Origin of the sequence: Chryseobacterium sp. C39-AII1 (assembly GCF_039672645.1) — a bacterium.
Lineage (GTDB): Bacteria > Bacteroidota > Bacteroidia > Flavobacteriales > Weeksellaceae > Chryseobacterium.
On record NZ_JBDFPQ010000008.1, the window covers coordinates 1 to 57,671 of the forward strand.

Sequence of the window (57,671 nt, forward strand, 5' to 3'; positions counted from 1 at the left end):
CGGCTAAAAGACGAATCGCGATGGAACTAAGGGATATGATTACTGCCATATTAATCATCTTTGCCGGAGGGAATCCAGATAAAGTTTTTAAAACTTAAATGGTCGGAATTTCTTCCGACCAAGACTAGGCTTTCAGCCACGCCGAAACTTTTAATGACTTTTATCATATTTTCAAGTTAATTTTCTTAATTTTCGTCCTTCAAAAAATAAATTTTGTGGAATTGAAGGCAAAAAAAATCTATCAACAACTTTACTTTCAGGTAATTATTGCGATTATAGCGGGGATACTTTTAGGACGATTCTATCCGGAATTAGGCGAAAAAATGAAACCTCTCGGTGATGGATTCATTAAACTCGTTAAGATGATCATCGCTCCTGTCATCTTCATTACGCTTACTTTAGGAATAGCGCACATGACCGATTTGAAAAAAGTAGGAAGAATTGCCATCAAAGCAATGATTTATTTTATTACTTTTTCAACATTAGCTTTAGTTATAGGATTGGTTGTTGGAAATATTCTACAACCCGGACATGGATTAAACATCGATCCTGCAACATTATCTGGAGACGTTTCGCAATATCAGCAAAAAGCACACGAATCTACGTTAACAGGATTCATCATGAATATCATTCCTGAAACGCTTTTCAGTCCGTTGGTTGGAGAAAATATTCTGCAAGTACTTTTGGTCGCTATTTTGATGGGGGTTGCTTTAGTTTTAACAAAAGAAAAAAGCCAGAAAGTAACCGATTTTTTGCAGGACCTCTCTACTCCGGTTTTTAAAATTGTTCATATGCTGATGAAGCTGGCTCCCATCGGAGCTTTTGGCGCAATGGCTTTTACCATCGGAAAATACGGACTTCATTCTGTGCTGAACCTCATCTATTTAGTCGGAACATTTTATATCACTTCTGCCCTATTTGTTGTTTTAGTTTTAGGGGCAGTGGCTTGGTATAATGGTTTTAATATATTCAAACTCATGTATTATCTAAAAGAAGAACTTCTTTTGGTTTTAGGAACGAGCTCTTCCGAATCTGCACTTCCGGGAATTATGGAAAAACTGGAAAAAGCGGGGTGTTCAAGAGCAATTGTTGGTTTAGTTGTTCCTACAGGATATTCTTTTAATCTTGACGGAACTAACATTTATATGACATTAGCCTCTTTATTCATTGCACAGGCATTAAATATTCATCTTCCGATTGAGAAACAGATTATGCTATTATTAGTCGCGATGCTAAGCTCAAAAGGAGCTGCAGGAGTAACAGGAGCTGGATTTGTTACCTTAGCTGCAACATTAGCTGTGGTTCCTGAAATTCCGATTGCGGGAATGACATTAATTCTGGGAATTGATAAATTTATGAGTGAATGTCGTGCTTTAACAAACGTTATAGGAAATTCTGTTGCGACTGTTGTGGTTGCCAATTGGGAAAAGCAATTGGATAAAGAGCAGTTGCAATATTGTTTGGATCACCCGAACCAAGTGGAAAAGAAATTGGAGGTTTAGTTTTTAGAAGCAATTTCCCGCTCTACGCACTCGCTATTTTGAGTATTTCGGCTGCGGCTGGCAAAGCCAGCCGCAGCCGAAATACTCAAAATGAGCTCAAACAATTGCTGCGATCGGGGCTAGGTATAGGTCGAAATTTAAATGTTTGTCATAAAAACTCAACACTCACTTTGTCATCCTGAAAGGATCTAAGCATAATATGAGAATGAAAAAATTCGCGTCTAGATTCCTTCGGAATGACAAACATTATGGTAAAAATGATTATTAAGATTTGAGACTGCTTTTAGACAATAACTCCCTAAACCAAAATATTCAAACTCGAAGGCTGCACTTTCACATGAATCGGAGATTTTATTTTGTTGAATTCTCCATCGAGATGCCAATTTTTAGTATTCACTTTAAATTCAATTTCTGAAACCGGAAGATAAGTGATATAATCGTCCTCTTTCAGTTTTTTGGTGAACATTCTCAAAGCAAAAAGCGGTGAATACGTCAATGGAAATTTTTTAACCAAAACCATATCTACCAAACCATCACTTTTGCTGGCGTGAGGTGCAATATATGCGTTATTCCCAAATTGTCGGGTATTGGCGATATTCACCATTAAATATTTTCCGTTGTGTTTTTGATATTGTTCATCGAAAAACTTAAGCTTGATCGGTTTATAATTAAAGAACGTTTTTAGAGAAACTTTAATATAATTTTTAAAACCGCGATTGGTTTTTTCAAATTCCTTCACCACTTTTCCGTCGAATCCTGTTCCTGAAACATTAATTGAAAGGCGGTCATTTACCGTAAACGTATCAATCTTTCTGGATTTTTTTGCTTTTAATTTTTCTAAAAGTTCATCTAAATTTTTGCTGAACTGGGTTTCATTAGAAAATCCGTTTCCTGAACCTGCCGGAAAAATAGCTAGGATTTTCTCCGTATTGATTAAGTTTTTGGCAACCGTGGAAATCGTACCATCACCTCCTATCGCCACGAAAATATCTGTATTCTCAAAATGTTCTTTGATGAATTCATCCGTTCCCGGAATAGATTCTGAGATGTAGTACAAAGGATTCTCAACCTTGTTTTTAAGTTCGTTCAAAAACGGCTGATAATTCTTTTTTGCCGAAAAAGGATTGATGATAAAAGCTACTTTTTCCATTGCCACAAAAATAAAAAATGCTCCCTGATTGGAAGCATTAAAATTTATTTAATTTTCATTCTTTCTTTAAATTCAGCATTCAACGTACCTTTCAATTCTTCCCAAGAAATCGGAATTTCGATATCTCCTGCTGCAAAAGCTGCGATTTCGTAAGGACTATAGTGGAAATACAGGTTTTTTTCATCAAAATAGAAATTTCCGGTTGCCGGAATTTTATCTACCAAAAGCATATCAGAATTATTGACTTCCCCTTTTTCATCGGTTGTTCCGCTGTTTATTTTATTGATATTCTTCTTTAATAATTCTTCAATTTTAGCTGAAGGCATTGAAGTAATATCTTTTAACTCCAGTTTTTTAGAATTTTTTAAATCGAAAACCCTTTCCATGTATGCATAATTATCATGCGCACCCCCTGAATATGAACCTCCATAATACCGAATATGAATATAATCATTCGCATGAGAGACAAGCTTCATCTTGTTATCTTCATACCACACCTCAGCAAAAGTAATATCTGAAAGGAAATCTTTAGAATCTTTTCTTACACTTTCAAAATAACCGTTTTTCTCTGCCTGAAGTAAATTTTGAACGCCAGTTTTAGAAAAATCACTCATATTTTTCTTCATATAAATACTGTCTAACAAATTTTTATCCTTAATGGATGGAAAAACCAACATTTTAGAGCTGAATTTCAACTGAAGTGAATCGCTTATTTTGATAGAATCATTGATGCTTACAGAATCTACTACAAATTGCTCAGCTTTTGGTTCGGAAGTTTCAATGGTTGTATTTTGAGTTTCGGTTTTCTTACATGCCGAAAAAATAAAGAAAGAAGATAGTGCTAAAACAGCAACTGTATTTTTCATAATTTTTAATTTTTATTATAAAAGCAAAAACCATTCAAAAAATGAATGGTTTTAAAATATTTTTGAAATTTAATTAAAATTCTACTTTTTAACTAAGCTGATTACCTGGTTTTCACTTTTTGAAGCAACTCCCCAAATCTGTTTAAACGCAGGATAATACTCTTTAGGATAATCGGCGCTCGCTACTTTTATACTTGAGGTAACTTCCAGCTTATTTCCTTTTTGTTCGGCTACGTAACTGTACTCAATTTCTTTATCGTCCGTTACAATTTTCTTACTTTTAGGCATTTCTTCAATAGAATAGCCATCCGGAATTTCAAGAACCACCTTTTTCACTTTCGTGTAAGGCGCAATAAAATCAATCTGAAATTTTCTTGCTTCCGTCTGATCAAATTCATTGGAATTTTTATTCATAAAAAGCATCGGGTTGATGATCATTTTCTTACCAACCCTATCAATCAGGTTGTCTGAAGAAAAACTCATCGTGCTTTCAAAATCACCATTTTCCAATACTTTAGAATCAATATTATTAAAATCTATCGAAAAATTTTCTTTATACTGCTTCTTGTATTTATCTGTATTTTCATCATAACTTTCCTTCGCAAACATGGCAAAAGCACCTGTATCTTTATCAGAATATGTTCCGGAAATACTGCCGTCATCATTAATTTTGGCCGTTGTCGTTAAATGTGTAAAACTTGAAGTACTGTTTACCAACTGCATTTGCTGCGCTTTATCTTTCGCAATCAAAATTCCATATTCATTCCAGTCTCTTGGTGGCAAATCATCGACATTAGATTGTCTTGAAGTCGCATCATACACATGGAAACCTTCTTTTGTATTCACCGCTGCGATCACAAAATTGGTACTTGCAACACTTGGAGAAATCAAATTAATTAATCCATTATCTACCGTAGAAATAATCATAGGATCGGCTTTTAAACCTGCTTCTCTTAATAGCATTACCAAGAAAAGATTCATTTCTGCCGCATTTCCAGTTTTTGTTTCCAGCATTTTTTTTATGCCATCTTCGGTGTAAATTCCGCGGTCTTTATTCCACGTAAATGTATTTTTAACATATTTAAAAATCGCATTGGCCTTGTCGAGATCAGAAGTAGCTCCTGAAAGATTCGGCAAATTTTCTTTAGCTAGTTTTGTTTTCTTCAGCTCACCTCCAAAATCTTCATCCTCGTACAATTTATCTTTAATCTTTTCCCATGAAGACGAATACAACTTCAATTCTCTAAAATTGGTTGAATGCAGTTCTGCACTGATTTTCGTTCTGAAGTTTCTATCATTTTTCACAAACTTTTCCGTTTTGAAACCTTTCACATTTTCATAACCAAAACGGTATGTTCTGTGATTCATTCCATACAGCATTTTCTCTTCCACCATTCTGTATTTTGGGTTTAGAGAACCTGTGTAATTTACATTATAAGAAATATTGCTTGGCGCATCCAGCACGTATTCTGTATATAAAGAAGGCGTGTCAGATTCAATCAAAATCTGTGGAATGGCATATAAAAAAGGTGAAACGACTTCATATTGATATTCAATCACCGAACCATTTTTCACATTTGGAAAAGCAAATTTGGTTACCGTCACATTTTTACTTTCCTTACTTTTATATTTGGAACTTTTATCAACTTTAGTAGAAACCGTAGCTCCGTTTTCAAGGTTGTAAGTAAAAGCTTTTATTTTATCTAATGTTTCTCTGTTGCTTCCGTTTTGATATAATGGAATTTCAAGATTCAACCAGTCTTCAACCTTATCTTTATCGTAAATTTTCACTCTGTAAAAAGCCGTTTTACGAAGATTTCCTGTATTAGTATCTATATTAAAATGAACCGATTTGTATAAAATTTCCGCGGGAGCATTTTCATCCAATGTAGATTTTGTTCTGGAAAGATCAGCATCATTAAACTTCGGAAAGTCTAAAAATTCATGCTTCTGAGCCTCAATAAAAATAACATTTAATGAGCAGAAAGCACCTAATAATATTTTTTTCATGTTTATATTTTTGTTATTAAAATTTTTGAGTTATCTGAGTTAAGTGTTTTTTTTCGGAAACTGATATAGTCGTTGTATTTTTCTTTCGGGAAAATTCCTTTATTGACTTTAATCGATCGAATGACTTTTAATTCTTCGCCATTTTTAACAAAACTAAGCTTGTAAGTTCCAAATTCTGAATTAATCATAACATTATCAGGAACTTCATCAATCTTATAATTTTTAGGAATCGCATAACTGATCTCATATTCATCATTAAAAGACTGTCCGATTTCGAAAGGAAGCTGTCTGCTTTCATCAGATTTATAAAAGCTATCCGAATAAATAGGAACCGCTCTGAAAATCAAGCTACTTCCCATATTTTTCGAATAATTACTCGCTTTAAAATCAATATCAAATTTTCCTACGGCTTTGTCACGATCATTGACGTAATTCTTCATTTCCACCTTTTCAAAATTCAGAACAGCAAGCCTTTCTTTCAACGCATCATTTTTTTCTTTTGGAGACATATAGGCAAATGCCAAACTGTAATCATATTGATTTCCGGTAAAGGCAAAATTTCCCTCTCCGTTAATACTGTTATCTTCGTTCAGTTTAATATTTAATTTCTGAACTTCCTGATTCTGTTCTGGTTTATAAGAAGGCGTATTAATGATATCAATTCCGTTTTTCGTTACCGAAAGTGTATTTCTATCTGTCGTTCTGTAACTTAAATGGTTAAAAGCAATTTGTTGTGAAGTGTTTTCCAGCCAAATATTTCCTTTTTCGGTAGGAACCATTAAAATTACGTGGTTTCCGCCCATTTTTGGAAATTCAGGATCAAAAGAAACCTCGGAAGAATTAGAATTAATCACACAATACTGCGAAGGAATTCCTGCTTCATCCAACAAGGTTTTCATATAATTGGTAAGCCCTTTACAATCGCCATAGCCTTTTTTCTGAACCTCATCCGGCATCATAGGCTGCCAACCTCCGATTCCCAACGCCACGAAAATATATCGTGTTTTGGCTTGCATGTGCTGATAGATTTTCTTTACTTTTTCTTCGGTAGAACCTTGCAGATTCAAAGAAGCAATTTCTGCTTTTATCGCTGGTGTAGAAACCGAAACCGGCTGCAAAATGCTGTTGTAATACCAAGATCCGAAATCTTTCCAGGTATTGATGCTTCCCTGTTTTCCTTCAAGATTAAATTTAGTTAAAGCAAAACTTACTTTTGGTAAAATCGTTATTGGTTTAGGCAACATCAAAGCATCGTCAATCGCCGGAACGTTTTTATAAGAATATATTTTCTCGCCTGCATTGTCGCTTTCGGTTACAGTGGCATAATTATATTTCGAAGGATATGTTTTTGTTTTAAGCTCAATTCCGGATTTATTTACGATTTTAAACTGAGCTTCTTCCAACGACACATTGGTATTGGTAAAAGGCACAAAATCAGGAATAAAAACAGTATTATCATTTGCAATCTGATACGAAAAATCTATCGTATAAGGATATTGTGTCGGGGTGTACTGCAATGCCATTACCCTATTGTCTGAGTAAAATACGCCTTGGGTATTATTGGCAAAATCGCTAAAATCTGATTTAGAAAAAGATTTTATTTTTTTACCTTGCTCGTCGTAGATCGTGACTTTTACATCCGAAATATTATCACCTTTTTCATAAGGAATATAAGCCGTTGCCTGAGAATTTCCGTCTTTATTTAAAACAGTAGTTACCGTGTTGATCTGATATTTTACTTCATCAATTTTATTAATATTAATGGTTGTAAAATCTTTTCGGACAACGATATTGGCGTTCTTTTTAAGATTTTCCGGAATGGCGGAAGCGGGATATGTTTGGGCATAATATATTGAAGCTAAAGATAATGCTCCAATCGAAAATATTTTCATCATGGTTACTAAAATTGAGCAAAAATAATAAAATAAATAATATCCTTTACCAATAATTTTACAATTAGTACCACGAAAAAAAGACCTCATTTCTGAAGTCTTTCTAGTGTTTTTTTGTATTCTTACTTTAAACGTTTTACTGAGAAATAAGTGAGTGCTGTATTACCGTTTATAGTTGATATTCCTCTCATGGTAAGAGTAGAAGCTGTTGATTGCTGTTGACCAATGTAAAATGAATACGTTTTTGAAGGTAATAAATCCAAAGCCACCAAATAGCTAACATTTTCCACCTGACCTTGGCTCAAATTCTGAATGGTATCTAATCCAAAATTTTCCCAAACATTATCAGTTACATTGAATACTCCGTAATAGAGATTACCACTTAATGTAGCAGCATTCGGATTTTGGATAGGAAAATTCATTCCTATAAGATAAGTTCCGGCTTGTTGCACAGTAAATGAATTGGAAGCTGCAGTTCCTGTAAAACCATTATAGTTATCAATCAATTCTGTGGTCATGTTACCAATTGAAAATCTATTGGTTGTGCCAGATGGGTTTGCGGAACTTGTGGTAAAAGTCCAGTCATTACTCAATCTCAAAGACATTTCTTGAGCCACCTGAAGTACACCGTTAATCATGATAACCGTACCTGTCCCATTTGGCAAAGCATTATCTGCGCCCACAACATGCTTCCATACTGTTCCATCGAAATAATAACTTCCTGGAGTTTTAACACTTGCCGTTTGTCCCGACGGATTAGAGTCCGCAGCCGTCACATATACCTGTGCTCCCGTCTGGGCTGCGGTATATGTTTTCGCACGCAGTTGATCTCCTGTAAGTCGTGGTGGAATAAAACCATCTAGTTTTGAAGTATTGGTAGGATTACCTACTACGTCTAGAGAAGCTTTAGGATCAGAGGTATTAATACCTACTTGGGCGTAAGAATACGCAGAAATGGTAGTCATAGCAACTAGCATTACTAATTTAATTTTTTTCATCTTAAAAGGGGTTTTTTCATCATGTCTGTAACAAATATGATACCTTTATTGAAAAAAAATTAAAAAAATATTTTATATCTCTATAAAATGAAATAATATCACACTAAAAAAGCCCTAAAATTAGGGCTTTTTTGTATCTATCTAAAAATGAAAAAATTATGCGTCTATTTTCGCATATTTAGCATTTTTTTCTATAAATTCTCTTCTTGGCGGAACTTCATCACCCATCAACATCGAAAATACACTGTCTGCTTCTACTGCATTATCAATAGTTACCTGCTTCAGAATTCTGTGTTCAGGATTTAGTGTCGTTTCCCAAAGCTGCTCAGGGTTCATCTCTCCAAGACCTTTGTAACGCTGAACTTCAACACCTTTTCCGTCCGGAGACATTTCTAAGGTAAACTGCTCACGCTCTTTTTCGTTATAAGCGTACTGTTTTTTGTTTCCTCTTTTCAATAAATATAAAGGCGGCTGAGCGATATAGATATATCCGTTCTCAATCAATTCCTTCATATATCTAAAGAAGAACGTTAAGATTAGGGTTGAGATGTGAGAACCATCAATATCGGCATCGGTCATGATTACGATTTTGTGATATCTCAACTTCGCCATATTCAATGCTTTACTGTCTTCTTCTGTACCTACAGAAACTCCTAAAGCAGTATAAATATTTTTAATCTCCTCATTATCATACACTTTGTGAAGCATTGATTTCTCAACGTTCAAAATTTTACCTCTTAATGGAAGAATTGCCTGGAAAAATCTGTCACGACCTTGTTTTGCCGTTCCACCTGCGGAATCTCCCTCTACAAGGAATATTTCAGATTCTGCCGGATTTTTAGATGAACAGTCAGACAATTTCCCTGGAAGCCCAGAACCTCCCATCGGAGATTTTCTCTGAACCATTTCACGAGCTTTTTTCGCAGCCTGTCTGGCTTTTGCGGCCAATACCACTTTCTGTACGATTAACTTCGCTTCATTAGGGTTTTCTTCTAAGAAATTGGTAAGCATTTCCCCAACAATTTTATCTACAGCACCCGAAACTTCAGAGTTACCTAATTTCGTTTTTGTCTGTCCTTCAAACTGAGGTTCCATTACTTTTACAGAAACAACTGCCGTTAAACCTTCACGGAAGTCATCCCCAGTAATTTCTACTTTTTCTTTTGCAGGAAGTCCTAATTCATCTGCATATTTCTTCAAAGTTCTCGTTAAAGCACGTCTGAAACCTGCCAAATGAGTACCTCCTTCGTGAGTATTAATATTGTTTACGTAAGAGTGAAGATTTTCGTTGAATGATGTATTATAACGCATCGCTACCTCAACCGGAATATCGTCTCTTTCACCTTCCATGAAAATGACGTGCTCCATAATCGATTCACGGTTTCCATCGATATAAGCAACAAATTCCTTCAAACCACCTTCAGAATGGAAAACTTCAGTTTTGAAAGTATCATCTTCCAATTTTTCTCTTTCGTCGGTAAGCGTAATCGTGATTCCTTTATTAAGGTAAGAAAGCTCTCTAAGACGGTTTGCCAATGTATCATAATTATACACCAACTCTGTGAAGATCGTATCATCCGGCTGGAAGAACTGCTTCGTTCCTCTGTTTTCGCTGTGACCGATTTCTTCAACCTCTGTCTGAGCTTTACCTTTAGAATAGATTTGCTGATATATGTTTCCGTCTCTGTAAACGGTTGTAACCATCTGGTTTGAAAGCGCGTTCACACACGACACCCCAACTCCGTGAAGACCACCGGAAACCTTGTAAGAATCTTTATCGAACTTACCTCCGGCTCCGATTTTCGTCATTACAACCTCAAGAGCAGATTTTTGTTCTTTTTCGTGGAAATCTACAGGGATACCTCTACCGTTATCGCTAACCTCGATCCCGTTTCCTTCTTTAATGCTGACAAAGATCGTGTCGCAGTATCCTGCCAACGCCTCGTCAATAGAGTTATCTACTACTTCATAAACCAAATGATGGAGACCTCTTACTCCTACATCACCAATGTACATTGAGGGACGCATACGTACGTGCTCCATTCCTTCCAATGCCTGAATACTACTAGCTGTATATTGTTTCTGACTCATATCAAATATTAAAATCTTGCTATATGCAAAGACCTACAAATATCGTGATTTTTTTCGAGGTATGAAAGTTAAAATATGTCAAAAAAGCATTGATTTTTCCGAGGAAATCTGAAAGTATTGAATTTAAAAAATATCAAAGTTAAAACCTATTATTTAAACCATTGCTGTTGTAAATCATACTAAAATCTCTAATTTATGCTTACATTTATTTACTCAAAAGTTGATATTATGGATGATTTTCTAGCAGCCCGCGCGCAGATGGCAATGTCGCTTGGGTTTCACATCATATTTTCCTGTGTGGGTATGGTAATGCCTTTCTTAATGGCGTTTGCACACTGGAAATACTTAAAAACAAACAACGAAGTCTATAAAGGTCTTACCAAAGCATGGAGCAAAGGAGTTGCCATTCTTTTTGCTGTGGGAGCCGTTTCGGGGACAATGCTTTCTTTTGAACTCGGACTTCTCTGGCCTGAATTTATGAAACATGCCGGACCCATTTTCGGAATGCCTTTTTCTTTAGAAGGAACCGCCTTTTTTATCGAAGCCATTGCCATCGGATTTTTTCTTTATGGATGGGATAGATTTAATAAATGGTTCCACTGGTTTTGTGGATTTTTGGTAGGATTAAGCGGTTTGGCTTCGGGAATTTTAGTTGTTGCTGCCAATGCCTGGATGAACTCACCTGCCGGATTTGATTATGTTGATGGGCAATATTTAAATATAGATCCTATTAAAGCCATGTTTAATGAAGCTTGGTTTCCCCAGGCTCTGCATATGACTGTAGCCGCGTTTTGTGCGACAGGTTTTGCAGTTGCGGGGGTTCATGCCTATTTAATTATGAGAAAAAAGAATGTGGAATTTCATACCAAAGCCTTCAAAATTGCAGCCGGATTTGCTTTAATCGGAGCGTTTGGAGCTCCTTTAAGCGGGGATGTTGCAGCAAAATCTGTAGCAGAAAGACAACCTATAAAATTAGCCGCCATGGAAGCCCATTTTGAAACCGAAAAAGGTGCTTCTTTCGTGATTGGTGGAATTCCTGATGAAGAAAAAGGAGAAATAAAATATGCTTTAAAAATCCCGAAAGTATTAAGCTTTTTAGTAGCCAATGATTTTGACCATGAAGTAAAAGGCCTGAATCATTTCCCGAAAGATGAATGGCCGCCAGTTCCTGTTGTGCATTATGCTTTTCAGATTATGATCTTTTTCGGCGTTGTCATGATTATTATTGGAACTATTTTTCTGTATGCAATGTATTTTAAGAAAGAATGGCTGACGAAAAACTGGTTATTAAAAACATTTTTATTCGCTACTCCCTTTGGATATATTGCTTTGGAAGCGGGTTGGACAGTCACTGAGGTTGGAAGACAGCCTTGGATCATCTATGGAATTATGAGAACCGCAGACGCCGTAACGCCAATGCCCGGAATTCAATATTCATTTTATTTTTTCACGGCGATTTTCGTTTCATTATCAATCATTATCATCTTCTTACTGAGACGGCAAATACAAATGGTTCCGAGATTATACGATCCTACCGACGTTCAGTTTAACCCTAAAAACAAAAAATCATGATTTACGTAGTTATAGGTTTTCTTTGGCTGTCGATTTGCCTGTATGTGATCTTGGGCGGAGCCGATTTCGGAGCCGGAATTGTAGAACTTTTCACCAAAAAAAGAGCGCGAGATAAGACGAAAGATATTATGTATGAATCTATCGCGCCCGTTTGGGAAGCCAATCATATGTGGTTAATTATCGCAATTGTAATTCTTTTTGTAGGTTTTCCTGAGATTTATACTACCCTTTCCACCTATCTTCATATTCCATTGGTTTTAATGCTGGTTGGAATTATTGCGAGAGGAACCGCTTTTACTTTCAGACATTATGATGCTGTGAAAGACGATTGGCAGCATGTCTACGCTCAGATATTTTATTTTTCAAGCCTATTAACTCCCTTTTTCTTGGGGTTAATTGCTGCAGCGACGGTTTCACATTCTATCAATCCGGATGTTACTGGATTTTTAGACTTATATATTTTCAGCTGGCTGAATTGGTTTGGCGTTGCTGTAGGATTATTTACCATTTCAATTTGTGCTTATCTCGCTTCCGTATTTGCTTTGAGAGAAACCACCGACCGTCTTGAATTAGGCTTAATGATCAAAAAATCAAAACAGACAATGATCTTCGTTGTCATCACTGGTCTTTTGGTATTTCTGACGGCTTATATTTCAGATATTCCTTTGGTGATGTGGGTTTTCTCGAAACCTTTAGGAATTATGGCTACCGTTTTTGCAACCATTAGCCTTTTCCTTATCTTAAAAGCGATGAATACTCGAAAACTCCTTCCTGTAAGAGCGTTGGCAGGATTTCAGGTGATTATGATTTTGGTGGCAGCAACGTATCAGCATAATCCGAATATTATCTTATTTGGAAACGGGCAACATCTTTCTTTATTGGAACACGTGGCTGCCCCGAAAACCATTTCAGCATTAGGATGGGCTCTACTATTAGGATCTTTGTTTATATTGCCGTTTTTGTTTTATTTAATGGCATCATTTAGCAAACAGAGGAAATAACTTAAATAATTGATATTATTGGTTAATCGCAAGGGCACAAAGGTATTTTTTTGATACTTAATATTTTTTTTAGGCTGAAAGATTTTATCTGCGATAAAATAAGGAAACATTTATTTTATGCCACGAATGCGCGAATTTTAAATATTGCTGTTTTTCTGCAAAAAATCTGCGAGAAAATATTTTAAGTTTTGGCTATATAAATACAAATAAGGCGGACTAAAGTCCGCCTTTATTGATAAGATCAAGTGCTAGTTTTTTTTATCATTATAAATATTTGTTCCTGATAAGGATTCCGTTTTTAGATCTGTTTTAAAAATTCATCAACTTTTTCCGCACACTGCCTTCCTTCTGCAATAGCCCAAACAACAAGACTCTGCCCTTTTCTGGCATCTCCACAAGAAAAAATTTTGGTTTGGTTGGTTTTGTATTCTTTATTGGTTCCTATTAAGTTTCCTTTAGGATCCAGATGAATGTCTAGCGCTTCTACAAGTCCGCGGTGCTCTACATGCGTATACCCCAAAGTGATAAATGCAATATCACAGTCGATCACAAATTCAGAATTAGGTTTCTCAGTGTATAAATCCCAAGTTCCTGAGTCTTCATTTTTAGTCCATTCTGCTTCTACCAACCGAACCCCTTTCAGATTGCCCTCCTCATCTTTTATAAACTCTTTGGAATTGACAGACCATCTGCGATCGCAACCCTCTTCATGAGACGAAGTAATCTGCAACAAGGCAGGGTAATCCGGCCAGGGCATTGTTTTATCTCTTGTGGTGGGCTGCATAGGTTTATAATAAATTTGATAAATAACTTCGGCACCCTGACGATTGCTGTTTCCAATGCAGTCGGATCCGGTATCTCCGCCACCGATAACTACGACTTTCTTTCCTTTAACATCAATCTCTTCATCACTGAATGGAATTCCACTCACCTTTTTATTGCTTTGCTTAAGAAAATCCATGGCGTAATAAATTCCTTTAGCATCAGAGTTAGGAATCCGCAGCTTTTTAGGAACTGTACTTCCCATTGCCAGAACAATCGCATCAAAACTTCGGTGAAGCTGTTCTGCAGAATAATTAACGCCTACATTAACAGAGGTTCGAAATTCAACACCTTCATTGCACATCCACTCAACACGGCGCTGTACAATCGATTTATCCAATTTAAAATCAGGAATTCCGAATCTCAGCAGTCCTCCAATTTCTTCATCTTTTTCAAAAACCGTTACCGAATGCCCTGCCTGATTAAGCTGATAAGCCGCTGCCAATCCTGCCGGCCCTGAACCCACCACTGCTACTTTTTTCCCTGTTCTGAATTGCGGAATTTTTGGTTTGGCAAAACCTTGCTCAAAGGCAATTTCTACAATATTTTTTTCAATTTCCTCAATGGTTATCGGTTCACTGTTGATTCCCAATACACATGCACTCTCACAGGGTGCCGGGCAAACCCGACCTGTAAATTCCGGAAAATTATTCGTCGCAATTAAAATATGATAAGCCTTCTTCCACTGTTTTTGATATACGGCATCATTAAATTCAGGAATTACATTTCCCAAGGGACATCCATTCTGACAAAAGGGAATTCCACAGTCCATGCATCGTGCAGCCTGACAATTCAGTTGCTCCTCCGAAGGTTTAACTACAAATTCTTCGAAATTCTTGATTCTTTCCTCCGTATTCAATTTAGAGGGAAGCGCTCTTTCGTATAATAAAAAACCATCTGTCTTTCCCATTATTTAATAACATTTGCGTTACTTTCCATTACTTTTTTATAATCTCTGGGATATACTTTGGTAAAATATTTAAAAGCATTTTCCTGATCACTTAAAATATATTGAGCAACCTCGCTTCCCGTATTTTGAAGATGCTCACGAATCAATTCTGCAATTAAATCCTCATCTTCCTTCGTTATTTCCTCAAGATCTGCCATGTCCGGATTAAAATTGGTTTTCAGTTCACGATTAACATCCCATACAAAAGCAATTCCTCCGCTCATTCCGGCTCCAAAATTTCTGCCTACGCTTCCTAAAACAACGACTACGCCGCCCGTCATATATTCACAGCCATGATCTCCCACTCCTTCTACAACAGCCGTAGCGCCGGAATTTCTTACTGCAAAACGCTCCCCTGCCTTTCCGTTGATAAACACTTTTCCTGAAGTAGCCCCATACAAGGCCACATTCCCGATGATCGTATTTTCATGAGCTTTAAAAGCTGAATTTTTATCCGGAAAAACAGACAACTTCGCCCCGGAGAGACCTTTTCCGAAATAATCATTGGCATCGCCTTCCAATCGCATAGTGATTCCTTTGTTGCAAAACGCCCCGAAACTCTGCCCAGCAGTTCCTTTAAAACTGAACTGAAGCGAATCTTCTTCCATTCCTTCAGATTTATATTTTTTAGTCAGCTCATGCGAAAGGATTGTTCCTACAGCTCTGTCTGTATTTTTAATATCAAAGCCTGCTTTTACTTTAGCATTATTTTCAATAGCATCTTTAGCAACTTCCAACATATTCCACGAAATAGAAGATTCCCAGTCTTTCTCCTGATCTTCCGACTTAATAATCGGCAGATCTGTCTCTATTTTCTGTAGAAGCCTGCTTAAATCTATATGTTGATGTTTCCAGAATTTAACCTCAGATTTTTGCTCAAGACATTGAGATTGCCCCACCATTTCATCCACCGTTCTGAATCCAAGATCAGCCATAAGCTCGCGCACTTCCATTGCTAAGAAAGTAAAATAGCTCACCAAATGCTCTGCTTTGCCTTTAAAGTTTTTCCTTAATTCTTCATTTTGAGTAGCAATGCCTACAGGACAGGTATTCAGATGGCATTTTCTCATCAGAATACATCCTTCAACAATAAGTGCAGAGGTAGAAATCCCCCACTCTTCCGCGCCAAGCAATGTAGCAATTACAAGATCTCTTCCTGTTTTAATCTGCCCGTCTGCCTGAATGGTTACTCTCTGTCTGAGTTTATTTTTAATTAATGTCTGATGTACCTCCGATAGCCCAAGTTCCCAAGGTAATCCTGTATGCCTTATTGAGCCGAGTGGCGACGCACCTGTTCCACCGTCATAACCCGAAATCAATATATGATCTGCTTTGGCTTTGGCAACACCTGAGGAAATAGTTCCCACTCCGGCCTTTGAAACCAATTTTATTGAAATAGTCGCATGGCGGTTTGCATTTTTTAAATCGAAAATAAGCTGCGCCAGATCTTCTATAGAATAAATATCATGATGTGGCGGTGGCGAAATAAGCCCAACTCCCGGAGTGGAATGCCTAGTTTTCCCTATCCACTGATCTACTTTAAAACCAGGAAGCTGACCGCCTTCTCCCGGCTTTGCTCCTTGCGCCATTTTCACCTGAAGCTGCTCCGCCTCAGCCAAATATCTTGCTGTAACTCCAAATCTTCCTGAGGCAATCTGCTTAATGGCTGAACGTAGATTATCTCCGTTCTCATCAGGATGATATCGCACTTCATCTTCGCCACCTTCTCCGGTATTACTTTTTGCACCAATTCGATTCATTGCAACAGCCAGTGCCGTGTGCGCTTCCCACGAAATAGAACCAAAAGACATGGCTCCGGTTGCAAAGCGTTTTAAAATATTTTCAACAGGCTCAACCTCATCCAAAGAAATTGATTCTCTTATGTTTTTAAACTCCAGCAACCCTCTCAGAACAGAAGCATTTTCCGTCTGTTGATTAACCAGTCTTGTGTATTTTTTAAAAATATCGTAGTTATTATTCCATGTAGCCTGCTGCAGCAAATGAACCGACTGAGGATTAAACTGATGATATTCGCTATCCTTTCTCCATTGATAAATACCTCCCGGCTCTAAAATAACCGATGTACTGTTCCCAAATGCCTCTTGATGTTTAATCAAAGCTTCTTTGGCAATTTCATCAAATCCAATTCCTTCTATTCTCGATACGGCTCCGGTGAAGCATGTATTCACGACAATTCTGTTCAGTCCGATGATTTCAAAAATCTGAGCCCCATGATACGACTGTAATGTAGAAATTCCCATTTTGGAAAATATCTTCAAAAGACCTTCTCCGACTGCTTTTTTATAATTATCTTTTAACAGTTCTAAATCTTTTTCTTCTCCAAAAATACCTTCAAGAAACATTTTCCGAATACTTGCCAATGCCAGATAAGGATTGATTGCAGTTGCCCCAAAACCCAGCAAAGCCGCAAAATGATGAACTTCCCAAACATCTCCTACCTCCATTACCAAGCCTATTTTCCGGCGAATTCCTTTTCTGATCAAATGATGATGAACTGCCGAACAAGCTAATAATGAAGGAATTGCAGCATGTTGAGAATCCAAAGAACGATCGGATAAAATAATCACTTCAAAACCATCATCTACGGCATCTACAGCATATCTGCAAAGCCTGTCGATTGCTTTTTTTAAACTCCCGGTTTTACCATCGGCATTAAAGTATGTATAAATAGTCTTCGCCTGAAATTTTCCGGTATCTACACTTCTGAGCTTTTCTAATTGCTTATTATTAAGGATAGGACTTTCCAACATAATAGAATGTGCAAAATTTTTATCTTCCTGTAAAAGATTGCCATTTCCGCCAATAATCGTTTTTAAAGACATTACCAATTTTTCCCGAATAGGATCAATCGGAGGGTTGGTAACCTGAGCAAACAACTGCTTGAAATATGAGCTCAGATGTTGTGGCTGCTCACTTAAAACAGCCAACGGAACATCAAACCCCATCGATCCTATGGGCTCTTTTCCGTGCCCTGCCATTTCTTTAATTACCACTTCCAAGTCTTCCCGAGAATACCCAAACGCTTTCTGACATTTAAATATATCATCCGTTTCAAGCTTATTAAAGCGGATTTTAGGATTCGGAAGTTCTTCAATATTAATTTTCAGTGTATCCAGCCATTCACGATAAGGCTGCGATGTACATATTTCTTTTTTTAACTGATCGTCACTTACAATTTCTCCTTTTTTCAGATCTACCAAAAACATTTTTCCGGGTTGCAGATGCCCTCTTTTAATAATCTTTTTAGGATCTACAGGTAAAGCCCCTGATTCTGAAGCCATCACAACTAGGTCATCTGAAGTTACACAATATCTGGAAGGTCGAAGGCCGTTACGATCTAAAGTAGCGCCAATAATTTCTCCATCCGTAAAGGAAATAGAAGCCGGCCCATCCCAGGGCTCCATTAAGCAGGCATGAAATTCATAGAAATCTTTTTTATACTGCTCCATCTGCGCATTGCCGTCCCAAGCTTCAGGAACCAGCATCATCATGGTATGCGGAAGCGAGCGACCTGAGTGATACAACAACTCCACCATATTATCGAGATAAGAGGAATCTGACTGTCCGGGTTTTATCAACGGAAGGATCATATCCATTTCCTGTGGTGTAAACAATGGGCTTGAAAATACTTTTTCTGAGGATTTCAGCCAGTTGAGGTTGCCCCAGAGGGTATTAATTTCTCCATTATGAGCCAAAAATCTAAAAGGTTGTGCTAAGCTCCAGGTGGGTGAAGTATTGGTGGCAAAGCGGGAATGCACCATTCCAAAAGCGGAACGGATATTCGGATTGGTAAGATCTTTAAAATAATTTCTCACCTGAATACTTCTTAACTGCCCTTTATAAATAACTTTTTTACTTGAAAAAGAGGCAATATAAAACCCAATAGGATCACCGTTTACCACATTTGTAGCCTGATGTGAAATATAATTTTTAAAAACAAAAAGCTTTCTTTCAAAATCTTTTTCGGTTTCTACATCAAAAGGTCTTTCCACAAAAAGCATTTCCATTACTGGCTCTACACTTTTTGCAAGATCTCCCAATTCTATATTACTTACAGGAACCGGGCGGTACCCTAAAATTTTAAGATTTAGCTTTTCTGCAGACTGAGAAATAATTTCTTTACATTCTTCCCTGATAAAATTGTTTTGAGGAAAAAACAGCATTCCGACTCCATAATATCCAGGTTCAGGTAAATCGATGCCAAAATGCAGACCTTCGTCATATAAAAGCTCATGAGGAATCTGTATCTGAATACCGGCGCCATCACCTGTATTGCTTTCATACCCCGTGGCCCCCCGATGCTCCATATTTTCCAACATCGTAATTGCGTCGCTAATAATCTTGTATGATTTTACTCCTTTTATATTGGCTACAAAACCAACTCCACAAGAATCAAACTCAAATTCATTCTGATACAACCCATATCTTTCCTGAACATCTCCTTTCTTTTTTCTGTCTTTTCTCACCTCCATACATCAAATGTAATAAAAATAACAAATCAAAACAAATGATGAATTTAAAATAATTATAGATTATTTTTTTTAATTATAATTTATATTAATTCAAAATAAAATATCAAAATAACAAAACGCAAAAATCACAGATGAAAATCTTAATGTATAAAGAGTATTTTAATTGATAAAAAACAATAAAATGTGACAAGTCATAAAAAAAGCGAACTTATTAAATTAATAAGTCCGCTTTTTTACGTTATATTTTTGTGTGCTTTATAACTACACTAGTTTCATCAAAACATTTTCGTCGATCTTCTCCACTTTCACCAAGTTATTCTTTGTTAAAGTTTTTGAAGCTTTATCCCATTTTTTACCTGAAAGTTTAGATTGCTCTTTCACATCAGCCAAAGCAATTTGTTCTCCTGATTTCAAAATTTCAAGGATCACTTTTTCATCGTCACCCAATTCAATTTGAGGAACCACTTTTTCAGGCTTCATTTGAGGGAAGAACAACACTTCCTGAATCGATGCATTATTCGTTAAGAACATAATCAATCTATCCATTCCGATTCCCATTCCTGATGTTGGCGGCATTCCGTATTCCAGAGCTCTCAAGAAGTCTTCGTCAATGAATTGCCCTGCTTCATCATCTCCTTTTTCAGATAATTTTAATTGATCTTCGAAACGTTCTCTCTGATCAATCGGGTCATTCAGCTCAGAATAAGCATTCGCGATTTCTTTTCCGCAAACCATTAATTCAAAACGCTCTGTAAGACCTTCCTGACTTCTGTGTTTTTTGGTTAGAGGCGACATTTCTACCGGATAATCTGTAATGAAAGTTGGCTGAATGAAGTTTCCTTCACATTTTTCACCAAATATTTCATCGATTAATTTTCCTTTACCCATCGTTTCGTTAACCTCAATTCCGATAGATTTAGCAAAATCAAACAATTCCTGCTCAGATTTTCCCGTAATATCAAATCCTGTATATTTTTGAATAGCTTCCGTCATTGAAACTCTCGCGTATGGCGCTTTGAAATCAATTTCCTGATCACCAAATTTTGCTTTCGTAGTTCCGTTCACTGCTATTGCACAATGTTCTATCATTTTTTCGGTGAAATCCATCATCCAATAATAGTCTTTGTAAGCCACATAAATTTCCATTACGGTAAATTCCGGATTGTGAGTTCTGTCCATCCCTTCATTTCTGAAGTTTTTTGAGAATTCATATACACCGTCAAAACCACCAACAATTAATCTTTTCAGATATAACTCATTAGCAATTCTCATATATAAAGGAATGTCTAAAGCGTTATGATGCGTAATGAAAGGTCTTGCTGCTGCTCCACCAGGAATAGCCTGCAAAACCGGAGTTTCAACTTCGATATAGCCTGCATCGTTAAAAAACTGACGCATTGCTGTGTACATTTTCGTTCTTTTAACAAAAGTCTCCTTTACATGAGGGTTTACGATTAAATCTACATAACGTTGTCTGTATCTTAATTCAGGATCATTGAAAGCATCGTGTACTACTCCATTTTCATCAGTTCTCGGTTGTGGAAGTGGACGTAAAGATTTAGTTAAAAGCGTGAAGTTTTTCACCAAAACGGTCTTCTCACCCACCTGAGTGGTGAAAAGTTCGCCTTCAATACCAATAACATCTCCTATATCTAAAAGGTGCTTGTAGACTTCATTATACAACGTTTTGTCTTCACCTGTACAGATCTCATCTCTGTTAAAATACACCTGAATTCTACCTGTAGAATCCTGCAACTCAGCAAAAGAAGCCTTTCCCTGAATTCTGCGGGACATCAATCTACCAGCGATCTTCACCTGTTTACTTTCTGTGAAGTTCTGTTTTATAGATTCTGTAGTGTCTGTAAGTGTGTACTCATCCGCAGGGAACGCATTAATCCCCATTTCAGTAAGCTTGTTCAGCTTTTCTCTTCTAATGATTTCTTGTTCTGATAATTGCATCGTATTTATTTAAAATAACGTGCAAAATTAGTGATTTTTGAATTGATGGTCAACGACTTTTTTCAGAAATATAATTTATTTACCGAATGTTTTAATTTTCACCTCTAAATTCTCTATGAATTTATAACCAAATGTTTAAACTATGCCTAATCCCCTAGCCCCGATTGAAAGCGGCATCCTTTTTTGTTGCGGCTGGAGCGAAGCGGAAGCCGTAACAAAAAAGATACAGCGGAAAGCGGGATTAGCTTCAAAAAAAATCTAATTGATCTATTTACGTTTCGCTTCTGCAATAAATGTCCATGCTAACATTCTGCTGATTTTCTGCCCCTGAGCCATTTCGATAATCTTAACATCCTGCGTTTTTACTTTGGTTAAAAGCTTTTGAAGCCGTGGCAGATTATCTTTCTTAGAGACTAAACACGTAAACCAAAGAACCTGATTTTTAAACAAAACACTTTCCTGAATCATATTAGAGATAAAAGCGATTTCTCCACCTTCACACCATAATTCGGACTGCTGACCTCCGAAATTCAGATTGTTTTTTTGAATTTTTGATTTGTTTAAATTTTTCGTTTTTCTAAGATTTCCCTTTAAGGCAGCTTCTTCAGAATCATGAAAAGGAGGATTGCACATCGTGAAAGCAAATCGATCTTTAGCATCAATAATATTCTTAAAAATATAATCAGAATTTTTCTGTTTTTTCAATTGAATATCAGATTGTAAATCATCATTTTGATCTAAAATCTGCTGTGCATTTTGTAAAGAATCTTCATTAATATCCGTTCCTTGCATATTCCAGCCATAAGAGCTATGGGCAATTAAAGGATACACCAAATTGGCACCCGTCCCGATATCTAATCCATGAACAGATGAACCTAAAGGAATTTGTTTTTGTTGATCCGCCAGCAAGTCAGCGATATAATGTACATAATCTGCTCTTCCGGGAATGGGCGGACAAAGATTGGCATCGGGAATATCCCAATTTTTAACATTGTAAAAATGTTGCAACAATGCCTTATTAAGAAGTTTTACCGCTTTTGGAATACTGAAATTAATAGTAGTTGTTCCATATTTATTCTCAAAAACGTATTGTTTCAGTTCCGGCACACAAGAAATCAACAGATCAAAATCATACGGATTACGATGCAGATTTCTCGCGTGCAGACTGGATTTTTCAGTAGTCATATTTTATTTTTTCTGACTCAGAATATATTCTACCATTTTTTTAGCATCTTCTTTAGACACTTGTGAATGAGGCTGCATAGGTACGCTTCCCCAATTTCCGCTTCCTCCTTCTATAATTTTTGAAGCCAGAATTTCAATATCCTTTTCAGAATATTTTTCTGCAATTTCCTTATAAGAAGGTCCTATCATTCTTTCGCTCGGCGAGTGGCAACCCGAGCAATCCAATGTTCCAATAATCTGTTCTCCCGTAAGATTACTTGGCGCAGGTGTAGAAACATCAGTTGCATCAGAAGAAGGCTCTACCGATGGATTTTCTTTTTTAGAACAGGATATTATAAGCAAGCTTACCAGCCCTGTTACAAACAGTTTTTTCATTATTTTGCTGCTGCAGAATCTGTTTTAGGAGCTTCAGTTGCCGGTGCAGGCGCTGCAGCTGGTGTGTCCGCTTTTTTCGCTGTAGAATCTACTACTGTTGGAGCATCCGGTTCTGGTAACATCGTGTTGCTGTCCTGCAAATCGTGGTTTGGCTTTTTTGAACAGTTTACTACGAATAAACCTCCTACAAATGCTAATGCTAATACTTTTTTCATTGTTTTCTAATTTGGAAACAAAAATATAAAAAATAAACTTTTAAACTCATGATAAATATTATTTAAAAGTAAAAAGATAAAAGTAAAAAGAGCAAAGTAGATGAAGCCCTGATATCCGATATAACTTTTGTTTACAGCTTAATATTTTTATTATCCCTGTTAGATTATACAGTCTCATCAATTCTTAATTCAGCACTACTCTTTTTCGATCAACCCGCCGCTATTGAAAGTATATTTGAAATAAAAATCAAAGACTTTCTTACCTTATTTCTCTACGATCTGGCTCTTTTTACCTTTACCTTTTTACTTTATTTAATTCAATAATTAGTGATTTTTAATGAAAATTTTTATTTTTGTGCAATCGATTAACTAAATGATTAAAATGAAAGAAAAATTTATGCCTAAAAAGACTTTACTGAAAACAGTATTCATTACTTCCCTTTTAGTTGCAACACTTTCTTGCGACAATTCGTCTTCAGACGATCAATCTTCTGAGTATTCTGATAAAATAGAATCGGTTACTTTATTAAAAACGCAAAAATCCTGGGATGGTGCTTTGTATGATAAATATCCAGACGGACAACCTGAAATTACAGTGTTAAAAATTTTAGTTCCCCCAAATAAAGCGCTGGATTGGCACAAGCATCCGGTCATTAATGCAGCATATGTTGAAAAAGGTGAAATTCAGGTTGAAAGAAGAGACAACGGCGAAACACAATGGTTCCGACAAGGGCAAATTGTTCCGGAAATGTTAAACGTTCCTCATCGCGGTAAAACGGGAGAAAAAGGTGCAACTTTGATTGTTTTTTATAGCGGAACTCCCGATCTTCCCATCACAGAACTTGTTCTTTAATAAAAAAAGTAATTTTATTGAACTAAATATCAACTGTTTAAATACATGAATTTAATTTTAAGTTTGTTTATTTTCGCTTTTTTTGTTTTGTGTATCAAAAAAATATTCTACATTTGTCCCGTGTTAAATATGAACAACAATTTTTGGTGGTGGCATTCAAACTCTTCGTCGGGTCTGATGTTATTGTCATGTTGTAAATAGAACACAACAGAGATACAATTAAAACAATATAATAAAGACTTTGACGGATGCCGTTGAAGTCTTTTTTTGTTTACCATAAATTTAAAATTAACCTTACATGTTCAATAAAAAAATAAAAATTAAAACGACCTCGAAAAAAACATTGGGTGATCTTCAGACTCCGATGAATATTTATTTGCAGGTTCGGGATAAATTCAGAGACACTATTCTTCTGGAAAGTTCTGATGCTAAGAATATTGATAATAATTTTTCGTTTATCGCCATCAATGCGGTTGCCGGAATTGAAATTAAAAATTTAAATGAATTTGAAATTAAGTTTCCGGGAGAAAACCCTGTAAAACAATTCATTATCGATCATAAAGTTTCGGATATTTTCGAGGATTTTTCAAAATGTTTTGAATGTGAAAAAGCTAATGATGCGATTGAAGAAACTGCACAAAGTCTTTTTGGGTACACTAGTTTTGAAGCCGTTCAGTTTTTTGAAAATGTAAAATTTAAAGCACAAAGTCCTGAAGTTGAGATTCCGATTCTTCGTTACAGATTATATCAATATGTTATTGCAATCAACCATTATAATGATGAAATGCATATTATTGAAAACCAAATTCAGGGTGTAAAATCTGAGTTTCATTCATTAGAAAGTCTGATTAAAAATCAAAATACCATTATTTATCCTTTTGAAAAAAATGGTGCAGAAACTTCAAATATCACCGATGAAGAATATCTTGATCTGGTAGAAACTGCGCAAAAACATTGTATGCGAGGAGATGTGTTTCAGTTGGTGTTGAGCAGAAGATTTGAACAGAAATTTAAAGGTGACGAGTTCAATGTATATCGAGCGTTGAGAAATATCAACCCTTCGCCGTATTTATTTTTCTTCGATTATGGAAATTACAAATTATTTGGTTCAAGCCCTGAAAGTCAATTAATTATTAAAGACAATAAGGCTATCATTCACCCTATCGCCGGAACTTTCAAAAGAACGGGAAATTTTGATATTGATTTACAATCTATCGAAGCCTTAAAAAGTGATCCTAAAGAAAATGCAGAGCACACGATGCTCGTTGATTTGGCGAGAAATGACTTAGGAAAATTAGGTAAAAATATCACGGTCACAAAATTAAAGGAAATTCAACTTTTCTCTCACGTCATCCACATGGTAAGCGAAGTTACCGCCGATTTAACGGAAAAAACAAATCCGTTTGAAATGGTTGCAACTACCTTTCCACAGGGAACTTTAAGCGGCGCTCCTAAGCATAAAGCATTACAACTAATCAATAAATACGAAAAAGATTCCCGCGGTTATTACGGTGGCTGCATCGGAATGATTGGTCTAAATGGAACTTGCAATCAAGCCATTATGATCCGAACTTTTTTAAGCAAAAATAATACTTTATATTATCAGGCAGGAGCCGGATTGGTGGCAAAATCAAACCCTGAAAGTGAATTGCAGGAAGTGAATAATAAGCTGAATGCTCTGAAAAAAGCTGTTGAAAAGGCGGAAAAATTGGTTGAAAATTAATTAAAAAAGAGAAAAATGAACAATACAATAGAAAGTACAAACTCTGAAACTAAAGTCCTTGTCTTCGACAATTACGATAGCTTTACTTATAATTTAGTTCAGATTATTGAACGAATTTTGGGGTCAAAAGTTGATGTGGTTAGAAATGATCAAATCACATTAGAAGAAATCAAAAAATACGATAAAATCATTCTTTCGCCAGGTCCGGGAATTCCTGAAGAAGCAGGGATTTTACTGGATTTAATTAAAGAATATGCTTCTACGAAAAGTATTTTGGGAGTTTGTTTAGGTCAGCAGGCCATTGCCGAAGCTTTTGGCGGAAGTTTAATCAATCTTTCGGAAATTTTTCATGGTGTTGCAACTTCGGCTGATTTGGTTAAAAATGACACCAAGCTTTTCAAAAATCTTTCAAGCGGTTTGGAAGTCGGAAGATATCACAGTTGGGCAGTGAATCCGGAAAATTTCCCTGATGAACTAGAAATTACGGCAGTAGATAAAGACGGAATGATCATGGCATTGCAGCATAAAGAATATGATGTGCATGGTGTTCAGTTTCATCCTGAAAGTATTTTAACTCCGGACGGAGAGGTAATCATTAAAAATTTCCTTCTCAATTGAAAACATTAGAAATTCCTTCCACCCAAAAATCTCCAAAAATGAAAGAAATACTGCAATATTTATTTAATCATCACACTTTGTCGAAATCTGAGGCAAAAGCTATTATGATTGAAATTGCTCAAAATAAATTTAATGCGACAGAAGTTACTGCCTTTATTTCCGTTTTTCTAATGCGAAATATCACGCTGAAAGAACTTGAAGGTTTCCGTGAAGCACTGCTGCAAATGGCGGTTCCGGTAACTTTAGATACAAGTGATGCAATTGATATTGTCGGAACGGGCGGCGACGGAAAAAATACGATCAATATTTCAACATTGGCAAGTTTTGTAGTGGCGGGAACCGGACAAAAAGTAACAAAACATGGCAACTACGGAGCTTCTACGACCACAGGTGCTTCTAATGTTTTGGAAGAATTAGGCTATGAATTTAAAAATGATTCCGCCAGATTGCAGGAAGATCTGGAAAAGGCAAACATCTGTTTTTTACATGCACCATACTTCCATCCTGCCCTTCAATCGGTTGGATTATTGAGAAAATCGTTGGGTTTGAGAACTTTCTTCAATCTTTTAGGTCCTTTGGTAAATCCTGCAAAACCACAGTATTCAATGATTGGAGTTTATAATCTGGAAATAGCCAGACTTTATCAATACCTGCTCCAAAAAGATGACAAAGAATTTATTTTGGTTCATGGAATGGATGGCTATGATGAAATCAGCCTGACCCAGGACAGTAAGGTTATCACAAAAAATGGCGAAGAAATTTATTCAGCTGAAGATCTTGGATTTGAATCGGTAACAGCAGAAAGCATTCAGGCTGGAAAAACCACTCAAGAAACTGCACAAATTTTTAGAAATATTTTACATGGAAAAGGCACAGAATCACAAAATTCAGTGGTTTTGGCAAATGCTTCGGTTGCGCTTTATCATACCCATAAATTTGGAAATTATGATGATTGCCTTTTGCTGGCACAGGAAAGTTTGTTTGGCGGGAAAGCATTGAAATGTCTTGAAGCAATTAGTGAATAATTAAAAATAAAACACAAATGAATAAAGTGCTCGTATTTTTAGTTTTTTCTTTTTCATTACAAAATTGTAAAGATAAACCCGCTGAGAAAAAAATAATTCCGGTTGTAAAAACTCAGGAAAAAATTATTGAACTTCCAAAAGCCGAAAGCGAAAAAATAATAGAGATCATTAAAAATGGAGATGTTAAAGGTGTTCAAGATGCACTCAACAAAGGAATCGATGTAAATTCCCGATTTGATGGATTTTTTAGAGGAGGAAGACAAGAAAATGGAACTGATACTTCTAATAAAGAATGGACAATGCTGATGGTAGCTACTTTTTATAATCAAATAAACATTGCAGAATTGCTGCTCGACAACAATGCGGATATTAATCTTCAAAATAAAGCTGGTCATACTTCACTTTTTATGGCTTGTGCTAATAGAAACGAGGAAATGGCAAAATTTCTGCTGAACAACAATGTAAATGCTAAGATCGATAGTAAAGATTTAAATGGAACTTCTGCCTTGCAATGGGCTTTAGCTTATGAATGGAACGACGTTGCTAAAAAATTGTTAGATCTAAATGTAAACGTAAACAGCTCCAACAAAGAAACAGGAAGAAGCACACTTTTGGATGCATTGTACTCCGAAACTATTTCTCAAGAAATTATTTCAAAAATAATAGATAAAGGTGCTGATGTAAATTACACCAATCCAAAAGATGGAGAAAACGCTCTGATGTATGCCTGCAAAAGAGGTTTTACTGACATTGTAAAGAAGATTGTGAGCAAAGGCGGAAATATCAATGCGGTTTCTAAAGATGGTATAACTCCACTTTCCTGCGTCTCAAGCAATGAATTCTGCTCAACGGAGCTTATGGATTTTTTAATAAAAAAGGGAGCGAAAATAAATACTGAAAAATACGGAAGAACACCATTAATAGAAGCGGTTTCCTCCAACTGTATTGAAAAAGTAAAATACCTTGTGGAAAAGGGAGCGAATATAAACCAAAAAAGCGAAGGTGTCGGAGGTGTTTCCCCACTAACGGAAGCATTATGGAAAAACAATTTCGAAATTACAAAATATCTTGTGGAAAATCGCGCAGACGTAAATGTACAGAAAGACAATGGAGAAACAGCACTATTAGTGGCAGTTTGGAACGAAAAAAATCTTAAGGCAGTAGATTTGTTAATACAAAAAGGGGCTGATGTGAACCAAACCAACGATGATAAACAAACTCCTCTTTTAAAAGCGATTCAATACGATCTTTACGATATTGCAGTTTTACTGCTAAAAAATGGAGCCAGCACCGATGTTAAAGATTTTTATGGTCATACGATACAAAGTACATTAAAAGAAACGGTAGAACGAACAGGAAACAAAAAATGGCTTGGTTTAAAATTATAAAAACCTTAAAAATAATGAAGTATGAATATTCTCGATAAAATTATAGCAAGAAAAAAAGAAGAAGTCACTTTTTCAAAATCCACGATTTCAATTGAGGAACTGAAAGATTCTGAATTTTTCGGGAGAAAAACTTATTCTCTCAAAGAAAGTTTAAAATCAAAATCAGGAATTATCGCTGAATTCAAAAGACAATCGCCTTCAAAAGGAATTATTAACGATAAGGTTTCACCTTTGGAAGTGGCCTCAGCGTATGAAAATTTTGGAGCAAGCGGAATTTCTATTTTAACGGATAAAGATTTTTTTGGAGGAAGTTTTGACGATATTTTAAGTGTAAGAAATCATATTAATATTCCCATTTTGCGAAAAGATTTCATGATTGATGAATATCAGTTTTATGGGGCTAAAAGCATTGGCGCGGATGTTATCTTATTAATTGCCGCTTGTCTCACACCTCATCAGGTTGCAGAATTTACTGATTTGTCTCATGAACTTGGAATGGAAGTTTTATTGGAAATTCACACAGAAGAAGAATTGAAGCATTTTAACAAAAACATTGATTTAGTAGGTATTAACAATAGAAATTTAAAAGATTTCAAAGTTGATTTACAACATTCTGTTCAATTGAAAAATCAACTTCCAGATGATGTTCTTTCAGTGGCGGAAAGCGGAATTTATAGCATTGAAGATTTTCAATATTTAAAAGAAAAAGGATTCAATGGATTCTTAATGGGTGAATATTTTATGAAAAATAATAATCCAGCGGAAGCTTTCGAAGAATTCATCTCAAATATTTAATGATCAAACGTCTAGAAGTGTAACAATGACTCACCAATCATCTACTAATCAGGATAAAACAAAACTGAAAGTCTGCGGTTTAACTCACTTAGACCAAATTCAAGAATTAATTTCTATGAATGTAAATTTTCTAGGTTTTATTTTTTATGAAAAATCGCCAAGATATGTTTTGAATCATTTGAGTTTAGAGGAAATCTCAAGTATTGACCACCAAGGAAAAGTGGGGGTTTTTGTTAATGAAAGTTTAGATAAAATTATTGAAACAGCCGAAAAAGCAAAATTGAATTTTATTCAGCTACACGGCGATGAAGATGAAAATTTTATTATTGAATTAAGAAAAAAAATAAATATTGAAACAGGAATTATTAAGGTAATCAGAATAGGAAGTGAGAAGTCAGAAGTTAAAGGTAAGCCCCAGCAAACCATCAACTCTCAACCATCAACCATCAACTACCTCCTGTTCGACACTGATTCAAAAGCATTCGGCGGCACAGGAAAACAATTTGACTGGAATATTCTGAATGAAATTGAAATTCCTCTACCCTATTTTTTAAGCGGCGGAATTTCAGAAGAAAATATAAATCAATTGAATATTTTAAACCAAAAACCTTTTGCTTTAGATATTAATTCAAAATTTGAAATTGAGCCCGGAATTAAAAATATAAAAACAATAAAAGTATTTAAAGATATGATATAAATGGGAGTCCTGAAAGGACGACTTAAAACAGAATCGGATGCTAATCCGATTAAAAAAAACACAAACAAAATGTCACAATCATTAGTCAAAAACTACGTTCACATAGTTTTTAGTACAAAACAAAGAGAAGATTTTATTGATGAAAAAATAGAGAAAGAACTGTTTTCTTATATTGCCGTATTATGCAAAAACCGTGACAGTAAGGCATTACAAATTGGAGGAACAGATAATCATATCCACATCCTTTGTTTGTTATCTAAAAAAATTGCTTTAATGAAACTGGTACAAGAAGTGAAAGCACATTCTTCAAAATGGATTAAAACAAAGGGAAAGAAATATGAAAATTTCTTTTGGCAAGATGGTTATGGTGCATTTTCCATCAATGAGGAGAATGTATATGCAGTAAAGAATTATATTAAAAATCAGAGAGAGCATCATCAAACTAAAAGTTATAAAGATGAACTGATAGAAATGCTGGAAAAACAAAAAATGAAATATGACGAAAGGTATTTATGGGATTGAAAATAATTCTATAATTTAAATTGGACTAGCATCCAATTCTGTTATAAGTCGTCCCTTCGGGACTTCCTTTGAAAACATGTAAATAAACACAAAAAAACAACACACTTTGAAAAGATATTATTCGAAAAAATTAAAGCTTTTGAAAATCAAGCGGATGAACTTCGGATCTCTTGGAAAATCCGTTCATCAGGCTTTTTTTCCTATAAAGTTTAAAAATGAAAAGATTGAGAATTTACATACATTTATTTCTCAGAATGACAGCAATACAGAAAGTTGGTACATCGGTGGATTATTAAGTGATTTCATTGATATTATTAAAAATTTCAACAGAGAAGACATTCAGTATTTTTTTGAAACCATTCATCTTTGGGATAGTTATCATCTTGTCGTCATTGCCGATAAATTACTGGATAACAATGTAAAAGCTATTGTAAAATATGATTTCGGAATTGTTTATTGTAAGATTTTCTGCTTATATGAAAAGCTGGATTCTTACTTCCTGATAGACAATCTGGAAATTGCAGTAAATAGGTATCAATCTAAACCAAATTTGACAATGTTAATTGATTTAACAGCTAAAATTCAATTATTATTTCAAAATAAACAGATTACAAAACAACAATTGGAATATAATATTTCATTCATAAATACATTACAAAATGAATTATAAAAATCCCGATGAACACGGATATTATGGAGAATTTGGAGGAGCTTTCATTCCCGAAATGCTCTACCCCAATGTAGAGGAATTACAGAAAAACTATCTTGAAATCATTGAATCGGAAGATTTTCAACAGGAATATCAGGATTTATTAAAAAATTACGTTGGTCGTGCCACACCTTTATATTTTGCAAAAAATTTAAGTCAGAAATACAATACTCAAATCTATCTGAAAAGAGAAGATCTGAATCACACGGGAGCGCATAAAATCAACAATGCACTAGGACAGGTTTTATTGGCAAAACGTCTCGGAAAAAGTAGAATTATTGCAGAAACCGGAGCCGGACAACATGGCGTAGCAACGGCAACAGCTTGTGCTTTATTAGGTCTTGAATGTATCGTTTACATGGGCGAAATTGATATTCAAAGACAAGCTCCGAACGTGGCAAGAATGAAAATGCTAGGCGCAGAAGTTATTGCAGCAACCTCAGGTTCAAAAACATTAAAAGATGCTGTAAATGAAGCGTTAAAAGACTGGATCAACAATCCTGTGACCACACATTATGTGATCGGAAGTGTAGTTGGGCCTCATCCTTTCCCGGATTTGGTAGCGAGGTTTCAGAGTATTATTTCACAAGAAATTAAAGAACAGCTTCAGGAGAAAATTGGTCGTTCCAATCCAGATTATGTTATCGCGTGTGTTGGTGGTGGAAGCAATGCGGCAGGCACTTTTTATCATTTCGTAAATGAAGAAAATGTAAAAATTATTGCCGCTGAAGCCGGAGGTTTTGGCGTAGATTCCGGAAAGTCTGCAGCCACCACTTTTTTGGGAACGTTAGGCGTTTTGCATGGCAGTAAAAGCTTGGTCATGCAAACGGAAGATGGTCAGGTGATCGAGCCCCACTCTATTTCTGCTGGGTTGGACTATCCGGGAATCGGGCCATTTCACGCTCATTTATTTAAGGAAAAACGTGCAGAATTTTTCAGTATTAATGATGACGAAGCCTTACAATCTGCTTTTGAACTCACAAAACTCGAAGGTATTATTCCCGCGTTGGAAAGCTCTCACGCGTTGGCGGTTTTAGACAAAAAGAAATTTAATGAAGATGATGTCGTTGTAATCTGCTTAAGTGGTCGTGGCGATAAGGATATGGAAACGTATTTGAAACATCTTAATGATTAATTTTGTAAAAAACTATTAACAATTATGTTTGGGAAAACAATTAAAATATTTCTTATTGACGGAGAACCTAATGGAAGATTAACATGTGAACTTTCAAATTGGACAGGAAAAGCATTCAAAATTCCTAGAAATAAAATAAAAATTTCTGCTGATCGAACAGAATTGGAAAGTACAGGAATCTATATTCTTTTTGGAAAATCAACGGACAATAAAGATTTAGCTTATATTGGAGAAGGTGAAGAAATATATAAAAGAATCACTCAACATGTTTCTGGCAAAGACTTTTGGAATGAAGCCGTTATTTTTATAAGTAAAGATGAAAATCTAAATAAGGCTCACGTAAAATATTTAGAAAATAGACTTTATGAAACTGCTAAAAAGGTTAACAGATATAATTTAGATAATTCAAATATTCCAACCCGCTCAAGTATTTCAGAATCAGATAGAGCCGAAATGGAAGAATTTATTGAAAATATAAAATTATTGACTAATACATTGGGATATAAGATTTTTGAAGAATTGATTCATGAAAATCAAACAATTGAGGAACAAGTAAATAATACTTTTTATATTAAAGCTACAAGAGGAGCAAACGCTCAAGGGCAGATTACTAATGAAGGCTTTGTTGTTTTAAAAGACTCTGAAATTGCCGATTCCGTGACGAGTTCTTTAAATCAATCAATCATAAATTATAGACAAAGATTAATTGATGAGCAAAAAATTATAAATATTGATAATAAATTGATTTTCACGGAAGATTATTTATTTAGCAGTCCATCCACAGCTGCTGCAATAGTAATGGGTAGAAGCGCAAATGGACTAACGGAATGGAGATTGTCCGATGGAAGAATTTTAAAATCAATTGAAATTTAAATATGAAAAAACTAAACATATACTTTACGGCAGGAATTCCACAATTGGAAGATACTGCTGATATTATAAAATTAATTCAGGATTCGGGAGCCGATATGATCGAAATCGGGATGCCGTACTCTGATCCTGTGGCAGATGGTCCGGTAATTTCTCAGGCTCACGAACTGGCTCTGAAAAACGGAATGACCATCTCCACATTATTTTCTCAATTAAAATCCATTAAAAACGAAATTAAAATTCCTTTGATTTTGATGGGTTACATTAATCCTGTTTTAAGTTTCGGATTTGAAAATTTCTGCAAAGAATGCTCTGAAAGTGGTGTTTCGGGATTAATTATTCCGGATTTACCTCCGATTGAATTCAAAAAAAATTATCAGAAAATTTTAGAAAAATATCACTTAAACTTTACATTTTTGGTTACGCCCGAAACTTCAGATGAAAGAATTTTGTATTTAGATTCATTAAGTTCAGGATTTTTATATGCGGTAAGTTCCTCATCTACAACAGGAAATAAAAATGCAGTTTTGAAAAATGAAGACTATCTTTCCAGATTAGCTTCTCTTCCCTTGAAAAATCCCGTGATGATTGGTTTCGGAATTAAATCAAAAGAAGATTTTGAAAATGTAACCGAAAAAGCAGACGGTGGTATCATCGGAACTGCCTTTGTGAATATTTTACTACAAAATAGAGATTGGAAAACAAAATCCATAGATTTTGTCCATTCCATAAAAGGGTAAAAATCACTAAATTTGTCTATTCAAAAAATGGTATGAACACAATTCAAAATAAAGTAGTAGAATTTGAAGATTTAGGCGTAAAAGAATATCAGCCCGCTTGGGATTATCAGGAAAAACTGATGAAAGATATTATTGATACCAAAATTAAAAACCGAGATTTACCTGCTGAACAACATATTACAACTCCGAATCATTTTCTATTAGTAGAGCATCCTCATGTATATACGTTGGGAAAAAGCGGACATGAAGAAAATATGTTAGCCGGAATTGACAAATTAAAGGAAATCGATGCCACTTTCGTTAAAGTAAATCGTGGCGGCGATATCACCTATCATGGTTACGGACAAATCGTTGGTTATCCTGTTCTAGACCTTGAAAATTTCTTCACCGACATTCATAAATATATGAGAAATCTTGAAGAAGTAATCATCAGAACCATCGCAGAATATGGTTTGAAAGGTGAACGTTCGGAAGGCGAAACAGGAGTTTGGCTGGATGTTGGAAAACCTTATGCTAGAAAAATATGTGCCATGGGTGTGAAAGCTTCCCGTTGGGTTACATTACACGGTTTTGCCCTGAATGTAAATACGGACATGCGCTATTTTGAATACATTGTACCTTGCGGAATTAAGGATAAACAGGTGACTTCTTTGAAGAGAGAGCTTGAAAGAGAACTCACTCCTGAAGAAATGGAAGATATTAAAGCCAAGATCAGAAAGCATTTTGTGGAAGTTTTTGAAGCAGAATTAAAATTCAAATAAAATTTTACTAAACCATCAGTTCTTTGATGGTTTAATTTTTATCATAAAGGCTTGTTAAACCCTTATTTTCATTAGCTAAATTTAATTTTTAATTCTATTTTTGGAATTCAAAAAATTAACCAAGATCCCAATGTTGACGAATTTCAAACTATTAACCTTTGCATTATTATTTTCATTCTTCACCCCTTTTGCACAGACGAATTATATTTTCGAAATAGACAGTTTAATCAGTGTCAAGGAACCCAGAATATTTAATGGAGTTGTACTTATCACTAAAAACGGAAAGCCGCAATATTCCAGGGCGCATGGTTTTAAAGATATTACTCATCAGACTCCTTTGCAGTTTACTGATCAATTCGAAATTATGTCGAACACTAAGCAAATCACAGCCGTTTTACTGTTGAAAGAAGTTGAAAAAGGCAAAGTAGATTTAAAGTTTCCCATTAAAAGTTATTTACCAAATCTTACACAACCTTGGGCTGAAAAAGTGACTGTTCATCAACTCTTAAATCATACTCATGGAATTACAGATCTTGAAAAGCCTTTGCTGTTCGAACCCGGAACGGATTTTAAATATGGTAACCTTTCCAACATACTTTTAGGAAAAATCATTGAAAATGTATCGGGACAATCCTATAAACAGCTGGCAACAGAACTCTTTCAGCAATTGGGAATGAAAGATACTTTCTGCTATTCTAAAGAAAATAAAGGGAAGCTTGTTACCGGTCATATGGTTAATAATAATGTTTTCAGTACCGTCGACGAATCTTTTATCAATGATGAAAATCTTCCTGCAGATGGCGTGATTACTACGGCAAAAGATCTTTCGATCTGGAATAATCAGCTTCATAAGAATAAAATCCTCAACTTTAGCTCTTATCGTTTAATGACTACTCCATCAGTGATGTCACAACATGACGTTTTCGGAAAAGAAAAAAGGGGTTACGGATATAATATACGAATCGTTAATGATGAAAATGTTCAGTATTTCGGCCATACAGGACTTGGAGACGGTTTTGCATCGCTCAACATTTATATTCCTGAAAGCGATATAAGCATCATTGTTCTTGAAAACCAGATGAATGAAAACAGTGATTTATATTATTATTTTGAAACAGAGATTAAAAATATAATTCTGAAAAGCGATTTGATTAAAAAATAGATCATTTTATCAGACATAAAAATTTTAAAACTGCATTCATCCAATGCAGTTTTTTTTTCATTATCTACTTAAATATCAATTATTTAAAATTTCATAAATATAAATTATAGATTTTTTCAAATGTTAAATTTCGGCAAATTAAATTGCACACAATATAATTGTTTGTACATTTGTACAGTTAATTCATTCAGACCTAATTCTGAATAATAATAAAGTTTAATTTTAAAATATATACAATGTCATTAATAGAAGATTTAAAATGGAGACACGCTGTAAAAGCTTATGACCCAACAAAAAAAGTATCAGAAGAAGATTTAAATACTATTTTAGAGGCAGCAAGATTGGCTCCTACTTCTTCAGGACTTCAACCTTTCAAAGTTATTGTGGTTGAAAATCAGGAATTGAAAGAAAAAATGGTTCAGGGTGCTTTGAATCCTGAAGTCATGAGAGATTCTTCACACGTTTTGGTTTTTGCGGCTTGGGACAGCTACTCCGATGAAAAAATCGATAAAGTATATGATCACCACACGGATGTAAGAGAATTGCCAAGAGGACGTTTCGGAAGTTATACCGATAAAATTAAGGAAATGTACAATGCACAAACTGCAGAAGAACATTTTGCCCACACGGCAAGACAAACTTATATTGCTTTAGGTTTTGCTTTAGCGCAAGCTGCTGAGTTGAAAATCGACAGTACTCCCGCAGAAGGTTTCAGTACTGCTGTGGTTGATGAAATTCTAGGATTAAACGAATTAGGTTTAAAAAGTGTAAGTTTGCTGTATCTTGGTTACAGAGACGAAGAAAAAGACTGGCTTTCTACCATGAAGAAAGTTCGAGTTCCGATGGAGGAATTCATCATTAAAAAATAATAAAGTCAACAGACTTTTCATTTTCAATCGTATGGAAAATTCAAAATCTTTAAAATTAGAAAATCAAATCTGCTTTCCGCTTTACGTGATTGCAAAGGAGATTACAGGGCTTTACCGTCCGTTTCTCGATGAGTTGGATATTACGTATCCTCAATATCTCGTGATGATGATCTTGTGGGAAAACGACGGACTGCCGATGAGCAGCATCGGGGAAAAATTATACCTTGATAGCGGTACTTTAACGCCTCTTCTGAAAAGATTGGAAACCAAAGGATTTATCCAGCGAAAAAGAAAAAAAGAAGATGAAAGAGTGGTTGAAGTATTCATCACAGAATCCGGAAAAGGCCTTCAGCAAAAGGCTTGCGAAATTCCGGCGAAGATTCATAAAATTGTTGATGTTCAGCCGCAAGACTGGATTGATTTAAAAGAAAGTGTCCAAAAAATATTAAGCAAAATAGAAAAATAAATGAAAACTTTATATACAACAAAAGTAACAGCCAAAGGAGGTAGAAACGGTCAGGTAAAAAGCGAAAACGGAATTCTTGATCTTGAAGTAAGAATGCCTAAAGCACTAGGCGGAGCAAATGATGATTTCACCAATCCTGAAATGCTTTTCGCAGCGGGATATTCTGCCTGTTTCGACAGCGCATTGAACAGGGTGATCAGTTTAGCTAAAATAAAAACCGGAGAAACAACAGTGGCGGCGCAAGTAAGCATTAGTCAGTTGGAAAACGGAGGTTTTGGTCTGGCAGTGGAACTGGATGTGAATATTCCTGAAGTTTCTATTGAAGAAGCACAGTCTTTAACGGAAAAAGCTCACGAAATCTGTCCGTATTCGAATGCGACAAGAAATAATATTGAAGTAAAACTTTCCGTGACAAACAACTAAAATTTGTTTCATTCAAAATATCAAATCTGTTTCTGAGGAAGCAGATTTTTTTGTTTTAACAAAGAGATATTACAAAGAAAATAATTATTTTTATGGAATCTTAATCGGATATTAAAGTCTTATTAAAAAAACAGAATAACCCAAAAAATCAACATTAAACAATAAGGAATGAACGGAAAAACAATTTCAGAATTAACAGACGAAGAGCTACTGGACAAAAGAATGAAAGCTAAAAATACTAATATTATAAGTGCTGTATTAATTGGCTTTTTTGTAGGAATTGCCGTTTTTAGTGCCGTTAAAAAAGGACTCGGATTTTTCACATTTTTCCCATTGATTTTTGTATTTATGCTGATGCGAAATAAATCAGAAGCGAAAGAACTGGATAAAGAGATTAAAGCAAGAAATCTGAAATTTTAATTTTTTTAATCAACCTCTGAAATTGAAAAAACTTCTTTTCCTCGCCATTGCGACTTTTACGTATCTACAACTTCATGCTCAAAAAACATATGCTTTTTTTGGTTCGTACAACTGGGATAAAGAAACTGAAGGAATTTATGTGTATGAACTCGATACCGTTAAAGGTAATCTTTCAAAAGTGACTTCCTACAAAGGCATTTCGAATCCATCTTATCTTACGCTATCTTCTGACGGAAAATATCTTTTTGCCTGTACAGAAAGTAAAACTTCAAATGGCGGAAGTGTGAGTAGTTTTGAATTTAATTCTGAAAAGAAAGCTTTAACCTTCATCAGTAGGCAAAAAAGTGGCGGCGAAAACCCGGTTTATCTGATGGCTCATCAAAGTGGAAAATGGCTGGTAAACGGAAATTATACACAAGGCAGTGTTTCTGTATATCCTATTTCGGAAGGCGGAAAAATTGAACCTTATGTTCAGAATATCCAATATTCGGAAGGAAGTGTAAATCCTGATCGACAGGAACGTTCGCACATCCACTCCACTGTTTTTTCTCCCAATTTCGACTATATTTTTCTTCCGGATTTAGGAGCGGATAAAATTAGAACTTATCAATTTGAAAGTGAAACCCAACAGCCGTTGCAAGAAGCTGAAATCCCTTTCACCAAAACAGCTCCGGGAAGCGGACCGAGGCATTTCACTTTTCATCCGAACGGAAAATTTGCCTATTCTATTGAAGAAATGGGCGGTGCGGTAAGCGTATATTCTTATGAAAGTGGAAAACTGAACAATTTACAGAGAATCAACACCCATTCGGAAAAATTTAAAGATGATTTTGAAAGTTCTGATGTTCATATTTCGCCTGACGGAAAGTTTTTATATGCTTCCAATCGTGGAAATGAAAATAATATTGCCATATTTTCTATTCAGAATGATGGAACTTTAAAAATAGTTGATTATCAATCGGTAAAAGGAAAACATCCCAGAACCTTCACTCTTGATCCTAGCGGAAAATTTTTGATTACTGCCAATACCGTTTCCAGCAATGTGACTGTATTTAAACGAAATGCAGAAAACGGTTTGTTAAAAAAAGTTGGAAAAAAGATTAAAATTAAAAATGTGACGAATGTGCAGATGAAGAGATATTAATTCTTTTAATACATAATAAATTTTCACTTTGAACGTTACAGTTTTTCCATAACATTACACCATGAAACAAATCTTCAGCCTTATTTTAATATTCAGTTTAATTTTTTCGTATGCACAAGAATATTCTTTTGCAAAAAAATTTAATTACGGAAAAGTTATTCTTAAAGATGAATCTACACTGGAAGGCGAATTGAAATGGTTTCCGAGCCAAAATGACAACTTAAAATTTAGAAAAAGCTCAACTGAAAGTACGGTAAAATATAAACCTACGGATGTTATTAGTTTTTCTTCTGATAATCTGAAATTTGTTCCTCTCTTTAATTTTAAAGCATACGCTGATAGCTATGCCTTAGTCGGTATTCTTACAACAATTAATGAAACCTTTGGAGAAGTTGTTTCTGAAGGGAAATTTAATATCTATTTTACCTTAATAACTGGGTATAATGCAGTTTCCAGAACAATTGAAAGCTATCCTAATTTTGTATTTCAGGATTCTTCGGATCCCGAAAAGAAATTAGTTGCATATCCTTATATGATCCGAATGAAGGATAAAAAATATGAAAAAGCTAAAGAAAATTTATATATTCTCTTCAAAGATTATCCTGAAATTGTTGAAAAAATAAAAGCTTTCAAAAAAGAAAATGACTTTATAGAAATCATTGAAATGGTTGAAGAGCTTAGCAAATAATGTTTTTTAACAGAAAATAATCACCTCGTCACCGAATCACTTTTCTTAAACGCATCTACTGGTTTATAAGAATCATTTTTCTCTTTTTCTTTTTTATCTGAGATTAAAATTCCGAAAAGATGGTCAATTTCATGCTGGAAAATCACCGCGGTAAAGCCTTCTACGATCTCAGAATACTTTTGACCTTTTAAATCTACATATTCCAATTGAATTACTTTGCTCCGGTAAAACTGATCTCTAAAATCAGGAATCGACAAATCACCTTCCGATCCCAAATTCTGTAACTCCGATTTCCAGACAATCACGGGATTGATAAAGTATTCCAACGGTTCTCCGGATTTATCAAAACGCTGAACCCAAATTATTTTCCTGTTGATTCCCACCTGTGGCGCGGCAATTCCTACCCCACCGTCTGTTGACAATAAAGAAAGCTGCATTCTTTTTACCAATGTCGCAATATTCGGATCTAAAGGATTGGCTTCTGCGGAAAGGCTTAACAACGTTTTATGCTGATGATCGTCAGTCGTTTGAAATATCGGCAAAGCAGATTTTACATCACCTTGATTAATAATTGAAATCTCAGCTTGAGTTAATTGCTGAGCATGAATAAAACCAATGAAAAGAATAAATAAAAAGGATAATTTTCTCATTCTGATATAATGTATCACAAAGATAGCTAATACATTTATTTTTCATTACTTATAAAAACAAAAAAAAGGAAGCTTTTGCTTCCTCCTTAGTGTCAAGTTACCATAAATAAATTCAAAACAATAGCGCTTTGGAATTCATATTTTTTCATCATTTGTGTTTTTCATTTGTGTTTTTACGTTTTGGTAATTTGCTGATACAAATGTAGCTACATTGAATTGTAAAAAACTTGAACTAGTTCAAAAAGTAATTTTTATTAAAAATATTTTTAATCATTTCTAAAATTTACATTAATCACATCAACCGTACAATTATTTATCTAAAATCTATATCCTATAAAAATAAAGAAAGGAAACTTTCGTCTCCTTTCTTCCCAATTTTACCCCTTATTAATTGTAAGAAAAAAACTCTTACCATTATTTTTTTCATCATTTGTGTGTTTGTGTTTATTTTCGGTAAATTGTTGATACAAAGATAGCTTCATTGAAATAGAAAAAACTTGAACTAGTTCAAAAAACAATTTTTATCAAAAATATTTTACATTAAATAAAAAATTCAAGTTAAAATAATTCACTTCTAATTGATAAAATTAATTTTCATTATAAACAACAAAAAGGAAGTACTAAGACTTCCTTCCTTTCAATTTTACCCCTTAAAATGTAAAGAATCAAACTTTACCGTGTTTCTTTGTTTTTTTTCATCATTTGTATTTTTGGCTTTCGGTAAATTGATGATGCAAATTTAGAAGCATTTCAGATGAAAAAGTTTGAACTAGTTCAAAAAAGTATCAATCATTATTTTTTTATGAGAAAAACTAACAAAAAAAAGGAAGTACAAAGACTTCCCACCTCTTCTGATTTTACCCCTTTGTAAAATGTAAAAGATTAAATTCTATATTTTTTCATCATGAATACTTGTGCTTTGGTAAATTGCTGAGACAAATTTAGATGCATTTAAATTCAAAAAGTTTGAACTAGTTCAAAAAACATCATCCATTAAAAATTTAAACTATTTTTATTTATCATAAGGAATTAAACAAAAAAGGAAGCTTTCGCTTCCTCGGTTTACAATATTACCTTATTGTCGATGCACAGTTATGAATATGCTCTACATTTTTTTTAATTAAATTTATTTTTTTTCATTTTTTGTGTGTTTGCTTTGGTAAATTGTTGAAACAAAATTAGAAACAATAGACCTGAAAAAACTTGAACTAGTTCAAAAAAGCATAAAAATGTTATTTCAATTCACAAAAAAAGGAGACCGAAGTCTCCAAAACAACAAATACCTATAATAACTGCACAATAATTGTGCTACGATACACTTTAAAATCAATACTTTCTTATCTGTCTGCTCTTATACTTACACGAATGTTTTGGTATTTTGTTAAAAACAAATCTAAAAAGATAGAGCTCGAAAAAAATTGAACTTATTCAAAAAACACACTTTTCTCTTAAATTTTAAATAAAAAAAACGAGCGTTAACTCGTTTTATATTTTGTATGATTTTGAAATTAAAAAGTCTTCGTCATATCACTCGGAATAATCAGATTAAAATCTGTTGGGACATACTCTTTTTCAGGAACTTTTAATTCAGGATTTTCAGATTCAAAAACAGAGATCACTGCCATTTTAAGATTTGGATTTTTCTGTTTGATATACCAATAAATTCCGCCAAATTCCTTACTGTGATAATTTCCGTTGTAATGAATAAACGTTTTTCCGGTTTGAAAGTTTTTCAAAATAGATTCCGCCATTGTGGCATCTTTCGTTGCCTGTGCAGAAATAAAATTCATAACCTTTGTTCCGTCTGCGTGGTCACCCATCATCGTTTTCATTTCAGGATAACCCGGCGTGTCCAACGTTACTTTAATCGGCAATTGTGCAATGTAAGATTTATCTTTTTCACTTAAATTATTCAGAGATTCCAAACCCTCTTTTGCCGTCTGAGAAGCATATCTTCTCGGAATATTGGTTGCAATGAAATTCAGCTTTTTACTTTTAGCAAAATCAACCAGCGGTTTGTAATCTGTTGCATAGTTATTCCATAAACGGGCAGAGTCTTTCAATGTTTTCGCATCAAATTTTCCGCTCAAATATTGATTTAATTGAGACTGATTATCTCTTTCAAACATTTCAGCACCCAAAATAAGCTGACCGTTTTTCTGAGCAAATAAAGCTTCTGTAATTTTCAACTGAAGCCAGTGATTGATCGAACTATTATGATTTTCGCCAAAGAAAACCACATCGTAATCGGCCAATTCTTTGATCAATTTTTCAGTCTTTATTTCTTTTCCTTTTTTATCGTAAAACTGATAGGCTTTGAAGCTTTGTGCCTGTAATGAGCAAAAACCTGCTAATAATATCGCGATGAAAATGTTTTTCATATTTTTATTTTTTTTAGTTAAAATTCTACTTAAGATTTGAAAGTATTATAAAAGGCTTCGACAAGCTCAGCCTGACACGTCGGAATATGCAAAGGTAAGACAGTTGGTATTAGCAATGCCATGCTGAGTTGCCGAAGCATCTTATTATAAATAAATCTATCGTTTTACATTAAAAAAAGCCGCCTTGAAAATTCCAAAACGGCCTTATAAAATCATCTAACTATTTATTTTTCCAATTCCGCTACAAGGTCTTTCCACTCTTGTAATTCAGGAATTCCAGGTTTTCTTTTTCCGAAGAACTGTGCGATGAAGTCACCCTCACTGTTAAATACTTCAATAGCCGTTACCTCTCCGTCTTCCGTTGGCTTTTTCACGATCCAAGCCTCATGAATTTTTGTTACATCAAGATGTAAATTGAAATCTGGATCCATTACATTGAACCATTGCTGGTGCCAAAGAACTTTTTTCACATTTCCTGTATGAATCTGAATAATTCCTCTGTTTCCAACGAAAATCATAATCGGAAGTTCTTTTTCAGAAGCATCTTCAAGAACATTTACTACTTTAGAATTATCAATTTTTTTGGTAAATCCTTCCGGAGCCAATCTCAAAGCCTGCGTTCTGCTCACTCCGAATTTTCTTGTCATCATGAAGAAATCGTGCGTATCTTTTAGTTCAGACCAAGCCTTTTGGAAGCCTTCCACATCAATATCAGCATCGGCTTTTTCAGGAGCTTTTGGAGCCACAGCTTCTAATTCTAATGTAGAATTTTGCTCATCAGCCTTAAATTTTTCAACAATCACATCAAAAACAGCGTCGTTACTGTCTTTTGTTAAATAAATCTTGTGAAGTGCCAAACCGTCTTTTCCGAAGAACTGAAGACTTTTTTTATCACCTTCCACAACACCGAAAGCGAATTTCCAATGGTTTAAGAAGATTCTTAAATCGATATCTTCCCCTACAAAAAGCTGAGCGTGCGGGCTGCTGAAATCTCCGTTTAGATACGTTCCTTTTCTCTCGTGAACACACTCGTCGTTACGCGTAAGAGCCATTACTTTTCCTAATTGTTCAACTTCTGTTAAAATATTTTGAAATTCAGGTTTAAGAACGGTAACGCCCTCTCCTACGTTTGTTGCTAATAATTCTGCCTCACTTACTTCAAGTTGTGCAGCTGCATTTCTAATTCTCAAATGCGGATTTTCAGCTTTCAGAGCTTCCCATTTTTCCTTTAAATCGTTAACTAATGTGCTCATTATTTTATTTTTTTATGGTTAAAACTGTATAATTTCTTGTAATTGTTTCGTTTCCTGTTTTACTTTTTACCTCTTCTTCCTTTTCAGAAATTTTCATTCTTTTGAAATGACTTTTAGAAACGGTTTCTTCCATTTCATCCGTATTGTATAATGTAAAATCGAATTGGGTAAAAGGTAAAGTTTCCATGAAATCTCGTTGTCCAAACGTAAGAACAAAAGTTCCGTTGTCTTTCAACACTCTGTAAATTTCATTTAAATATTCAATCGGTTTCTCCCAAAAATACACGGTGTTTACAGTAAATATTTTATCGAAAATTTTATCTTCGAAAGGCAATTTAGATCCTTCATACAAAACAAAATCTGCCTGATCTTTAAACTTTTCATTTAATCTTTTGGCTTCGTTATGCATGGTTTCAGAAATATCAATTCCTGTATATTTTACGTTTTGAGCTTTGTTTAAAATACTTTTAACGTGAGCTGCATTTCCGTGTCCGATTTCGAGAACCGTTTCATCATCTTCAATTAAAAGTGTTTTAATGCTTTCCAACGTCATCCCGATATTGGTGGCGTTCATCATTTCGCCGATCTCAATACCTTTTTCACCTTGAGGATTGGCTAAATTCTGAGCTAATATTTTTAAGTTTTCTTTGTCCATATTATCCAAAAATAATCATTGGGTTGCTTGTGATCGGATGGTCGAAAATGGTACACGGAAAATTATACGCATCACTGATGGTTTTTGCCGTAAAAACTTCCGTTGGTGTTCCGTAAGAAGCCACTCTTCCTGATTTCATCAATAAAATTTTATCTGCAAACTGTGCGGCAAGATTCAAATCATGCAAAACAACAATCGCCGAATTTTCTTTTTTGGTGAAATTTTTAATAATTTCTAATGCTTTGTATTGATGTTTAACATCCAAATTATTCAAAGGTTCATCGAGAAAAACAAGCTTATTGGTAATATCATTCTGCAATTGAGCCATTACTCTTGAAAGGTGTACACGTTGTTTTTCACCTCCGGACAAAGTATTGTATTCCCTGTCTTTTAAATGATAAACATCCGTTTCATACATCATATTATTCATGGCTTCATGATCTTCCTGTCTCGGTTGCGCATCGAAATAAGGGTAACGCCCCATCATCACGACATCTTTTACCTCAAGTGGAATATCATTGCTGTTGTGCTGGGAGAATTTAGCTTTATGTTTAGATAATTCAGCCACCTTCCAATCGCGGATATTTTTATCTTTAAATAAAATTTTCTGATCCGACTTTACTTCATTCGCCAAAACACTCAAAAGACTTGATTTTCCGGCGCCGTTGGGACCAACAATGGCTAAAAATTCACCATAGCCTAAGGTAACATCAACTTCATTCAGAATAAAAAAATCTTTATGCTTATAACTGATCTGTTCTGCTTTAACCATTACATTGATTTTTTAAATTTCATCAAAATAGCAATGAAAATTGGAGCTCCCATCATGGCTGTTAAAATCCCGATCGGTAATTCCGAAGGCTGCACAATACTTCTGCTGATGGTATCTGCCGACAATAATAAAACACTTCCCAATATGGCTGATAAAGGTAAAATATAGTTGTAATTTGATTTAAATAAAAGCCTTAAAATATAAGGAACAATTAATCCTACAAAGCCAATTGTACCGGAAAAAGCCACACAACTTCCCACCATTAATGATACAATGATGACGATTTGTTTTTTAAGCTTTTCAACATTAATTCCTAAATGCTGAGCATCTTTTTCACCCAACATCATGGCATTTAACGCCTTTCCTTTTCGCAAAAGAATGGAATACGAAAGTATTAAAATCACTGTCAAAATAATATTCTTCGTCCATGTGGCAGCGGCTAAGCTTCCCATGTTCCAGAAGGTAAGATCTCGCAATTGTTCGTCTTTCGAAATATAAATCAGAAAACCAACAATGGAAAATCCAATAGCAGAAATAGCGACACCCGTTAACAACATCATCACCACATTGGTTTTACCACCGCTTGTGGAAATTCTGTAGACCAATAGCATGGCTAAAAGCGAACCAATGAAAGCTGCAATCCCGACCAGCGAAAACTGTACTACTTCAGGAAGATATTCTCTGAAATATCCTCCTAAAACAATGGTAATGGCTGCCATTAATGTAGCTCCAGCGGTAAGCCCGATTAAATCTCCCGTGGCCAATGGATTTCTGAATAATCCCTGTAAGCTCGTTCCCGATACCGAAAGCATGCTTCCGATGAGAATTGCCATGATAATTCTGGCTGCTCTTACTTCCCAAACTACATATTTATCACTCAACGACAATGTTGAATCTCCTTTCATTACTTTACCTAACACTTCAAACGCAGATTTACCACCAAAGTCGTAAACCCCTGTATTAAGAGACCATACTGCAAGAATGACAAGCAGTATGGAACTCATTGTAATGTAAAAGTATAATTTACTTTGTGCTTTCAACTAATAATTTATTTAATCCTAAAACAGCCTCACCAAGTCTTGGTCCGAAACCGGAAACCAAACCTCCGTCCATTGCAATAATATTTTTATTTTTACCGGCATTGGTTTGAGAAACACCTGGCATTTTTAATGCTCCTTCGTTACCTCCCGCACTTTCCAGTCCGCTTGAGAAGAAGAATAAAACATCAGGATTTGCTTTTATCACAGCCTCAGGCGTTAACGGTTTGAAATCTTCAAAATCAGTTACGGCATTTTGACCACCTGCAAGACCGATCAATGCGTCCATTGGAGTTTTTGTTCCTGAAACCATCAGCATGTTCCCTCTTGCATAGATGAATAATACTTTAGGTTTTTTAGCGATAGGCTGAACTTGTTTTAAATCAGCATCGATTTTATCCGTTAATTTTTGATAATCTGTATTTCCGATCGCTTTTGCTACATCGGCGATTAATTTTTTAGTTCCGTCGACCGTAAACTCTTGTTTAAAAGTCTCCGTTTTGATTCCTGAAGCTTTAATTTTACCCATCAATTCTGGATTGATATCTTTATCAGAAGCTAAAATTAATGTTGGATTAACTGACATGATCGGCTCGATTGTCATCGACCTCATGTGCCCTAAATTTTTAGCCGTTGTTTTTAAAGATTCAGGATAGGTGCTTGTAACATCGGTTGCTACGATTTCTTTTTCGTGACCTAAAGCGGCTACGATTTCCGTAATTCCTCCGTTTAATGTTACAATTTTATTATTAGATTTTGGTGTTTCAGAACTTACTTCTGTCGTAGTTTCAGTTTTAGCTCCGGTTTCTTTTTTACATGAATACACTGCAACAAGAACCGATGCTGCCAAAATGAATTTTTTCATGATATACTATTTGTTTGATTTTATAGATTATTTTTTACAAAGGCTCAAATTCAAAATTAGGGTAACCACGTACTCCGTCTTTAGTCATCGCATTGAATCTGATCTTATAGAAGAATCCTTCTGCATCTTTCAGTATAAAAAATCTATCACTATAAGTTTGTGCTCCGTTTGCTCCAGTGGTTGTACGCCATTTATCTCCCAATGCTCTGTGATCGTTGAAGATGAACTGAGACTGATCTATATCGCTCAATTTAAAAGCTCCGTATGCCTGATCTAAAGTTCCTCCAGAAGGCACATTTACCTGGTAAGCTCCTACCCCACTTTCCATGTTGGTTGTAATAAAATCTGCATAGAAATAGCTTCCTGCACTTTGCCCAGGTCCTAAAAATACCTCATTTGTAAATGCTGTAAATACAATATCCCAGTTATTTTTCTTAGGTTGAATCTCAACAGGAATTCCTTTTTGAAGGCTAAAGAAATTAAAGTTATAATCCGTATTTTTAGTAACTACATACTCTTGGTATTGAGTATCATCTAAATTGGCATATCTTAGTTTATAACCTGTGTTCGTTCTTAGAATCTGAATTTTTTTCCAACCTCTGGCATCTCCCGTTAATGAAACTGAACCATTAGCTACTGTTCCTGTAGGAATTGTTCTACCCATGTTCACCAAATAAATAGCATTGTCTGCGTCATTCGCCTTAATTTCAGCAATACCGGTAGTTTGAGTTAAGAAATTTCCATCAGGATTATCTATGTATTGTAAATTAGAGCTTGTGAATGTACCAATTTGCACAACCTTTGTTAATTCTGATACATCAGAAGCTTTAACAGCATTGATATTTGTAGCATTTGGAATTTTTGCCACTGCCATACCTATTGCTCCATTAATAATCACACGGAATTCATCTCCGTTATAAAAACCAAGTTCCCAATCAGTTCTTACATTGGTTGTTTGTTTTGGTTTTCCCGTAACCGGATCAATATCACTTAAATCAATCCAAACCTGATTAGGTTCTGTAGCTCCTCCTACATTGGGTTCAGCTGTAGCTCCCGTAGCAGGTGGAATAACTACAATATCTTCATCTGCTGAAAAACATGATTGCAATGCAACAATTAAAGAAAGAGATAATATTTTTAAATATTTCATAATGTTAGTTTATTTAGAATTGATACATTAATCTTGCAAAGTAGCTTCTACCATAATATAGATTCAAACGGTCTGTAGCAGCATTATGCCCTGAAGCAGTACTATTTGTACTATTAATTGTTGTAACGTCAAAGATATTTTTTACACCAACCGCCAATTCTAATCTATCTTTCCAGAATGGCTGACTAACAATAAAATCCATCATGTGAAAACCATCAGTCTTTGCAAGACGGAAAGCCTCATTTTCAATAACGTATTGTCTACCTGGCCCTGTAAATTTATAGTAAAGATTAAATGCAGTTTTTGGACCTTCCAATTTATAAGCAGCATTAGCACCTACCTGAAAGTTATATTGAAAATCTGTTGGAGTCTGAACATCCATCTCTTGCTTAGACACTGAAATTCCGTTTAATGAAGTTCTTACCCCTAATGAAAACTGATCTTTTACAATATTTGCGTTAGCTGCAAATAGTAAACTTCTATATTTATCAAGATTCATATATTTATAAGTAGAAGGTCTTACGATCATTACATTTTCAATCTTATCATTAAGATCAACATATAATGCTTCTAAATTATAATTGAATTTCCAACCATTTCCAATATCAAATCCCTGATCCCAAAATAATCCTGCAGAATAACCATTTTCAGGCTTTAAATCTGGATTTCCCTGTATGTCGTGATTTACGTTAACAAAGTAAGTAAACAATTCATCATAATTAGGATAACGGTTTGCCGTACCAAATACTCCTCTTAAATTAGAATTTTCAGAAGTTTTATATCTTGCTGAAAGTGAATAATTAAATTGATTATCGAATCTATCACTTACGGATAATCTTGCTCCTGGTCTTAGTGATAATTTATCTGAGATATTCCATTCTGCTGAAAGGAATGTCCCGTAAGTAAAAATTTTTCTTTTAATATTATTTCCGTCGAATTCCCCTGCAATTAAAGCAGCATAACCATTGGTATGATCTAACTCGTAACCTAGCTGGAAATCAAATTTTTTATTGTCTAAAAAATTGCTGAACATCCCTCTAGAATAGATTACATCTGTTTTATAATAAGACTGTTCGTTATAGTTAGTATCCTTGATTTTGCTCGGAATATCGTATGTATAGTCATAGAACTTTCTATTCTGATTTTGATATGAGAAATCTCCCATGTATCGAATATGTCCTAAGTTTGTTTGAATATTAAACTGATGAATCCAACGTTCTGTATTATAATTTCTATCTAAACTCTGGTATGTTACTCCACCTTGTCCGTCATTTAGAGAAACTCTGTCAACCTTAGGGTTATAATAATTGAATGTTTCATTTAAATAGGAAGCCTTATAAAATAATGATGTTTTACTTTTAGAGTATCTTATCAAAGCATTAGCTTCGTATTGATCTTTCGGATTCCAATCCTTTCCTCTTAGGTTATCCTGTTTGTAGTATTTATAACCTTGTTGCCCGCCATCATATCCCATGAACTGATTGTGATTAAAACTGATATTGGTAAACCAATTATCATTGAAATTATACCCTACATTAATATTTTGAATATGTCTTCCCTGACCTTTTTTTCTTAAGTCATAACTATTCCTTACTGTTTCTTCCTGTAAAGCTGCTCTTATGCTTAATTTTTTAGTGCTACTTTTTTTAGTAATAATATTAATAACCCCAGCCAAAGCTCCGTTACCATATTCAACCCCCATACTTCCTTTTACAACTTCAATTCTCTCGATATTGCTTAAACTCAGTTTTGTAAGGTCAATATTACTTCCTAAACCGGTATCCCCAACTACAGGAATATTGTCGATTAATATTTTAACATATGCACCACCCAATCCTAAGATATTAGCAGTAGAATTTCCGGAATTTGTATCTGGAGTAATTTGAATATTTAAAGATTGATTCAGTACCTCAGCTGCATTGGTAGCAGCCATACTTTTAATTTGATTAGCATCAATTACCTCAACTTTATAAATAGACTTATTGATCGATTGTTGCATATATTGCCCTGTGATGACAACCTCTTCTATTTTTTTCTGTTGTAGAGAATCTTTTTCCTGTGCATTTACCCATAGAACGGCAGACAATGACAGTATAGAAAGCATTTTCTTCTTCATAGACGCAAAAATTTTTCGCAAATATAGCGCTTTATTTAGAACAATTAAAAATAAATATGTATTTTTGTGGAATAATTCTAAATAAAAATAACGTTATGAATTTAAAACTACTCTTAGGGACTTTAATGCTAACGGCTGTTACAGCTAATGCGCAAGTAGCTACGATTAATGAAAACTTTAATAACTTCACTGCAGGGAATACAACATTTCCACAAGGTGGTTGGTCTGCGGTACTTCCTCCAATGAATATGCCACCAAGCCCACCCCCACCAATGATGATTGTCTATGAAACTGCAGGAAATGCTTCTGATAAGTACGTTTCATCATACTCTGGAGGTAATAAGGATACTCCTCAATATTTAGTTTCACCACAAATTGTAGCTCCGACAGGTGATAAGACTTTATCCTTTAAAACAAGATTAAATAGCTCTAACACGGCACAGGTAACACTACAAGTAGGTTTGGCATCGAGCCCTACAGATATGACTACTTTTGTGGCTGTAGGAGATCCTATTATAATTACTCAACAAACTACTTTTCAAACGTTTACAAGAGTAATTCCTAGTTCTTCTTCATCTTATATTGTTTTCAAAACTGTTAATACTGTAGCTGGAGCTCAACACACAGCAGCTGATTTTGATGATGTAGTATATGATTTTACTAGTGTTTTAGGAACTTCAGATTTCTTAAAATCAGCATCAAAAACTCAATTTGCAGTAACTTCAGACAACACTGCACTACAATTTGTAACTAAGAAAGATCCTAAAAATGTTCAGGTTTATTCAGCTTTAGGACAGAAAGTAGCAGATGGGAAATTGAACAATCAAAGATTAGACATCAGCGAACTTCAATCAGGAGTTTACTTTGTTCTTATCGAAGAAGCAGATGGTACTGCTACAAAATCTAAATTTATCAAGAAATAAAAGATTTTATTAGACTACTATATCAAGAAAGTCGATTTATGAATTTTCATAAGTCGACTTTTTCTTTTTACACCACTTCGAAAAGCCCATTAAATCTCAATATTTCAAAAAATTAAATAAAAACAAGATAAATATCATTTTTTTATTTAGAATCAATAAAAATAAATTCATAGTTTTGTGGAATCATTCTAAATAAGAATTTAAACATTAAGATTATGAAAACAAAACTACTTTTGAGTTCTTTACTGGTTCTTACAGTTCAACAAATGGTTTTAGCTCAGACAGATGCTTTAGGATACACGCAGGTGGATATGTCGATGGGAAGTCAATATCAAAATCGTGTTTTTTTTGGTCTACAAAATAATAATCAGGTTTCTCAACCTGCTAATTCTTGGGACATTGCATTCTTTAGAAATTCTGCAATGAGCTTTGGTTCAAGAGTAAATGATGCTAAAGATATCAAAGTATATGAGGCATCTAATGATATGAGCCAGTGGGATAATATCAATATTGCCAATTTATCCTCTTGGGGAGCGCCTATCTACAATCCGGATCAAACAACATCTCTTGCAGACGGTGCTTTTGAACAAGGTTCAGCTTCTTTTGGTTGGGGTAATTATAATGGAGGAACTCACCATGTGGATGGAACAATTATTTTTGTTTTACAGTATCCGGATGATAGTTATATTAAATTTGCCATTACAGATTATTTCAGTGCTTATACTTTCAAATATTCTAAATGGAATGCTGCTACGTCAACTTGGGGAGCAACAGAAACAAGAACAATCGCCAATGGGTCTGATGATGCTTACTTCAACTATTTTTCTTTTACAACGGGAGCAAAAGTTGAAAATCTGGAACCACCAAAAGCATCTTGGGATTTCATGTTTACAAAATATTATACATTCTATAATAATATCATGATGTATCCGCTTTCAGGAGTGATTCAAAGTCCAAGCATTACGGTTGCAAAGGTTCAACCAGAAACACAAGCTAGTTCTACATTTTCTGTGCCTGCCAATTCTAGTTTTTCATCTAATATAACAACTATTGGGCATTCTTGGAAACCTATTTCCGGAGTTTACTCAGACGTTGTTTATTATATTAAAAAAGGAAGTGAGTATTACAGAATGTACTTCATTTCAAACGGTGGAGCAACTACAGGAAACATGTACTTTAAATATAAAAATATCACTTCTGTGCTAGGTGTTACAGATATTGCTGGAAAAAAAGCTTCTTTCGGTATTTATCCAAACCCTACAACGGCAGATAAAAAAGTGACTGTTTTATTTGATGTTAAAGAAAAACTTGATAATAAAGGAACTGTACAGGTGTTTGATCTTACAGGAAAACAGGTTTATCAGGCAGAATTAACCAATCAGGCCGGATTCTACAAACAGGATTTAGACTTGTCTAGACTGATCCCAGGAAATTATTTAGTTAAAATCACTTACGGTGGAAGTTCTGAAACCAAAAAGCTGATTGTTAAATAAAAAAGTGAATTGTAAATGGTCAAACATGAATTTAATTCAGACCAATATCAATTCAAAAAATCTAAATTTTAATACTTTCTATTTTTTCTAATAAAGGCTGCTTTACAGATCGTAAGGCAGCCTTTTATACTTTTTAGTTGATAGTTGATAGTTGATAGTTGATAGTTGATAGTTGATAGAAGTTAACGAAATTCTTTTATCTTTTATCTTTTATCTTTTATCTTTTATCTTTTATCTTTTATCTTTTTAAATCAATAAATCTTAAATCCCTTATACACTTCTATCGATTTTTCCATGATCTTCGAAGCATCTTTTCGGAAATCCAGCAAATGATCTTGTCCGTTGTGACGATTATGATGTTCTACGCTTTCCCATAATTCGATCAGGAAGAAAGTTCCTTTATTATCCTTATCTTCAACCAAATCATATTGAAGACAACCTTCTTCTTTTCTTGTTTCTTTCACCAAATTCTGAAACAATTCTACCGCTTCCATCAAATAATTTTCATTAAACTTAAAAAGCGCAACGATATGTAAATTCATGTACTGTTAAATTAGACTGTAAAAGTAAATTATTTTCGAAGTCAAATTATTTTTTCTTCGCTTTATTTTTCCACTTTAACAGATTTTATGCTTAAAAAACAGATTTGTAAATCGTAATCGAACTCATAACGATCACCAAAGTTCCAATGATAACGAACATACTCTTCACAGGAAGTTTTGCAGTCAGCATTGCAGAAAAAGGAGCGGTAAAAATTCCACCTATCAAAAGTCCGAGAATAATATTCCAATGCTGAACACCCAACGTAAAGATAAATGTGACCGCAGCCGTAACCGTCAGAATAAATTTTGCAACCGTAGAACTTCCCACCGCAAACCTCGGAGTAAAAGAATTTTTAATTAAAGTTCCTGTCACCAAAGGTCCCCAACCTCCGCCGGCAAAGGCATCAATAAAACCTCCTATTACCCCTAATCTCGTAAGATTCGTCTTTTTCTTCAGTTTTTTATCCTGTTTGGTTTGAAAAGCATTCGATAAAATCTTAATACCAAGATATAAAGTGTAAAAAGAAATAATTGTTTTCGTGATTTTAGAAAAATATTCACCCAGATACGTTAAGGCAACAGCACCGAGAATAGCACCAATTACACCCGGAATAGCTAGTTTTTTAACTAAACTTTTACTTACATTTTTCAGTTTAATATGACTCGCGCTTCCTGCGGCAGTGGTAAAACTTTCCGCAGAATGTATACTGGCACTTACAGCATGCGGCGGAATATTCAGGAATAAAAGCGTCGTTGTGCAAATTACCCCATAGCCCATGCCCATTGATCCCGCAACGATTTCAGCCAATACTCCGACGAGCATCATCCAGTAAAAAATATAATCGTCTTTGGCTAAAATCACAAAAAGCTCATCCAGATAGCCCATTTCATACATTGAAAAAGCGACAATGAACAAAACGGCAACCGTTACAAAAAGAACGTTGAGCCTAATCTGGATTTTTCTTGAGATCACCATCATGATAAAATCATTACAGCTCCTACCGTAGAATTGCTGGTTTCATCAATCAGAATTGCACTTCCGGTATCATTATTTTCATTAAAACTGTCAAAAACAAGGGGTGAAGCCGTTTTCAATTTTACTTTTACCACTTCATTCAGTTTAATCCCAGAATAAATCGGAATATTTTCAAGGGTATTGACATCAATTTTATATTCAATTTCTTTGATGATGGTTTTTACCACTTTACTTTTATGCTGAATGAAATATTTATTGCCTTCGTTCAGTTCTTTTTTATCCAGCCAGCAGACAATCGCTTCCACTTCATTTTCCACTTTCGGCTGATTTTCTATTTTCACAAAAAAATCGCCGCGGCTTACATCGATATCATCCTCCAAATGCAGCACAGCCGGCTGATTGGCAAAAACAAGATCAACCTCTTTTCCTCCCGTTTCAATTTTTGAAATGGTCGTTTCAATATTTTGCGGAAGAATAGTAATTTGATCTCCTTTTTGGTAAATTCCTGAAATAATCTCGCCTGAATATCCTCTGTAATCATGCAATTCATCCGTTTGTGGACGAATCACATATTGCACCTGAAATCTTGCATTTTCAAGATTGGTATTGTTATTTACCTCAACATTTTCAAGGAAATCAAGCAAAGTCGGACCTTCATACCAAGGTGTTCTTTCTGATTCATCTACAATATTATCGCCGTAAAAAGCTGAGATTGGGAAATAATTTACATTTTCCAGCCCTAACTTTTGAGCAACCAACTGATATTGCGCTTTAATATCATTAAAAATCTCTTCAGAATAATCAACTAAATCCATCTTATTGATGGCAACCACCACATTTTTCATTTTTAATAATGAAGCAATGATCGAGTGTCTTCTCGTTTGCTCAATAACGCCTTGTCTAGCATCAATTAAAATAATAATCAACTGAGAATTAGACGCTCCCGTAATCATATTTCTGGTGTATTGAATATGTCCCGGCGCATCGGCAATAATGAATTTTCTCTTTGGAGTCGAAAAATATCGATAAGCCACATCAATAGTGATCCCCTGCTCTCTTTCGGCTCTAAGTCCGTCTGTAAGAATGGCAAGATCTACTCCGTTTTCGTTTTTATTTTTTGATTGTTTTTCCAAAGCTTCAAGCTGGTCAATCAATATATTTTTACTGTCATACAAAAGTCTTCCGATCAAGGTACTTTTCCCATCGTCTACACTTCCGGCTGTTATAAATCTTAATATGTCCACGTAAATAATATTAGTAATAAGTAATTGGTAATGAGTAATTTTTTCAAACCGCTCATCTTTGATAATTTAATATTAAGCTATGAGTAAAATATGCAGGATATTTTGCATTACTTATTACTCATTGCCCATTATTTATTAAAAGTAACCTCCTTTTTTTCTGTCTTCCATTGCGGCTTCCGTTACTTTATCATCGATTCGGGTTTCGCCGCGCTCAGAAATTTTGGAAGCGATGATTTCGTTGATCACGCTGTCTAAAGTTTCCGCATCACTTTCCACAGCTGCTGTACAGGTCATATCTCCGACGGTTCTGTAACGAACTCTTTTCGTAATCACCTCATCACTTTCATCGATCTGAATAAAATCCGAAGCGGCAATCAGCTGACCGTCATATTCAATCACCTCTCTGTCGTGCGCAAAATAAATCGAAGGAAGCTGAATATTTTCTTTTCGGATATAATTCCAAACATCCAGTTCCGTCCAGTTTGAAATTGGGAAAACTCTTACATTTTCACCTTTATTTATTCTTCCATTATAAATATTCCACAATTCCGGACGTTGTAATTTCGGATCCCATTGCCCGAACTCATCACGAACCGAGAAAAAACGTTCTTTAGCTCTCGCCTTTTCTTCATCTCTTCTCGCTCCGCCGATGCAGGCATCAAACTGAAATTCTTCAATTGTATCTAATAAAGTATGTGTTTGAAGCCAGTTTCTGGAAGCAAATTTTCCTTTAGGTTCGGTTAAATTTTTAGCTTTAATAGTATCTTCTACCTTTCTTACAATTAATTCAGCACCCAAATGCTCAGCCAGATAATCTCTGAACTGAAGGGCTTCAGGGAAATTGTGCCCCGTATCTATATGTACCAAAGGAAACGGAATCTTCATCGGAGCAAATGCTTTTTTCGCCAGATGAACCAAAGTGATAGAATCTTTTCCACCACTGAAAAGCAAAGCCGGTTTTTCAAACTGTGCAGCCACCTCACGCATAATATAAATGCTCTCTGCCTCCAGCTGCTCCAGATAATCTAATGTATAGTTACTCATTATTATTTGAAAGATTTTTTAATTAATTTGAATGCAGACCGCATTCTTTATGTGAACTTTCCCACCACCAACGTCCGGCACGAAGGTTTTCTCCAGGTTCAATTGCTCTTGTACAGGGCTGACAACCCACACTGATGAATCCTTTTTTATGCAAAGGCAAATCTTGGACTTTATTTTTTTCAAGATAATCCAAAACATCCTGATAAGTCCAGTGGATCAGTGGATTGTATTTGTAAAGGTTTCTTTGTTCGTCCCATTCTAAAACCTGCATATTTTCACGATTCTCAGACTGTTCAGAACGTAACCCCGTGATCCATACTTTTGCATTTTCCAATGCACGGTTCAACGGTTTTACTTTTCTGATGAAACAACATTCTTTCCTGTTTTCTACGGAATAATAAAAGGCATTCATTCCTTTTTCATTCACGTAATTTTCCACATCAGAAGCCTCCGGAAAATACACTTCCGTTTTTATTTTATAT

The 57,671-nt window shown here is 34.9% G+C and carries 51 protein-coding genes (1 of these 51 running past the window's edge); 25 read left to right on the forward strand and 26 right to left on the reverse strand.

Going from position 1 to position 57,671, the window contains the following annotated elements; translation table 11 throughout:
* Window positions 1–221: 221 nt before the first annotated feature.
* On the forward strand, window positions 222–1,502 hold the full coding sequence (locus tag ABEG63_RS13020; protein WP_346585346.1) for a dicarboxylate/amino acid:cation symporter: 1,281 nt from the start codon (window positions 222–224) through the stop codon (window positions 1,500–1,502).
* Window positions 1,503–1,800: 298 nt separating this feature from the next.
* Here ABEG63_RS13020 and ABEG63_RS13025 read toward each other — a convergent pair whose 3' ends face one another.
* From ABEG63_RS13025 to gyrB, 6 genes are all read right to left on the reverse strand, one after another.
* On the reverse strand, window positions 1,801–2,652 hold the full coding sequence (locus tag ABEG63_RS13025) for a YegS/Rv2252/BmrU family lipid kinase (protein WP_312394646.1): 852 nt from the start codon (window positions 2,650–2,652) through the stop codon (window positions 1,801–1,803).
* A 44-nt stretch (window positions 2,653–2,696) separates the two neighbouring features.
* Window positions 2,697–3,518 carry an RsiV family protein gene (locus ABEG63_RS13030; RefSeq protein WP_346585349.1) on the reverse strand — a complete coding sequence of 274 codons (822 nt, stop codon included), beginning with the start codon at window positions 3,516–3,518 and terminating at the stop codon, window positions 2,697–2,699.
* A gap of 81 nt (window positions 3,519–3,599) precedes the next feature.
* Window positions 3,600–5,528, reverse strand: a complete 1,929-nt coding sequence (locus ABEG63_RS13035) for a transglutaminase-like domain-containing protein (RefSeq protein WP_346585351.1) — start codon at window positions 5,526–5,528, stop codon at window positions 3,600–3,602.
* A gap of 2 nt (window positions 5,529–5,530) precedes the next feature.
* On the reverse strand, window positions 5,531–7,423 hold the full coding sequence (locus ABEG63_RS13040; protein ID WP_346585353.1) for a DUF3857 domain-containing protein: 1,893 nt from the start codon (window positions 7,421–7,423) through the stop codon (window positions 5,531–5,533).
* A gap of 119 nt (window positions 7,424–7,542) precedes the next feature.
* Window positions 7,543–8,418 (reverse strand): hypothetical protein, encoded by an 876-nt coding sequence (locus tag ABEG63_RS13045; RefSeq protein ID WP_346585354.1) that lies wholly within the window; start codon window positions 8,416–8,418, stop codon window positions 7,543–7,545.
* 156 nt (window positions 8,419–8,574) lie between these two features.
* Window positions 8,575–10,509: a DNA topoisomerase (ATP-hydrolyzing) subunit B gene (gene gyrB / locus ABEG63_RS13050; protein WP_312394651.1), complete on the reverse strand. Its 1,935-nt coding sequence runs from the start codon at window positions 10,507–10,509 to the stop codon at window positions 8,575–8,577.
* 228 nt (window positions 10,510–10,737) lie between these two features.
* Between gyrB and ABEG63_RS13055 the strand changes: the two genes are divergently transcribed.
* Complete coding sequence (locus tag ABEG63_RS13055) at window positions 10,738–12,081, forward strand: cytochrome ubiquinol oxidase subunit I (RefSeq protein ID WP_346585558.1); 1,344 nt, start codon at window positions 10,738–10,740, stop codon at window positions 12,079–12,081.
* On the forward strand, window positions 12,078–13,082 hold the full coding sequence (locus ABEG63_RS13060; protein ID WP_346585356.1) for a cytochrome d ubiquinol oxidase subunit II: 1,005 nt from the start codon (window positions 12,078–12,080) through the stop codon (window positions 13,080–13,082). The genes ABEG63_RS13055 and ABEG63_RS13060 overlap by 4 nt, the downstream gene beginning before the upstream one ends.
* Before the next feature lie 298 nt (window positions 13,083–13,380).
* Here the strand turns inward: ABEG63_RS13060 and ABEG63_RS13065 are convergent, their stop codons facing one another.
* From ABEG63_RS13065 to ABEG63_RS13090, 6 genes are all read right to left on the reverse strand, one after another.
* On the reverse strand, window positions 13,381–14,814 hold the full coding sequence (locus tag ABEG63_RS13065; protein WP_346585358.1) for a glutamate synthase subunit beta: 1,434 nt from the start codon (window positions 14,812–14,814) through the stop codon (window positions 13,381–13,383).
* A complete protein-coding gene (gene gltB, locus ABEG63_RS13070) occupies window positions 14,814–19,346 on the reverse strand; it encodes a glutamate synthase large subunit (RefSeq protein ID WP_346585360.1) in 4,533 nt (1,510 codons plus the stop codon). Before gltB ends, ABEG63_RS13065 begins: the two co-directional genes overlap by 1 nt.
* 261 nt (window positions 19,347–19,607) lie before the next feature.
* Window positions 19,608–21,305 carry a lysine--tRNA ligase gene (lysS, locus tag ABEG63_RS13075; protein ID WP_346585362.1) on the reverse strand — a complete coding sequence of 566 codons (1,698 nt, stop codon included), beginning with the start codon at window positions 21,303–21,305 and terminating at the stop codon, window positions 19,608–19,610.
* Window positions 21,306–21,572: 267 nt separating this feature from the next.
* On the reverse strand, window positions 21,573–22,490 hold the full coding sequence (gene rlmF, locus ABEG63_RS13080) for a 23S rRNA (adenine(1618)-N(6))-methyltransferase RlmF (protein ID WP_346585364.1): 918 nt from the start codon (window positions 22,488–22,490) through the stop codon (window positions 21,573–21,575).
* A 3-nt stretch (window positions 22,491–22,493) separates the two neighbouring features.
* Entirely contained in the window at window positions 22,494–22,865 is a 372-nt protein-coding gene (locus ABEG63_RS13085) for a c-type cytochrome (protein WP_346585366.1), read from the reverse strand.
* Window positions 22,865–23,080, reverse strand: a complete 216-nt coding sequence (locus ABEG63_RS13090) for a hypothetical protein (RefSeq protein WP_346585368.1) — start codon at window positions 23,078–23,080, stop codon at window positions 22,865–22,867. The genes ABEG63_RS13085 and ABEG63_RS13090 overlap by 1 nt, the downstream gene beginning before the upstream one ends.
* A 382-nt stretch (window positions 23,081–23,462) precedes the next feature.
* Here ABEG63_RS13090 and ABEG63_RS13095 point away from each other — a divergent pair, with 382 nt between their 5' ends.
* The 20 genes from ABEG63_RS13095 (at window position 23,463) to ABEG63_RS13190 (ending at window position 40,088) form a co-directional block, all read left to right on the forward strand.
* A complete protein-coding gene (locus tag ABEG63_RS13095) occupies window positions 23,463–23,933 on the forward strand; it encodes a cupin domain-containing protein (RefSeq protein ID WP_346585369.1) in 471 nt (156 codons plus the stop codon).
* A gap of 298 nt (window positions 23,934–24,231) precedes the next feature.
* Window positions 24,232–25,656 carry an anthranilate synthase component I family protein gene (locus ABEG63_RS13100; RefSeq protein WP_346585371.1) on the forward strand — a complete coding sequence of 475 codons (1,425 nt, stop codon included), beginning with the start codon at window positions 24,232–24,234 and terminating at the stop codon, window positions 25,654–25,656.
* Between the two features lie 15 nt (window positions 25,657–25,671).
* The gene (locus tag ABEG63_RS13105; protein WP_346585372.1) at window positions 25,672–26,274 is read left to right on the forward strand and encodes an aminodeoxychorismate/anthranilate synthase component II; all 603 of its coding nucleotides are present in this window, start codon (window positions 25,672–25,674) and stop codon (window positions 26,272–26,274) included.
* Between the two features lie 38 nt (window positions 26,275–26,312).
* A complete protein-coding gene (gene trpD / locus ABEG63_RS13110; protein ID WP_346585374.1) occupies window positions 26,313–27,299 on the forward strand; it encodes an anthranilate phosphoribosyltransferase in 987 nt (328 codons plus the stop codon).
* 17 nt (window positions 27,300–27,316) lie between these two features.
* On the forward strand, window positions 27,317–28,687 hold the full coding sequence (locus ABEG63_RS13115; RefSeq protein ID WP_346585376.1) for an ankyrin repeat domain-containing protein: 1,371 nt from the start codon (window positions 27,317–27,319) through the stop codon (window positions 28,685–28,687).
* 21 nt (window positions 28,688–28,708) lie between these two features.
* Window positions 28,709–29,482 carry an indole-3-glycerol phosphate synthase TrpC gene (trpC, locus tag ABEG63_RS13120; protein WP_346585377.1) on the forward strand — a complete coding sequence of 258 codons (774 nt, stop codon included), beginning with the start codon at window positions 28,709–28,711 and terminating at the stop codon, window positions 29,480–29,482.
* 25 nt (window positions 29,483–29,507) lie between these two features.
* Window positions 29,508–30,179 carry a phosphoribosylanthranilate isomerase gene (locus ABEG63_RS13125; RefSeq protein ID WP_346585379.1) on the forward strand — a complete coding sequence of 224 codons (672 nt, stop codon included), beginning with the start codon at window positions 29,508–29,510 and terminating at the stop codon, window positions 30,177–30,179.
* A 69-nt stretch (window positions 30,180–30,248) separates the two neighbouring features.
* Window positions 30,249–30,701, forward strand: a complete 453-nt coding sequence (gene tnpA, locus ABEG63_RS13130) for an IS200/IS605 family transposase (RefSeq protein WP_346585381.1) — start codon at window positions 30,249–30,251, stop codon at window positions 30,699–30,701.
* Between the two features lie 154 nt (window positions 30,702–30,855).
* The gene (locus ABEG63_RS13135) at window positions 30,856–31,371 is read left to right on the forward strand and encodes a hypothetical protein (RefSeq protein WP_346585382.1); all 516 of its coding nucleotides are present in this window, start codon (window positions 30,856–30,858) and stop codon (window positions 31,369–31,371) included.
* Window positions 31,361–32,545 carry a tryptophan synthase subunit beta gene (trpB, locus tag ABEG63_RS13140; protein ID WP_346585384.1) on the forward strand — a complete coding sequence of 395 codons (1,185 nt, stop codon included), beginning with the start codon at window positions 31,361–31,363 and terminating at the stop codon, window positions 32,543–32,545. Before ABEG63_RS13135 ends, trpB begins: the two co-directional genes overlap by 11 nt.
* 24 nt (window positions 32,546–32,569) lie before the next feature.
* A complete protein-coding gene (locus tag ABEG63_RS13145; RefSeq protein WP_267406126.1) occupies window positions 32,570–33,418 on the forward strand; it encodes a GIY-YIG nuclease family protein in 849 nt (282 codons plus the stop codon).
* A gap of 2 nt (window positions 33,419–33,420) precedes the next feature.
* Window positions 33,421–34,155 carry a tryptophan synthase subunit alpha gene (gene trpA / locus ABEG63_RS13150; protein ID WP_346585386.1) on the forward strand — a complete coding sequence of 245 codons (735 nt, stop codon included), beginning with the start codon at window positions 33,421–33,423 and terminating at the stop codon, window positions 34,153–34,155.
* 32 nt (window positions 34,156–34,187) lie between these two features.
* Window positions 34,188–34,916: a lipoyl(octanoyl) transferase LipB gene (gene lipB, locus ABEG63_RS13155; RefSeq protein ID WP_346585387.1), complete on the forward strand. Its 729-nt coding sequence runs from the start codon at window positions 34,188–34,190 to the stop codon at window positions 34,914–34,916.
* Between the two features lie 130 nt (window positions 34,917–35,046).
* Window positions 35,047–36,078: a serine hydrolase domain-containing protein gene (locus tag ABEG63_RS13160; protein ID WP_346585388.1), complete on the forward strand. Its 1,032-nt coding sequence runs from the start codon at window positions 35,047–35,049 to the stop codon at window positions 36,076–36,078.
* 236 nt (window positions 36,079–36,314) lie between these two features.
* Entirely contained in the window at window positions 36,315–36,947 is a 633-nt protein-coding gene (locus tag ABEG63_RS13165; protein WP_267406122.1) for an NAD(P)H-dependent oxidoreductase, read from the forward strand.
* A 31-nt stretch (window positions 36,948–36,978) separates the two neighbouring features.
* The gene (locus ABEG63_RS13170; protein ID WP_346585390.1) at window positions 36,979–37,413 is read left to right on the forward strand and encodes a MarR family transcriptional regulator; all 435 of its coding nucleotides are present in this window, start codon (window positions 36,979–36,981) and stop codon (window positions 37,411–37,413) included.
* A complete protein-coding gene (locus tag ABEG63_RS13175; RefSeq protein WP_346585392.1) occupies window positions 37,414–37,836 on the forward strand; it encodes an organic hydroperoxide resistance protein in 423 nt (140 codons plus the stop codon). It abuts the gene before it with no gap.
* A gap of 168 nt (window positions 37,837–38,004) precedes the next feature.
* Window positions 38,005–38,256: a hypothetical protein gene (locus ABEG63_RS13180; protein ID WP_346585394.1), complete on the forward strand. Its 252-nt coding sequence runs from the start codon at window positions 38,005–38,007 to the stop codon at window positions 38,254–38,256.
* 22 nt (window positions 38,257–38,278) lie between these two features.
* Window positions 38,279–39,400 (forward strand): lactonase family protein, encoded by a 1,122-nt coding sequence (locus tag ABEG63_RS13185; protein ID WP_346585396.1) that lies wholly within the window; start codon window positions 38,279–38,281, stop codon window positions 39,398–39,400.
* 61 nt (window positions 39,401–39,461) lie between these two features.
* Window positions 39,462–40,088: a hypothetical protein gene (locus ABEG63_RS13190; RefSeq protein WP_346585398.1), complete on the forward strand. Its 627-nt coding sequence runs from the start codon at window positions 39,462–39,464 to the stop codon at window positions 40,086–40,088.
* Window positions 40,089–40,108: 20 nt separating this feature from the next.
* Here ABEG63_RS13190 and ABEG63_RS13195 read toward each other — a convergent pair whose 3' ends face one another.
* From ABEG63_RS13195 to ABEG63_RS13235, 9 genes are all read right to left on the reverse strand, one after another.
* On the reverse strand, window positions 40,109–40,738 hold the full coding sequence (locus tag ABEG63_RS13195; RefSeq protein WP_346585400.1) for a peptide deformylase: 630 nt from the start codon (window positions 40,736–40,738) through the stop codon (window positions 40,109–40,111).
* A 1,508-nt stretch (window positions 40,739–42,246) separates the two neighbouring features.
* On the reverse strand, window positions 42,247–43,119 hold the full coding sequence (locus ABEG63_RS13200; protein ID WP_346585402.1) for a ChaN family lipoprotein: 873 nt from the start codon (window positions 43,117–43,119) through the stop codon (window positions 42,247–42,249).
* A gap of 224 nt (window positions 43,120–43,343) precedes the next feature.
* On the reverse strand, window positions 43,344–44,372 hold the full coding sequence (locus ABEG63_RS13205) for a ChuX/HutX family heme-like substrate-binding protein (protein ID WP_346585404.1): 1,029 nt from the start codon (window positions 44,370–44,372) through the stop codon (window positions 43,344–43,346).
* A 4-nt stretch (window positions 44,373–44,376) separates the two neighbouring features.
* Entirely contained in the window at window positions 44,377–45,027 is a 651-nt protein-coding gene (locus tag ABEG63_RS13210) for a class I SAM-dependent methyltransferase (RefSeq protein WP_346585405.1), read from the reverse strand.
* Window position 45,028: 1 nt separating this feature from the next.
* A complete protein-coding gene (locus tag ABEG63_RS13215) occupies window positions 45,029–45,799 on the reverse strand; it encodes a heme ABC transporter ATP-binding protein (RefSeq protein WP_346585406.1) in 771 nt (256 codons plus the stop codon).
* Window positions 45,799–46,839, reverse strand: a complete 1,041-nt coding sequence (locus ABEG63_RS13220; RefSeq protein WP_346585407.1) for an iron ABC transporter permease — start codon at window positions 46,837–46,839, stop codon at window positions 45,799–45,801. The genes ABEG63_RS13215 and ABEG63_RS13220 overlap by 1 nt, the downstream gene beginning before the upstream one ends.
* The gene (locus ABEG63_RS13225) at window positions 46,823–47,701 is read right to left on the reverse strand and encodes an ABC transporter substrate-binding protein (RefSeq protein WP_346585409.1); all 879 of its coding nucleotides are present in this window, start codon (window positions 47,699–47,701) and stop codon (window positions 46,823–46,825) included. The genes ABEG63_RS13220 and ABEG63_RS13225 overlap by 17 nt, the downstream gene beginning before the upstream one ends.
* Window positions 47,702–47,735: 34 nt before the next feature.
* Window positions 47,736–48,851, reverse strand: coding sequence for an HmuY family protein (locus ABEG63_RS13230; protein ID WP_346585410.1), 1,116 nt, complete (start codon window positions 48,849–48,851; stop codon window positions 47,736–47,738).
* A 13-nt stretch (window positions 48,852–48,864) separates the two neighbouring features.
* On the reverse strand, window positions 48,865–50,967 hold the full coding sequence (locus tag ABEG63_RS13235; RefSeq protein WP_346585411.1) for a TonB-dependent receptor: 2,103 nt from the start codon (window positions 50,965–50,967) through the stop codon (window positions 48,865–48,867).
* Between the two features lie 95 nt (window positions 50,968–51,062).
* Between ABEG63_RS13235 and ABEG63_RS13240 the strand changes: the two genes are divergently transcribed.
* Window positions 51,063–51,890: a choice-of-anchor J domain-containing protein gene (locus tag ABEG63_RS13240; protein ID WP_346585412.1), complete on the forward strand. Its 828-nt coding sequence runs from the start codon at window positions 51,063–51,065 to the stop codon at window positions 51,888–51,890.
* A gap of 215 nt (window positions 51,891–52,105) precedes the next feature.
* Window positions 52,106–53,383 carry a T9SS type A sorting domain-containing protein gene (locus ABEG63_RS13245; protein ID WP_346585414.1) on the forward strand — a complete coding sequence of 426 codons (1,278 nt, stop codon included), beginning with the start codon at window positions 52,106–52,108 and terminating at the stop codon, window positions 53,381–53,383.
* 251 nt (window positions 53,384–53,634) lie between these two features.
* Here ABEG63_RS13245 and ABEG63_RS13250 read toward each other — a convergent pair whose 3' ends face one another.
* The 5 genes from ABEG63_RS13250 to ABEG63_RS13270 form a co-directional block, all read right to left on the reverse strand.
* A complete protein-coding gene (locus ABEG63_RS13250) occupies window positions 53,635–53,925 on the reverse strand; it encodes a putative quinol monooxygenase (RefSeq protein ID WP_267406104.1) in 291 nt (96 codons plus the stop codon).
* Window positions 53,926–54,016: 91 nt separating this feature from the next.
* Window positions 54,017–54,904 (reverse strand): sulfite exporter TauE/SafE family protein, encoded by an 888-nt coding sequence (locus ABEG63_RS13255; RefSeq protein ID WP_346585416.1) that lies wholly within the window; start codon window positions 54,902–54,904, stop codon window positions 54,017–54,019.
* A complete protein-coding gene (locus tag ABEG63_RS13260) occupies window positions 54,901–56,145 on the reverse strand; it encodes a GTP-binding protein (RefSeq protein ID WP_346585418.1) in 1,245 nt (414 codons plus the stop codon). The genes ABEG63_RS13255 and ABEG63_RS13260 overlap by 4 nt, the downstream gene beginning before the upstream one ends.
* A 135-nt stretch (window positions 56,146–56,280) precedes the next feature.
* The gene (gene cysD, locus ABEG63_RS13265) at window positions 56,281–57,189 is read right to left on the reverse strand and encodes a sulfate adenylyltransferase subunit CysD (protein WP_346585420.1); all 909 of its coding nucleotides are present in this window, start codon (window positions 57,187–57,189) and stop codon (window positions 56,281–56,283) included.
* Window positions 57,190–57,211: 22 nt separating this feature from the next.
* Window positions 57,212–57,671, reverse strand: the 3' portion of a protein-coding gene (locus tag ABEG63_RS13270; RefSeq protein ID WP_346585421.1) for a phosphoadenylyl-sulfate reductase. The gene runs 233 nt beyond the window's last position; the window shows 460 of its 693 coding nt (coding positions 234–693); its start codon lies off the right edge, out of view; the stop codon is at window positions 57,212–57,214.

Excerpts from the sequence above, each read along its gene's own strand:
- trpA (WP_346585386.1), top strand. The coding sequence starts at position 33,421 with ATGAAAAAACTAAACATATACTTTACGGCAGGAATTCCACAATTGGAA.
- ABEG63_RS13045 (WP_346585354.1), bottom strand. The coding sequence starts at position 8,418 with ATGAAAAAAATTAAATTAGTAATGCTAGTTGCTATGACTACCATTTCT.
- ABEG63_RS13090 (WP_346585368.1), bottom strand. The coding sequence starts at position 23,080 with ATGAAAAAAGTATTAGCATTAGCATTTGTAGGAGGTTTATTCGTAGTA.
- gyrB (WP_312394651.1), bottom strand. The coding sequence starts at position 10,509 with ATGAGTCAGAAACAATATACAGCTAGTAGTATTCAGGCATTGGAAGGA.
- trpD (WP_346585374.1), top strand. The coding sequence starts at position 26,313 with ATGAAAGAAATACTGCAATATTTATTTAATCATCACACTTTGTCGAAA.
- ABEG63_RS13145 (WP_267406126.1), top strand. The coding sequence starts at position 32,570 with ATGTTTGGGAAAACAATTAAAATATTTCTTATTGACGGAGAACCTAAT.
- trpB (WP_346585384.1), top strand. The coding sequence starts at position 31,361 with ATGAATTATAAAAATCCCGATGAACACGGATATTATGGAGAATTTGGA.
- ABEG63_RS13195 (WP_346585400.1), bottom strand. The coding sequence starts at position 40,738 with ATGAGAAAATTATCCTTTTTATTTATTCTTTTCATTGGTTTTATTCAT.
- ABEG63_RS13255 (WP_346585416.1), bottom strand. The coding sequence starts at position 54,904 with ATGATGGTGATCTCAAGAAAAATCCAGATTAGGCTCAACGTTCTTTTT.
- lipB (WP_346585387.1), top strand. The coding sequence starts at position 34,188 with ATGAACACAATTCAAAATAAAGTAGTAGAATTTGAAGATTTAGGCGTA.
- ABEG63_RS13225 (WP_346585409.1), bottom strand. The coding sequence starts at position 47,701 with ATGAAAAAATTCATTTTGGCAGCATCGGTTCTTGTTGCAGTGTATTCA.
- ABEG63_RS13030 (WP_346585349.1), bottom strand. The coding sequence starts at position 3,518 with ATGAAAAATACAGTTGCTGTTTTAGCACTATCTTCTTTCTTTATTTTT.
- ABEG63_RS13135 (WP_346585382.1), top strand. The coding sequence starts at position 30,856 with ATGAACTTCGGATCTCTTGGAAAATCCGTTCATCAGGCTTTTTTTCCT.
- ABEG63_RS13040 (WP_346585353.1), bottom strand. The coding sequence starts at position 7,423 with ATGATGAAAATATTTTCGATTGGAGCATTATCTTTAGCTTCAATATAT.
- ABEG63_RS13065 (WP_346585358.1), bottom strand. The coding sequence starts at position 14,814 with ATGGGAAAGACAGATGGTTTTTTATTATACGAAAGAGCGCTTCCCTCT.
- ABEG63_RS13175 (WP_346585392.1), top strand. The coding sequence starts at position 37,414 with ATGAAAACTTTATATACAACAAAAGTAACAGCCAAAGGAGGTAGAAAC.
- ABEG63_RS13190 (WP_346585398.1), top strand. The coding sequence starts at position 39,462 with ATGAAACAAATCTTCAGCCTTATTTTAATATTCAGTTTAATTTTTTCG.
- cysD (WP_346585420.1), bottom strand. The coding sequence starts at position 57,189 with ATGAGTAACTATACATTAGATTATCTGGAGCAGCTGGAGGCAGAGAGC.
- ABEG63_RS13025 (WP_312394646.1), bottom strand. The coding sequence starts at position 2,652 with ATGGAAAAAGTAGCTTTTATCATCAATCCTTTTTCGGCAAAAAAGAAT.
- ABEG63_RS13160 (WP_346585388.1), top strand. The coding sequence starts at position 35,047 with ATGTTGACGAATTTCAAACTATTAACCTTTGCATTATTATTTTCATTC.
- lysS (WP_346585362.1), bottom strand. The coding sequence starts at position 21,305 with ATGCAATTATCAGAACAAGAAATCATTAGAAGAGAAAAGCTGAACAAG.
- ABEG63_RS13035 (WP_346585351.1), bottom strand. The coding sequence starts at position 5,528 with ATGAAAAAAATATTATTAGGTGCTTTCTGCTCATTAAATGTTATTTTT.
- ABEG63_RS13085 (WP_346585366.1), bottom strand. The coding sequence starts at position 22,865 with ATGAAAAAACTGTTTGTAACAGGGCTGGTAAGCTTGCTTATAATATCC.
- ABEG63_RS13060 (WP_346585356.1), top strand. The coding sequence starts at position 12,078 with ATGATTTACGTAGTTATAGGTTTTCTTTGGCTGTCGATTTGCCTGTAT.
- ABEG63_RS13055 (WP_346585558.1), top strand. The coding sequence starts at position 10,738 with ATGGATGATTTTCTAGCAGCCCGCGCGCAGATGGCAATGTCGCTTGGG.
- ABEG63_RS13215 (WP_346585406.1), bottom strand. The coding sequence starts at position 45,799 with ATGGTTAAAGCAGAACAGATCAGTTATAAGCATAAAGATTTTTTTATT.
- ABEG63_RS13170 (WP_346585390.1), top strand. The coding sequence starts at position 36,979 with ATGGAAAATTCAAAATCTTTAAAATTAGAAAATCAAATCTGCTTTCCG.
- ABEG63_RS13165 (WP_267406122.1), top strand. The coding sequence starts at position 36,315 with ATGTCATTAATAGAAGATTTAAAATGGAGACACGCTGTAAAAGCTTAT.
- rlmF (WP_346585364.1), bottom strand. The coding sequence starts at position 22,490 with ATGACTACTGAAAAATCCAGTCTGCACGCGAGAAATCTGCATCGTAAT.
- tnpA (WP_346585381.1), top strand. The coding sequence starts at position 30,249 with ATGTCACAATCATTAGTCAAAAACTACGTTCACATAGTTTTTAGTACA.
- gltB (WP_346585360.1), bottom strand. The coding sequence starts at position 19,346 with ATGGAGGTGAGAAAAGACAGAAAAAAGAAAGGAGATGTTCAGGAAAGA.
- ABEG63_RS13235 (WP_346585411.1), bottom strand. The coding sequence starts at position 50,967 with ATGAAGAAGAAAATGCTTTCTATACTGTCATTGTCTGCCGTTCTATGG.
- ABEG63_RS13205 (WP_346585404.1), bottom strand. The coding sequence starts at position 44,372 with ATGAGCACATTAGTTAACGATTTAAAGGAAAAATGGGAAGCTCTGAAA.
- ABEG63_RS13105 (WP_346585372.1), top strand. The coding sequence starts at position 25,672 with ATGAACAATACAATAGAAAGTACAAACTCTGAAACTAAAGTCCTTGTC.
- trpC (WP_346585377.1), top strand. The coding sequence starts at position 28,709 with ATGAATATTCTCGATAAAATTATAGCAAGAAAAAAAGAAGAAGTCACT.
- ABEG63_RS13100 (WP_346585371.1), top strand. The coding sequence starts at position 24,232 with ATGTTCAATAAAAAAATAAAAATTAAAACGACCTCGAAAAAAACATTG.
- ABEG63_RS13095 (WP_346585369.1), top strand. The coding sequence starts at position 23,463 with ATGAAAGAAAAATTTATGCCTAAAAAGACTTTACTGAAAACAGTATTC.
- ABEG63_RS13115 (WP_346585376.1), top strand. The coding sequence starts at position 27,317 with ATGAATAAAGTGCTCGTATTTTTAGTTTTTTCTTTTTCATTACAAAAT.
- ABEG63_RS13230 (WP_346585410.1), bottom strand. The coding sequence starts at position 48,851 with ATGAAATATTTAAAAATATTATCTCTTTCTTTAATTGTTGCATTGCAA.
- ABEG63_RS13125 (WP_346585379.1), top strand. The coding sequence starts at position 29,508 with ATGACTCACCAATCATCTACTAATCAGGATAAAACAAAACTGAAAGTC.
- ABEG63_RS13200 (WP_346585402.1), bottom strand. The coding sequence starts at position 43,119 with ATGAAAAACATTTTCATCGCGATATTATTAGCAGGTTTTTGCTCATTA.
- ABEG63_RS13210 (WP_346585405.1), bottom strand. The coding sequence starts at position 45,027 with ATGGACAAAGAAAACTTAAAAATATTAGCTCAGAATTTAGCCAATCCT.
- ABEG63_RS13180 (WP_346585394.1), top strand. The coding sequence starts at position 38,005 with ATGAACGGAAAAACAATTTCAGAATTAACAGACGAAGAGCTACTGGAC.
- ABEG63_RS13245 (WP_346585414.1), top strand. The coding sequence starts at position 52,106 with ATGAAAACAAAACTACTTTTGAGTTCTTTACTGGTTCTTACAGTTCAA.
- ABEG63_RS13240 (WP_346585412.1), top strand. The coding sequence starts at position 51,063 with ATGAATTTAAAACTACTCTTAGGGACTTTAATGCTAACGGCTGTTACA.
- ABEG63_RS13250 (WP_267406104.1), bottom strand. The coding sequence starts at position 53,925 with ATGAATTTACATATCGTTGCGCTTTTTAAGTTTAATGAAAATTATTTG.